At 70.0% G+C, this 55668-nt stretch carries 51 protein-coding genes (1 of these 51 cut by a window edge); 22 read left to right on the top strand and 29 right to left on the bottom strand.

Going from position 1 to position 55668, the window contains the following annotated elements; translation table 11 throughout:
* Positions 1-228 precede the first annotated feature (228 nt).
* From araA to PSH03_RS15870, 13 genes are all read right to left on the bottom strand, one after another.
* Positions 229-1731 carry an L-arabinose isomerase gene (araA, locus tag PSH03_RS15930; RefSeq protein WP_238689589.1) on the bottom strand — a complete coding sequence of 501 codons (1503 nt, stop codon included), beginning with the start codon at positions 1729-1731 and terminating at the stop codon, positions 229-231.
* A 26-nt stretch (positions 1732-1757) separates the two neighbouring features.
* Positions 1758-2747, bottom strand: coding sequence for a galactofuranose ABC transporter, permease protein YjfF (gene yjfF, locus PSH03_RS15925; protein WP_210781560.1), 990 nt, complete (start codon positions 2745-2747; stop codon positions 1758-1760).
* Entirely contained in the window at positions 2744-3814 is a 1071-nt protein-coding gene (locus tag PSH03_RS15920; protein ID WP_210781562.1) for an ABC transporter permease, read from the bottom strand. The genes yjfF and PSH03_RS15920 overlap by 4 nt, the downstream gene beginning before the upstream one ends.
* Positions 3811-5352, bottom strand: coding sequence for a sugar ABC transporter ATP-binding protein (locus tag PSH03_RS15915; RefSeq protein WP_210781564.1), 1542 nt, complete (start codon positions 5350-5352; stop codon positions 3811-3813). Before PSH03_RS15915 ends, PSH03_RS15920 begins: the two co-directional genes overlap by 4 nt.
* A gap of 189 nt (positions 5353-5541) precedes the next feature.
* Positions 5542-6546 carry an ABC transporter substrate-binding protein gene (locus PSH03_RS15910; protein WP_238689588.1) on the bottom strand — a complete coding sequence of 335 codons (1005 nt, stop codon included), beginning with the start codon at positions 6544-6546 and terminating at the stop codon, positions 5542-5544.
* Between the two features lie 129 nt (positions 6547-6675).
* Positions 6676-7368, bottom strand: coding sequence for an L-ribulose-5-phosphate 4-epimerase (locus PSH03_RS15905; RefSeq protein WP_210781567.1), 693 nt, complete (start codon positions 7366-7368; stop codon positions 6676-6678).
* Complete coding sequence (araB, locus tag PSH03_RS15900; protein ID WP_210781569.1) at positions 7365-9047, bottom strand: ribulokinase; 1683 nt, start codon at positions 9045-9047, stop codon at positions 7365-7367. Before araB ends, PSH03_RS15905 begins: the two co-directional genes overlap by 4 nt.
* A 639-nt stretch (positions 9048-9686) precedes the next feature.
* Positions 9687-10475 carry an ABC transporter permease gene (locus PSH03_RS15895; RefSeq protein ID WP_210781571.1) on the bottom strand — a complete coding sequence of 263 codons (789 nt, stop codon included), beginning with the start codon at positions 10473-10475 and terminating at the stop codon, positions 9687-9689.
* Positions 10472-11449, bottom strand: coding sequence for an ATP-binding cassette domain-containing protein (locus tag PSH03_RS15890; RefSeq protein ID WP_238689587.1), 978 nt, complete (start codon positions 11447-11449; stop codon positions 10472-10474). The genes PSH03_RS15895 and PSH03_RS15890 overlap by 4 nt, the downstream gene beginning before the upstream one ends.
* A 33-nt stretch (positions 11450-11482) precedes the next feature.
* Positions 11483-12325, bottom strand: a complete 843-nt coding sequence (locus PSH03_RS15885) for a DUF4097 family beta strand repeat-containing protein (RefSeq protein ID WP_210781575.1) — start codon at positions 12323-12325, stop codon at positions 11483-11485.
* 73 nt (positions 12326-12398) lie between these two features.
* Positions 12399-12923, bottom strand: coding sequence for a hypothetical protein (locus tag PSH03_RS15880; protein WP_210781577.1), 525 nt, complete (start codon positions 12921-12923; stop codon positions 12399-12401).
* Positions 12924-13014: 91 nt separating this feature from the next.
* Positions 13015-14163 carry an FUSC family protein gene (locus PSH03_RS15875; RefSeq protein ID WP_238689586.1) on the bottom strand — a complete coding sequence of 383 codons (1149 nt, stop codon included), beginning with the start codon at positions 14161-14163 and terminating at the stop codon, positions 13015-13017.
* Between the two features lie 57 nt (positions 14164-14220).
* A complete protein-coding gene (locus tag PSH03_RS15870; protein ID WP_210781580.1) occupies positions 14221-15189 on the bottom strand; it encodes an SDR family NAD(P)-dependent oxidoreductase in 969 nt (322 codons plus the stop codon).
* Between the two features lie 86 nt (positions 15190-15275).
* Here PSH03_RS15870 and PSH03_RS15865 point away from each other — a divergent pair, with 86 nt between their 5' ends.
* Both PSH03_RS15865 and PSH03_RS15860 read left to right on the top strand, forming a co-directional pair.
* Complete coding sequence (locus PSH03_RS15865) at positions 15276-16247, top strand: AraC family transcriptional regulator (protein WP_238689585.1); 972 nt, start codon at positions 15276-15278, stop codon at positions 16245-16247.
* Positions 16248-16396: 149 nt separating this feature from the next.
* Positions 16397-18628 carry a hypothetical protein gene (locus PSH03_RS15860; protein WP_238689584.1) on the top strand — a complete coding sequence of 744 codons (2232 nt, stop codon included), beginning with the start codon at positions 16397-16399 and terminating at the stop codon, positions 18626-18628.
* Positions 18629-18637: 9 nt separating this feature from the next.
* On the opposite strand, the gene PSH03_RS15855 is transcribed toward PSH03_RS15860, so the two are convergent.
* Positions 18638-19393 carry an SDR family oxidoreductase gene (locus PSH03_RS15855; RefSeq protein ID WP_210781584.1) on the bottom strand — a complete coding sequence of 252 codons (756 nt, stop codon included), beginning with the start codon at positions 19391-19393 and terminating at the stop codon, positions 18638-18640.
* Positions 19394-19512: 119 nt separating this feature from the next.
* Here PSH03_RS15855 and PSH03_RS15850 point away from each other — a divergent pair, with 119 nt between their 5' ends.
* Together PSH03_RS15850 and PSH03_RS15845 are read left to right on the top strand one after the other, a co-directional pair.
* The gene (locus tag PSH03_RS15850; protein ID WP_238689583.1) at positions 19513-20166 is read left to right on the top strand and encodes a class I SAM-dependent methyltransferase; all 654 of its coding nucleotides are present in this window, start codon (positions 19513-19515) and stop codon (positions 20164-20166) included.
* Positions 20167-20479: 313 nt separating this feature from the next.
* Positions 20480-21574 (top strand): ice-binding family protein, encoded by a 1095-nt coding sequence (locus PSH03_RS15845; protein ID WP_238689582.1) that lies wholly within the window; start codon positions 20480-20482, stop codon positions 21572-21574.
* A 247-nt stretch (positions 21575-21821) separates the two neighbouring features.
* Here PSH03_RS15845 and PSH03_RS15840 read toward each other — a convergent pair whose 3' ends face one another.
* The gene (locus PSH03_RS15840; protein WP_210781588.1) at positions 21822-22352 is read right to left on the bottom strand and encodes a P-loop NTPase family protein; all 531 of its coding nucleotides are present in this window, start codon (positions 22350-22352) and stop codon (positions 21822-21824) included.
* A gap of 172 nt (positions 22353-22524) precedes the next feature.
* Here PSH03_RS15840 and PSH03_RS15835 point away from each other — a divergent pair, with 172 nt between their 5' ends.
* Together PSH03_RS15835 and prfH are read left to right on the top strand one after the other, a co-directional pair.
* Complete coding sequence (locus tag PSH03_RS15835; protein WP_238689581.1) at positions 22525-23712, top strand: RNA ligase RtcB family protein; 1188 nt, start codon at positions 22525-22527, stop codon at positions 23710-23712.
* A complete protein-coding gene (prfH, locus tag PSH03_RS15830; protein WP_238689580.1) occupies positions 23709-24326 on the top strand; it encodes a peptide chain release factor H in 618 nt (205 codons plus the stop codon). Before PSH03_RS15835 ends, prfH begins: the two co-directional genes overlap by 4 nt.
* Positions 24327-24342: 16 nt before the next feature.
* On the opposite strand, the gene PSH03_RS15825 is transcribed toward prfH, so the two are convergent.
* On the bottom strand, positions 24343-25248 hold the full coding sequence (locus PSH03_RS15825) for an alpha/beta fold hydrolase (RefSeq protein ID WP_210781594.1): 906 nt from the start codon (positions 25246-25248) through the stop codon (positions 24343-24345).
* 162 nt (positions 25249-25410) lie between these two features.
* Between PSH03_RS15825 and PSH03_RS32895 the strand changes: the two genes are divergently transcribed.
* From PSH03_RS32895 to PSH03_RS15805, 4 genes are all read left to right on the top strand, one after another.
* Positions 25411-26781 carry a bacterial Ig-like domain-containing protein gene (locus PSH03_RS32895; protein WP_238689579.1) on the top strand — a complete coding sequence of 457 codons (1371 nt, stop codon included), beginning with the start codon at positions 25411-25413 and terminating at the stop codon, positions 26779-26781.
* A 23-nt stretch (positions 26782-26804) separates the two neighbouring features.
* On the top strand, positions 26805-27551 hold the full coding sequence (locus tag PSH03_RS15815; protein WP_238689578.1) for a PIG-L family deacetylase: 747 nt from the start codon (positions 26805-26807) through the stop codon (positions 27549-27551).
* A gap of 500 nt (positions 27552-28051) precedes the next feature.
* The gene (locus tag PSH03_RS15810) at positions 28052-29245 is read left to right on the top strand and encodes an endo-1,4-beta-xylanase (RefSeq protein WP_210781600.1); all 1194 of its coding nucleotides are present in this window, start codon (positions 28052-28054) and stop codon (positions 29243-29245) included.
* Between the two features lie 190 nt (positions 29246-29435).
* Positions 29436-29777 (top strand): ArsR/SmtB family transcription factor, encoded by a 342-nt coding sequence (locus PSH03_RS15805; protein WP_112585316.1) that lies wholly within the window; start codon positions 29436-29438, stop codon positions 29775-29777.
* A gap of 21 nt (positions 29778-29798) precedes the next feature.
* On the opposite strand, the gene argS is transcribed toward PSH03_RS15805, so the two are convergent.
* Positions 29799-31517 (bottom strand): arginine--tRNA ligase, encoded by a 1719-nt coding sequence (gene argS, locus PSH03_RS15800; RefSeq protein ID WP_238689593.1) that lies wholly within the window; start codon positions 31515-31517, stop codon positions 29799-29801.
* A 345-nt stretch (positions 31518-31862) separates the two neighbouring features.
* On the opposite strand from argS, the gene PSH03_RS15795 reads away from it, so the two are divergent.
* Complete coding sequence (locus PSH03_RS15795) at positions 31863-32618, top strand: hypothetical protein (RefSeq protein WP_238689577.1); 756 nt, start codon at positions 31863-31865, stop codon at positions 32616-32618.
* 183 nt (positions 32619-32801) lie between these two features.
* Positions 32802-33290, top strand: coding sequence for a nitroreductase/quinone reductase family protein (locus PSH03_RS15790; protein ID WP_238689576.1), 489 nt, complete (start codon positions 32802-32804; stop codon positions 33288-33290).
* 58 nt (positions 33291-33348) lie between these two features.
* Here PSH03_RS15790 and PSH03_RS15785 read toward each other — a convergent pair whose 3' ends face one another.
* Positions 33349-33732: a hypothetical protein gene (locus PSH03_RS15785; RefSeq protein WP_238689575.1), complete on the bottom strand. Its 384-nt coding sequence runs from the start codon at positions 33730-33732 to the stop codon at positions 33349-33351.
* A 406-nt stretch (positions 33733-34138) separates the two neighbouring features.
* Here PSH03_RS15785 and PSH03_RS15780 point away from each other — a divergent pair, with 406 nt between their 5' ends.
* Positions 34139-34573, top strand: a complete 435-nt coding sequence (locus PSH03_RS15780) for a DUF6223 family protein (RefSeq protein WP_238689574.1) — start codon at positions 34139-34141, stop codon at positions 34571-34573.
* A 99-nt stretch (positions 34574-34672) separates the two neighbouring features.
* Here the strand turns inward: PSH03_RS15780 and PSH03_RS15775 are convergent, their stop codons facing one another.
* The 4 genes from PSH03_RS15775 to PSH03_RS15760 all read right to left on the bottom strand — a co-directional run bounded on the left by PSH03_RS15775 (position 34673) and on the right by PSH03_RS15760 (position 39134).
* Entirely contained in the window at positions 34673-35335 is a 663-nt protein-coding gene (locus PSH03_RS15775) for a response regulator (protein ID WP_238689573.1), read from the bottom strand.
* Positions 35332-36471 (bottom strand): sensor histidine kinase, encoded by a 1140-nt coding sequence (locus PSH03_RS15770; protein WP_238689572.1) that lies wholly within the window; start codon positions 36469-36471, stop codon positions 35332-35334. Before PSH03_RS15770 ends, PSH03_RS15775 begins: the two co-directional genes overlap by 4 nt.
* A 53-nt stretch (positions 36472-36524) precedes the next feature.
* On the bottom strand, positions 36525-38393 hold the full coding sequence (locus PSH03_RS15765) for an ABC transporter ATP-binding protein (RefSeq protein WP_238689592.1): 1869 nt from the start codon (positions 38391-38393) through the stop codon (positions 36525-36527).
* A 249-nt stretch (positions 38394-38642) separates the two neighbouring features.
* The gene (locus PSH03_RS15760; RefSeq protein ID WP_210781607.1) at positions 38643-39134 is read right to left on the bottom strand and encodes a MarR family winged helix-turn-helix transcriptional regulator; all 492 of its coding nucleotides are present in this window, start codon (positions 39132-39134) and stop codon (positions 38643-38645) included.
* A 109-nt stretch (positions 39135-39243) separates the two neighbouring features.
* On the opposite strand from PSH03_RS15760, the gene PSH03_RS15755 reads away from it, so the two are divergent.
* The 3 genes from PSH03_RS15755 to PSH03_RS15745 are packed head-to-tail and all read left to right on the top strand — an operon-like array spanning position 39244 to position 42043.
* Positions 39244-40293, top strand: a complete 1050-nt coding sequence (locus tag PSH03_RS15755; RefSeq protein WP_238689571.1) for an LLM class flavin-dependent oxidoreductase — start codon at positions 39244-39246, stop codon at positions 40291-40293.
* Entirely contained in the window at positions 40286-41314 is a 1029-nt protein-coding gene (locus PSH03_RS15750) for an LLM class flavin-dependent oxidoreductase (protein WP_210781609.1), read from the top strand. The genes PSH03_RS15755 and PSH03_RS15750 overlap by 8 nt, the downstream gene beginning before the upstream one ends.
* A 27-nt stretch (positions 41315-41341) precedes the next feature.
* A complete protein-coding gene (locus PSH03_RS15745; protein ID WP_210781610.1) occupies positions 41342-42043 on the top strand; it encodes an NADPH-dependent F420 reductase in 702 nt (233 codons plus the stop codon).
* A gap of 95 nt (positions 42044-42138) precedes the next feature.
* Here PSH03_RS15745 and PSH03_RS15740 read toward each other — a convergent pair whose 3' ends face one another.
* From PSH03_RS15740 to PSH03_RS15730, 3 genes are all read right to left on the bottom strand, one after another.
* Positions 42139-42606 carry a hypothetical protein gene (locus PSH03_RS15740; protein ID WP_238689570.1) on the bottom strand — a complete coding sequence of 156 codons (468 nt, stop codon included), beginning with the start codon at positions 42604-42606 and terminating at the stop codon, positions 42139-42141.
* 119 nt (positions 42607-42725) lie between these two features.
* Positions 42726-43448 carry a tetratricopeptide repeat protein gene (locus PSH03_RS15735; protein ID WP_238689569.1) on the bottom strand — a complete coding sequence of 241 codons (723 nt, stop codon included), beginning with the start codon at positions 43446-43448 and terminating at the stop codon, positions 42726-42728.
* A 44-nt stretch (positions 43449-43492) separates the two neighbouring features.
* Positions 43493-44254 (bottom strand): GNAT family N-acetyltransferase, encoded by a 762-nt coding sequence (locus PSH03_RS15730; protein ID WP_238689568.1) that lies wholly within the window; start codon positions 44252-44254, stop codon positions 43493-43495.
* A gap of 209 nt (positions 44255-44463) precedes the next feature.
* On the opposite strand from PSH03_RS15730, the gene PSH03_RS15725 reads away from it, so the two are divergent.
* The 5 genes from PSH03_RS15725 (at position 44464) to PSH03_RS15705 (ending at position 48301) form a co-directional block, all read left to right on the top strand.
* Positions 44464-44910 carry an iron chaperone gene (locus PSH03_RS15725; protein WP_238689567.1) on the top strand — a complete coding sequence of 149 codons (447 nt, stop codon included), beginning with the start codon at positions 44464-44466 and terminating at the stop codon, positions 44908-44910.
* Between the two features lie 117 nt (positions 44911-45027).
* Positions 45028-45543 (top strand): hypothetical protein, encoded by a 516-nt coding sequence (locus PSH03_RS15720; RefSeq protein WP_238689566.1) that lies wholly within the window; start codon positions 45028-45030, stop codon positions 45541-45543.
* 70 nt (positions 45544-45613) lie between these two features.
* Positions 45614-46426, top strand: coding sequence for an inositol monophosphatase family protein (locus tag PSH03_RS15715; RefSeq protein ID WP_210781616.1), 813 nt, complete (start codon positions 45614-45616; stop codon positions 46424-46426).
* Between the two features lie 98 nt (positions 46427-46524).
* A complete protein-coding gene (sodN, locus tag PSH03_RS15710) occupies positions 46525-46929 on the top strand; it encodes a superoxide dismutase, Ni (protein WP_210781617.1) in 405 nt (134 codons plus the stop codon).
* 94 nt (positions 46930-47023) lie between these two features.
* On the top strand, positions 47024-48301 hold the full coding sequence (locus PSH03_RS15705) for a radical SAM protein (protein ID WP_238689565.1): 1278 nt from the start codon (positions 47024-47026) through the stop codon (positions 48299-48301).
* A gap of 138 nt (positions 48302-48439) precedes the next feature.
* On the opposite strand, the gene PSH03_RS15700 is transcribed toward PSH03_RS15705, so the two are convergent.
* Entirely contained in the window at positions 48440-49990 is a 1551-nt protein-coding gene (locus PSH03_RS15700) for a pectate lyase family protein (protein WP_238689564.1), read from the bottom strand.
* A 415-nt stretch (positions 49991-50405) separates the two neighbouring features.
* Here PSH03_RS15700 and PSH03_RS15695 point away from each other — a divergent pair, with 415 nt between their 5' ends.
* Positions 50406-51719, top strand: coding sequence for a hypothetical protein (locus tag PSH03_RS15695; protein ID WP_210781620.1), 1314 nt, complete (start codon positions 50406-50408; stop codon positions 51717-51719).
* Positions 51720-51780: 61 nt separating this feature from the next.
* Here the strand turns inward: PSH03_RS15695 and PSH03_RS15690 are convergent, their stop codons facing one another.
* The 3 genes in view from PSH03_RS15690 to PSH03_RS15680 are tightly spaced (at most 59 nt apart) and all read right to left on the bottom strand, a layout consistent with a single transcriptional unit that may run on beyond the window.
* The gene (locus PSH03_RS15690; protein WP_238689563.1) at positions 51781-52860 is read right to left on the bottom strand and encodes a hypothetical protein; all 1080 of its coding nucleotides are present in this window, start codon (positions 52858-52860) and stop codon (positions 51781-51783) included.
* Positions 52861-52919: 59 nt separating this feature from the next.
* Positions 52920-53552 (bottom strand): hypothetical protein, encoded by a 633-nt coding sequence (locus PSH03_RS15685; protein WP_238689562.1) that lies wholly within the window; start codon positions 53550-53552, stop codon positions 52920-52922.
* Positions 53553-53578: 26 nt separating this feature from the next.
* A protein-coding gene (locus PSH03_RS15680) for a family 43 glycosylhydrolase (RefSeq protein ID WP_238689561.1) crosses the window boundary here: on the bottom strand, positions 53579-55668 show its 3' portion. 331 nt of this gene lie beyond the right edge of the window; only the last 2090 of its 2421 coding nucleotides appear in the window; the start codon falls outside the window, past its right edge; the stop codon is at positions 53579-53581.

Raw genomic sequence — 55668 nt, 5'->3', positions numbered from 1 at the left:
ACGTTGTGGTGCACATGTGACGCACCCTCAGGGGGAGGACGTGCGGGCGGCCGGAGCAGCCAACGACATCGCCCATCTTGGTTATAGACTGTGAGCGATAACATGCTGTTAGTCAAGGCGTAACACAATCGCCTCGCGGCCCGGCTGGCGCACACGCGAACGGGTGGTCCACCCCTGCCTGCAGGCAGGGGTGGACCACCCGTTCTTCGTACGATCAGGCCGCGCGAATCAGAAGCCGCGGGCCAGCCGGTAGTACGCCTGGTTCCAGCGCAGCTCGTCGGCGAAACGGCGGGGCTCCGTGGCGGCGTCGATGACGACGAGCTCGGTGCGGCTCATCTCCGCCAGGTCGTGCAGCTCCTCCACGCCCACCGCCTGGGACAGTACTGTGTGGTGCGGGGCGCCCGCGGTGATCCACGCCTCGGCCGAGACCGGCAGGTCGGGGCGCGGACGCCAGACGGCACGGGCAACCGGCAACCGGCGCAGCGGCTGCGGCGGCGCCACCACGTCGATCTCGTTTGCCACCAGCCGGAAACGCTCCCCCATGTCGGACAACCCGAGCACCACTGCCGGACCGGGCGCGGCGTCGAACACCAGCCGGACCGGGTCCTCCCGGCCACCGATGCTCAGCGGATGGATCTCCACGTTGGGCACGCCGGAGGCGATCGTCGGGCAGACCTCCAGCATGTGGGCGCCGAGCACCAACTCATTGCCCGGAGTGAGGTCGTAGGTGTAGTCCTCCATGAACGACGTGCCGCCGCTCACGCCCACCGACATCGCCTTGAGGGTGCGGACCAGGACCGAGGTCTTCCAGTCGCCCTCACCGCCGAAGCCGTAGCCGTCCGCCATCAGCCGCTGCACGGCGATGCCCGGCAGCTGACGCAGCCCCCCGAGGTCCTCGAAGTTCGTCGTGAAGGCCCGGAACCCGCCCGCGTCCAGGAAGGCGCGCATGCCCAACTCCACCCGCGCGGCGTACCGCAGCGAGTCGTGCTGCTCGCCGCCGGGCAGCAGCTCGCCGACGATGCGGTAGGTGTCCTCGTACTCCTTGACCAGGTCGTCCACCTGCGCGTCGGTGACCTCGCCGACCACCTCGACCAGGTCGTTGACGCCGTAGGTGTTGACCGAGACCCCGAACCGCAGCTCGGCCTCGACCTTGTCACCCTCGGTCACCGCGACGTCGCGCATGTTGTCGCCGAAGCGGGCCAGGCGCAGCGACCGCATCGCCGACCAACCCAGCGCGGCGCGGGCCCACGCCCCGATCCGAGTGGTCACCCGCGGGTCGCTGACGTGCCCGGCCACTGTCTTACGGGCCACACCGAGACGCGTCTGGATGTACCCGAACTCACGGTCGCCGTGGGCGGCCTGGTTCAGGTTCATGAAGTCCATGTCGATGTCGTTCCACGGCAGCAGAACGTTGGCCTGGGTGTGCAGGTGCAGCAGCGGTGTCTGCAACGCGTCCAGACCGGAGATCCACATCTTGGCCGGTGAGAACGTGTGCATCCAGGCGATGACCCCGACGGCACCCTGAGCGGCGGCGTCCCGGCAGACCTGCAGAATCTCACCACTGTTGGTCAGGACGGGCTTCCAGACCACGCGGGCGGGAATCTGCGGCGAGTCGTCGAGCGCCGCCGCGATCTGGCGAGACTGCTCGGCCACCTGGCGGAGCGTCTCCTCGCCGTACATGCCTTGGCTGCCGGTGAGGAACCAGATCTCGGGTTCGGTGTGTGGTGCCATGGAGTTGCCTTCCGCGAGAGGGGCGGTCACTTGTAACGGATTCCGATGAGGCGCTGAAGGAGGATGAACGCGAAGAGCAGACCACCAATCACGATCTTGGTCCACCAGGAGTTGAGGCTCCCGTCGAAGGTGATGAGAGTCTGGATCACGCCGAGAACCAGCACGCCGAGCACCGTGCCGAAGACGTAACCCGCCCCGCCGGTGAGCACCGTGCCACCGATGACGACGGCGGCGATGACGTCCAGCTCCATCCCCACCGCGATCAGCGGCGCGCCGGAGAGGGTGTAGAAGGACAGCAGGATCCCGCCGATGGCCGAGCACAGACCACTGATCGTGTAGACGGCGATCCGGGTCCGTCCCACCGGCAGGCCCATCAGCAGCGCCGACTGCGGGTTGCCGCCGATGGCGTACACGTTACGTCCCAACCGGGTGTAGGCCAGCGTGTACGCGGCGATGACGACCACCACGAAGGCGATCAGCACGCTGATCGACACGAAGTTGCCCCGTGGGTCCCCGATCCGCTCCTGCGACATCGAGGTCCAGAACCCGTCGGTGATCGGGATCGACGCGCCGGAGATGAAGGTGCACATGCCCCGGGCGAAGAACATCCCGGCGAGCGTGACGATGAACGGCTGGATCTCGAAGAAGTGGATGACGCAGCCCATCAACAGGCCGAGCGTCGGGCCGATGAGCAGGGCGATGACCAGCACCAGCGCCGCCGGCATGCCGTCCTGCAGCAGAGCGGCCGACACCATCGCCGTCATGGCGACCACCGAACCGACCGACAGGTCGATGCCACCGGTGAGGATCACGAAGGTCATGCCCACCGCGACGACGAGCAGGAAGCCGTTGTCGATGAAGACGTTGAAGATGACCTGGACGTTGGAGAACGCCGTGTACTGCGAGACGCCGATGCCGTACATCACCAGCAGCAGGGCGAGCGTCGCCAGGACCGGTATCTGCTTCCTCGGCAGCCGGAACCGGGTACGACCGGCGGTAAGCGTTCCAGTGGTCATGCCGGCACCTGCTCCTTCGGCTTGTCGGCGATGGTGGCGGGCGGCGGGACGTTACGCCTACGTCGACTGAACCGGGCCCGGAAGGCCGGCGCCTGGATGAGGCAGACGGCGATGACGACGACCGCCTTGAACAGCAGCGAGGTCTGCGGTGAGATGTCCATGGCGTACACGGTGGTGGTCAGGGTCTGGATGATCAGCGCGCCGATGATCGTGCCACTCAGGAAGAACCGGCCGCCCGCGAGGGACGTACCGCCGATGACGACCGCGAGGATCGCGTCCAGCTCGACCCAGAGGCCGGCGGCGTTGCCGTCGGCGCTGGAGACGTTGGCCGTCATCATGAAACCGGCGACCGCGGCACAGGCGGCGCTGATCACGTACGCCAGGAAGATGACCCGACTGGAACGGATGCCGGCGAGCCGGCTGGCCATGGCGTTGCCGCCCACCGACTCGATGATCATGCCGAGTGCGGTGCGACGGGTGAACGCGGCGACCAGCAGGGCCGCGGCGAGCGCGATGAAGATGGCCAGCGGCAGGGTCAACGCGTGGCCCAGGCCGATCGCCCGGTACGGCTCGGAGTTGATGGTGATGATCTGACCCTCGGTGATCAGCTGGGCGAGACCCCGGCCGGCGACCATCAGGATCAGGGTGGCGATGATCGGTTGAATCCCGATCACGGCCACCAGCACTCCGTTCCAGGCGCCGAGCACCAGCGAGACGCCCATCGCCAAGGCGAGGGCGGTCACCACCACGCCAAGGCTGTTCTGGTCGGGCTGCTTGCTGATGTACATGCAGGCGATCGCGCCGCTGATCGCGCAGAGCGAGCCCACCGACAGGTCGATGCCGCCGGTGGAGATGACCAGGGTCATGCCCAGCGCGACGAGGATCAGCGGTGCGCTCAGCCGCAGGATGTCGATCGGCGTGCCGTACAGGTGCCCGTCCTTGAGCTCGATGGACAGGAACCCGGGCCGGTAGATCGTGTTCGCGGCGAGCATGACGAACAGCACGGCGGCGGGCCAGAACAGCCGGTGACCGATCATCGTCCGATAGCGGCTCGTGGTGTCGTTCATCGGTCTGCCTCCTCCCGGTGGGATCCGCTGGCGATGGTCTGCATGATGCGGTCGGCGTCCAGGCTCTCGTCGTTGGCGAGCTGCGCGACCATCTGCCGGTCCCGCATGACGGCCACCTTGTGGCTGAGGCGCAGCACCTCCTCCAGCTCGGCGGAGATGAACAGCACCGCCATGCCACCGTCGGACAGCTGCGTCACGAGCTTCTGGATCTCGGTCTTCGCCCCGATGTCGATGCCCCGGGTGGGCTCGTCGAGGATCAGCAGTCGCGGCTCGGTGATCAGCCACCGGGCCAGCAGCACCTTCTGCTGGTTACCGCCGGAGAGGTTGCGTACCGGCACCTCCGGGTCGGCGGGCCGGATGTTGAGGGCCTTGACGTACTTGTCGACCAGCTCGTCCTGGCGACGACGCGGAATGGGCCGCAGCCAGCCGCGGGCCGCCTGCATGGCGAGGATCATGTTCTCGCGGACCGACAGGTCCGCGACGATCCCCTCGGCCCGGCGGTTCTCCGAACAGAAGCCCACGCCGTGGTCGATGGCCTGCGCGGGGGTGCGCAGGCTGCTCGCCGTGCCGTCGATCGCGACCTGGCCGCCGTCGGTCCGGTCGGCGCCGAACAGCAACCGCGCGACCTCGGTACGCCCCGAGCCCAGCAGGCCGGCCAGGCCCACCACCTCGCCGGCGTGGATGGTGAGGCTGAACGGCTCGACAGCACCCGCCCGACCGAAGTTCGACACCGCCACCAGGGGGGTGCCCTCCTCCAGCGCGGCCAGGTCCCGCCGGGAGTGCTCCTCGATGCCCTCCAGGACGTCGAGCTCCTTGCCGATCATCTTCTCGACCAGGGAGAGCTGGGGCAGCTCGGTGGTGAGGTACTCACCGACGAGCCCGCCGTTGCGCAGCACCGTGATCCGGTCGGCGATCTCGTAGACCTGGTCGAGGAAGTGGGTCACGAACAGGATCGCGATGCCCTCGTCGCGCAGTTGCCGCATGATGCGGAACAGCTGCGCCACCTCGCCGGCGTCGAGGCTGGACGTCGGCTCGTCCAGGATCAGCACCCGGGCCTTGATGTCGATGGCGCGGGCGATGGCGACCATCTGCTGGATCGCGAGCGAGTACGAGCCGAGTGGCGCGCTGACGTCGAGGTCGAGGTCGAGGCGGGCCAGCAGGGCTCGGGCGCGGCGGCGGACCTCACCCCAGCGGACGGCGCCGAAGACCCGAGGCTCACGGCCGATGAAGATGTTCTCCGCCACCGAGAGGTTGGTGCAGAGGTTGACTTCCTGGAAAACGGTGCTCACACCGGCGGCGGTCGCCTGCATCGGCCCGGTGAACGACACTGGCTCGCCGTCGAGGGTGATCGCGCCCTCATCGGTGTCGTAGACGCCGGTGAGCACCTTGATGAGGGTGGATTTGCCGGCGCCGTTCTCGCCCATCAGGGCGTGCACCTCGCCGGGAAAGAGCCGGAAGTTGACGTCGTGGAGTGCGCGCACCCCGGGGAAGGACTTGCTGATCCCGGTCATCGTCAGGACCGGACGGCTATCCGTCATCCCATCAGACCTCTTCTGGGTTGTCGACACGGAAGGGCCGCTACGCTCCCGCCACGCCCGCCCGGTCGTCCCTGGGGGGCCGCTCGGGCGGGCGTGGTTCGGAGGTCGTCGCGGGCCAAGCCCGGTCCGTTTCGGGTAGGGAAGCGACGCGGCGGGGCCGCCACGCGAACGCGGCGACCCCGTCGTCGATCAGTACTTACGGTTGGGCAGAGCTTCCTTGGCCTGCTCGGTCGTGAAGGTGGTCTCCTCGGTCTCGATCCGAGGCGGCACCTCCTCGCCCGCGTGGACCTTCTTGGCCAGGTCCATCAGCTGCGGGCCGAGCAGCGGGCTGCACTCCGCGATGAAGTTGAACTTCCCGTCGGCGAGAGCCTGCATGCCGTCCTTGACGGCGTCGACGGTGATGATGGTGATGTCCTTGCCGGGCACCTTGCCGGCGGCGTTGATCGCCTCGAGCGCGCCCAGACCCATGTCGTCGTTGTGCGCGAACAACACGTCGATCTTCTTGTTGGCCTTGAGGAACTGCTCCATGACCTGCTTGCCGCCGGCCCGGGTGAAGTCACCCGGCTGGGAAGCGATGATCTTCAGGTTCGGGTTGGCGGCGATCGCCTCACCGAAGCCCTTCTTGCGATCGTTCGCCGGCGCCGCACCGGTGTTGCCCTGCAGCTCGACGATGTTCACCGGGCCCGAGGCGGTCTTCTTCTGCTCGACCAGCCACTCACCGGCGAGCCGGCCCTCCTTGACGAAGTCCGAGCCGAGGAAGGTCTTGTACAGCGACTTGTCGGCCGAGTCCACCGAGCGGTCGGTCAGGATGACCGGGATGTCGGCGTCCTTGGCCTCCTTGAGCACGGTGTCCCAACCGGACTCCACCACCGGCGAGAAGGCGATGACGTCGACCTTCTGCTGGATGTAGTTGCGGATCGCCTTGATCTGGTTTTCCTGCTTCTGCTGAGCGTCGTCGAACTTCAGCTCGATCCCGGCCGCCGCGGCGGCCTCCTTGATCGAGGTGGTGTTCGCGGTACGCCACCCGCTCTCCGCACCGACCTGGGAGAAGCCCATCGTGATCTTGCCGTCGTCCGTGGTGCCGCCGCCGCCCGTGTCGCTGTTGCCGCAGGCCGCCACGCCGCCGACCAGCAGCACGCTGGCGAGGACCGCGGCAGCGCGCCACGGAGCGGAATGCGTTCGCATCTTTCCCATCGAATCTCCTTGGCTGGATGTGGTGGGTAACCGCGCCAACCGCCGAGGTGCGAAAGAGCGGCGAACGCGGGTGGTGCGTGCTGGTGCGTCGTGGTGCAGACCGACGGGTCCCGGGTTATCGGTGCAGGGTCAGGAGCCCGCCGGTGCGACTGGTTGTTGGCCGTAGACGTTCTGGTAGCGGTCGTAGAGCGAGTCGATGTCGGCCTGTGCCATCGGGACCGGCTGCCCGAGGGTGTGGGCCAGGTGCGCGGTGCGGGCCACGTCCTCGCACATGACCGCCGCCTTGACCGCCGCGCGGGCGTCGCGGCCGATGGTGAACACGCCGTGGTTGCGCATCAGCACCGCGGGCGAGCGGTGCCCGGCGAGCGTGGCGACGATGCCCTTGCCGATGTCGTCACCGCCGATCAGCGCGAACGGGCCGATCGGGATCTCCCCACCGAACTCGTCAGCCTGGGCCGTGAGGTGGCAGGGGATCGACTCCCCACACGCGGCCCAGGCGGTCGCGTACGAGCTGTGCGTGTGCACGACCCCACCGACCTCGGGCATGGCCCGGTAGACGTAGGCGTGGGCGGCGGTGTCGCTGGACGGGGCGAAGTCGCCCTCGACGAGAACGCCGTCGAGGTCGCACACCACCATCGTGGCCGCGGTGAGGTCGTCGTAGCTCACCCCACTCGGCTTGATCACCATCAGATCCTGGCCCGGGACCCGCGCGGAGACGTTGCCGGACGTCCAGGCGACCAGGTTGTACCGGGTCAGCTCGGCGTGCAGGCGGGCGACGGTCTCGCGCAGCTCGCCGACCTGTCGGGTCACCTCGGCGTTCACGCCACCACCTCCAGCGGGACCTCGTGCGTGGTCGCGGCGGTCTCGACCGCCGCGTTGCGGATCGCCCGCAGGCGGAGCATGACGTCGTTGCCGCCACGACCGAAGTGGTCGTGCAGCGCCCGGTACTCGGCGTAGAGGGCGTCGTAGGCGCGGGCCCGCTCGGGGTCCGGACGGTAGACGGCCTCGTGCACCCGGCCCATCGCCTGCGACGCCTCGTGGATCGAGGGGAACTCGCCGGCGGCGACGGCGGCGTGGATCGCCGAGCCCAGCGCCGGCCCCTGGGCCGAGGCGATGATGTTCAGCGGTCGCCTGGTCACGTCGGCGTATATCTGCATCAGCAGCGCGTTGTTGGTCAGACCACCGGCGATCACCAGGTCGTTCACCGGGACTCCGGCGTCGACGAACGCCTCGATGATCATCCGGGTGCCGTACGCGGTGGACTCCAGCAGGGCCCGGTAGATGTCCGCCGGCCGGGTGGCCAGGGTCATGCCGACGATCATCCCGCTGAGGTCGTGGTTGACCAGCAGGGAACGGTTGCCGTTCCACCAGTCCAACGCGATCAGGCCGTGCGCGCCGACGGGCTGACTCGCGGCCAGCTCGGTGAGGCGCTCGTGCGAGTCGACGCCGGCCGGAGCGGCGTGCTCGACGAACCAGCCGAAGATGTCGCCGACACCGCTCTGCCCGGCCTCGTAACCCCACGCGCCGGGGCTGATGCCGCCGTCCACCACACCGCACATGCCGGCCACCTCGGCGACCTCCGCGCCGTTGACGACGTGGCAGGTCGAGGTGCCCATGATGGCGACCAGCCGACCGGGCTGCACCGCCTGCGCGGATGCCGCGGTGACGTGCGCGTCGACGTTGCCGACGGCCACCGCGATCCCCGCCGGCAGGCCGGTCCAGGCGGCGGCCTGGGCGGTGAGCGCGCCGGCCCGGGCCCCGAGGGGCAGCAGCGGGCCGTCCAGCTTCGCCACGAAGTCGCCGAAGTTGGGGTTGAGCGCGGTCAGGAAGCCCTCGGAGGGGTAGTGACCGTCCTGCAGAATGCCCTTGTAGCCGGCCGTGCACACGTTGCGGGTCTCGGTGCCGCAGAGCTGCCAGACGATCCAGTCGGCCGCCTCGATGAAGCGCTCGGCCCGGTCGTAGACCTCCGGGTCCTCCTCCAGGATCTGCAGGCCCTTGGCGTACTGCCACTCGGCGGAGATCTTGCCGCCGTACCGGCCGATCCACGGCTCGGCCCGCTCATGGGCCAGCGCGTTGATCCGGTCGGCGTGCGGCTGCGCGGCGTGGTGCTTCCACAGCTTGACCCAGGCGTGCGGTCGGTCGCGCAGCTCGGGTGTCTCGCACAGCGGGGTGCCGTCGGCGAGCGTCGGCAGCACGGTGCAGGCGGTGAAGTCGATGCCGATGCCGACCACCGCCGCCGGGTCCACCCCCGCGGCGGACACCGCCGCCGGGACGGCGTACCGCAGCACGTCGCGGTAGTCCTGCGGGTTCTGCAGGGCCCAGTCCGGGGGCAGGGTCCGACCCCCCGGAAGCGCCGCGCTGATCACGCCATCGCCGTACTCGTGCACCGCGGTCCCCAACTCGGCACCATCGCCGACACGGACCACCAGAGCTCGCCCGGACAGGGTGCCGTAGTCGACACCGACGACGTAGCGGTCGTCAGCTCCGTCCACACGGTTCATGTGTTCACCTCCACCGTTAACGGGGATAGTGTTAACGCTCACATCCAGGCTCGTCAAGACATCTACCCGCAACAGCTCCGTAACGGAACGCGGAAGGCGGACCGACTCGGGAGGGTAGATAGCGGACCGGTGCAAACCCCAAGATTCCGCCCTTAACTGCGGCAGCCATCCGACGAATGGGGCCCGCGTCCGGCACGACTGCCGTCCGGAGACGCGTCAACAGGCGGCGCGACAGGTCCAGTGCGCCGCACATCGGGGCATGGCGGTCCGATAGCGACCACTTGTTCCCCCGGCGATGATGGCAGCGATAACATTCCCGGGGCGTCGCGGTCGCGTGCTCGGATCCGCCCGACAGCCATCGACGGCCATGCGGGCTCATGGCTGAGCGCTCCGGAGCGCCGCCCACCCGGCGCGAAGCCGGACGACGACCCGGTGTTATCGATAACATTCAACGTCTCGAAGAACCCACGCCGCCCGGTCGTCCCGCCCGCCCGATCACGCACCTCACGCCGCCGACCGGCCGCCCGAGCACGCACCTCACGCCGCCGGTCGCACGACGCCACGAGCCGGCGGCCCGACCCCTGTGGGCCGAGCCGCCGGCTCTCCGTCGCGTTGGTGGGACCGAGCACGCCGTACGGATCAGGCCGTCCGGTTGCGGTTGTACAGGGCCTTGGCCCACAGGAAGCAGCCCACTGTGATGACGGCGCACCAGACGACCGCGATGATCCCGTTGGCGCCGATCCCGGTACCCAGGAGCAGGCCGCGAAGGGTCTCCATGACGGGCGTGAAGGGCTGGTAGTCCGCGAACAACCGCACGGCGGTCGGCATGGAGTCGGTGGGGACGAACCCGCTGCCGAGGAACGGCAGGAGGATCAGCGGCATGGGCAGGTTGCTGGCCGTCTCGACACTGTCACTGACCAGACCGAGGGCGACGGACAGCCAGGTCAGCGCGAAGGTGATCATGGCGAGGACGCCGATCGCCGCGAGCCACTCGACCGCGTTGGCGTTGGGTCGGAACCCGACCAGCAGCGCCACGAGGATGACGGCCACGAGGCTGAGCATGGTCTGGACCAGGCTGCCCAGTACGTGACCCGTCAGTACCGACGGCCGGAAGATCGACATCGTGCGGAACCGGGCGATGATCCCCTCGGTCATGTCCATCGCGACCGAGATGGCGGTGCCCTGCGCGGCGCTGACCACGGTGATGAGCAGGATGCCGGGGGTGACGTAGTTGGCGTACTGGGAGCGGTCGCCGGACGGGCCGAGACCGGCGCCGAGCGTGCCGCCGAAGACGTAGACGAAGAGCAGCAGGATGATGATCGGGATGCCGATGAGCAGGAACGTCATCGACGGGTACCGCCGCATGTGCAGCAGGTTGCGCCGCAGCATGGTGCTCGAGTCGCGGACGGCGAGGGAGAGGGTGCTCATCGCGCGGGAGCCCTTTCGTGGTCGGGTCGGCCGGCCCGGGTGTCGGGCTGACCGGTGAGGGTGAGGAAGACGTCGTCGAGGTCGGGGGTGTGCACGGAGAGCCCCGCCACGCTGATCGAGGCGCGGTCGAGCTGGTCGAGCAGGGATCGCAGCGACCCGACCCCGCCGTCACTCGGCACCTGGAGGGTGAGCGCCGCGTCGTCCCGGGTGGCGGTCTCGAACGTCCGGGCCGCCGAGTCGAGACCCTCCTGGTCGGCGAACTGCAACACGACGTGGCCGCCCGGGATGAGTCGCTTGAGCTCGCGCGGCGTGCCCTCGGCGATCAGCCGGCCGTGGTCGAGGAACGCCACCCGGTCGGCGAGCTGGTCGGCCTCCTCCAGGTACTGCGTGGTGAGCAGGATGGTCACGCCCTCGGCGGCGAGTGCGCGGATGATGTGCCACATGGCCCGGCGGCTGCGGGGGTCCAGGCCGGTGGTCGGCTCGTCGAGGAAGATGACGCGGGGCTCGCCGACCAGGGTCATCGCGAGGTCGAGCCGGCGGCGCATGCCGCCGGAGTACGTGGACACCGGCTTGCCCGCCGCGTCGGTCAGGTCGAACTGGTCGAGCAGGTCGGCGATCCGCCGTCGACCGGCGGCCCTGTCCAGGTGGCACAGGTCGGCCATCAGGGTCAGGTTCTCCCGACCGGTGAGCAGGTTGTCGACGGCGGAGAACTGACCGGTGACGCCGATCAGCGCGCGTACCGCGTCGGGTTCCCGGGTCAGGTCGTGGCCGAAGACGCGGGCGTTACCGCCGTCGGCGTCGATCAGGGTGGAGAGGATCTGCACTGTGGTGGTCTTGCCGGCGCCGTTCGGACCGAGCAACGCGAAGATGGTGCCCTCGGTGATCATCAGGTCGATGCCGTTCAGCACGACCTTGTCGCCGTAGGACTTGCGCAGGTCGGTGGCGACGATCGCGGGGTTCATGGAGCTGGTCATGGTCTCCTCATTTGTGGTCGGCGGGGCGGTGGGTCAGGCGCGGCGGATCATGATGTCGCCGTAGGAGGTGTTCGCCCGGACCTCGACCGTCTCGTCGGTCTGCGCCGGGCTGTCGGTCGACTCCAACGCGTTGTGCACGCGGCCGTGCTTGGAACTGACGTCGAGCCAGGCGGCGGTCCCGCGACGGATGCCGACCTCGATCGCGCCGAAGGAGGTCTGTGCGTCGACCGCGCCGCGGGTGACCTCACCCAGCCGGAGGTTGCCGTAGGCGGTGCGCGCCGTCACCGATGCCTGCGAGGCGTCCACTGTGATGTCGCCGTAGGCCGTGTTGATCCGGACGTCGCCACCGCTGCGGCCGATCCAGCAGTCGCCGGACGAGTTCTTGATCTCGGCGGTGCCGTCGACCGCACCGATGCGCACCTTGCCGGACGATGCCTTCACCCGGGCGGAGCCCAGCACACGCTCGACCGCGACCTCGCCGTGGCTGCTGTCGATCTCCAACGGCCCGGTCTCGTCGAGACGGATGCCGCTGCCGGTCTTGATCCGACACTCGCCGAGCCGACCCTCGCAGCGGAACGCCGCCCAGGCCGCCTCGGCGTACACCCGTGACCCGGTCGGCACCTCGATCTGGACGTCGACCGACGGCCCGGGGCCGAACCCGTAGCGGCGCCAGCTCTTCGGCACCCGGATCACCAGTCGCCCGGCGGCGAACTCGACGGTGCTCTGTTCGGCGGCGCTCACGTCGGCCTTGCTCGACGGGTCGCGGGGCCGCACTGTCACCACAGTGTCGGTGCGGTCGCTCGCGGCGATCCAGGCATCGCCGATCGGCAGCTCGATCTGGACGGAAATCGGTTCTGGCGTCTCGAAAACAGGCATGGTGGTCTCCCGAACTGTGGTCGGCGGAGGTCGCCGCTGGTCAGCGGCGTGGTGGTGGAAGGGGTACGGGGAGTTAGCGGGCCCAGCCGGTGAAGTGCTGGCCGGAGGTCGGCTCAACCCGGCGGGGTGGACGACGCTGGGTGTCGCCCGCCCCGATGGCACCGGCGACGGCGCGCACCAGCCAGGCGTTGACCGAGAGCCCGGCGCGGCCGGCGGCGTCCTCGACGCTGGCCTTCAGGTGGTCGGGGAGCCGCAGGTTGATCCGCGAGGTGCCGCCCTCGTCACCGTCGGGGGCGGACACCGGCACCGCCAGCGGTGGCGGGCCACTGGGCTCGGTCGCCACCTCGGCCGGCGGGCTGGCCGGCGTCACCACGAAGTCGGGCTCGCGCCCGCGCAACCGGACGTGCACCGATCCCGGTGCGAGGTCGCGGGTGATCTCGTCGGCCGCGTCGGACAGCGCTTCGAGCAGCGTGAGACGGGTGGCCGCCTCCAACTGCGCGAAGAGTCGTTCGGCCAGCGCCCGGGCCTCCGGGTCCACGCCCTCCGCGGCCACGGCGAACTCGTTACGCAGGTTCTCGACGTATGACCTCAGCTCCATGACGCCATCATGGCACCACTTTGGCTCAGAGTGCAACAGTAATGGCTCAAGAAGGTGCCGCCACCTGGCTCCGCCGGGGGTCACCCGGCTCTCAGAGATCCCCGAAAAGCTTCCTGACCAGGTGATTCGCGTCCTCCTGGTCCAGCCCGGAGGCGACCAGGAGGTCACTGACGGTCGTCCGGACCTGTGCCACCACCACCGCACCCGAGAAGCCGACGCCGTCCCGATAGGCGTGCCCGGCCGTCCGGACCGCCCGTAGCGCCTGCTCCCGGGCCCGGTTCGGCTCGGCGCCGGCGGCGAACTGCCGCTTGAGCAGGCGGACCGCCTCGGCGAGATCGACCACCGCCGTCGGCAACGACTCCGGCACCGGCTCGCCGTCCTCGATGAGCGTCACCGATCGTCGGATCAGGGTGCCGCTGTTACGCATCGCCCGGTCGATCGGCTCCGCCGCCCGCGCATAGCGGCCCACCGGCCCGTGCCGTTGATGCCAGTACACCGGTGACAGGGTGCTCGCCTCCCGGGCGCCCTGGGTCGCCTCGACGAACGCCTTCAACCGGCCCGCGCTCTGCCGCAGCTCACTCCGGGCGGTACGGGCCCGAGCGGCGTCCCGCTCGGTCAGCGCCTCGGCGGTGGCGTCGAGCTGGGTGGCGAGGAGGTCCAACGCCGGCCGCGCGGCCCGGTTGAGCACCCGCAGCGGGTTCAGCGGCAGCAACACGGCGGTGACCAGTAGCGCCACCCCTCCCCCGACGAGCGCGTCCACGAACCGGGGGATCTCCAGATCCCGGACGGCCGGGCTGAGCGTGGCGATGAGCACCGCCGTCGCCCCGGCCTGGATAACCACCGCCGCGCTACCGGCGAGGAAGAGCGCGACGACGATCGCCAGCGTGACGATCAGGGCGAGCTGCCACCACCCGGTGCCGATCACCAGGAGGAGCAGGTCACCGATCAGCACTCCGACGGTGACACCGATGATCAGCTCGACGGTGCGACGCAACCGCTGGCCGACGGACGCGGCGAGCGTCGAGACGGCGGAGATCGGCGCGAATACCGGCTGCGACACGTGCAGCAGCGAATGCGCCACCAGCCAGGACAGCGCCGCGGCCAGACCGGCCTGTAGGGCGAGGCCGCCGATGGTTCGTACCCGACGGACCCGGTCGCGCAGCGCGGCCACCAAGCGGTCCCACCACCGGGCGACGGTCGACGGGCCCGCGTCCGCTCCGCGCCGACCGGCAGCGACCATGGCGGCACCTACCCCGCCACGACCGGATCAATCCTCGCCGGCACGGCCCGGCCGTGCTCAGCGCGAGGCGAGCGCCTTCTCGGCGTACGCCCAGAGCCGGTCGGCCGCGGCCGGGTCCAACGCGTGGGCGGCGACCCCGCCGGTGGCGTCAGGGCCACCGGGAACGACCTCGGCCTCCTGGTTGTCGTCGAAGTACCGGCCGCCGACACCGTCGAGCAGGGGTGAGCCGGCGAGCAGCACTGTGGTCGACGCGCCCTGGTCGGGCTTCTTGTAGTACTCCGCCTCGATGAGGTTGCCCGCCTCGTCCATCGCGCCCATCGCCCGCATCGTGTCGTCGTCGATGTGGCGCTGGAGGTTGGTGAAGATGTACCCGGGGTTGAGGGCGTTCGCGGTGATCCCGTCGCTGGCCCACTGGCGGGTGATGCCGACCGCGAGCAGGACCTCAGCGGTCTTCGACTGGCCGTAGGCCGACCACGGGTCGTACGGGCGCCGCTCGAACTGCGGGTCGTCGAAGTCGAAGGGTGCGGCAAGGTGTGCCCCGGAGCTGACCATCACGACCCGGGCCGCCTCGGCGGCCCGCAGATTGTCCTGCAGCCCCCGGACCAGCGCGAAGTGGCCGAGGTGGTTCGTCGCGAGCTGGAGTTCCCAGCCCACGGCGGTCAGCTGGCGGGTCGGGATCGCCATGATTCCGGCGTTGGCCACCAGCACGTCGAGCGGGCCCTGCCAGGCCGCGACGAAGGCGTCGACCGACGCCAGGTCGGCGAGATCGAGGGCGGACGACCGGACCGCGCCCACTGTGGCATCGGTGGCGAACTCCTCGGCGAGCCGGTCGGCCGCTCGAGGATTCCGGGTCGCGACGGTGACCTCGGCGCCGGCCCCGGCCAGCGCGCGCACCGTCTCCACACCGATGCCGGAGGCGCCCCCGGTGACGATCATCCGACGGCCGGTGAGGTCGACACCGTCGAGGACCTCGGCGGCGGTGGTACGGGCGTTGAACGGGGTGGTGAGGCGTGGGTTCGCTGTCATGAACCCAGGTTACGAACGCTCGGATCGGACTGCCTATAGTCTGGAGTCCTTCATACTTTCGTGAGCGTCCAGAAGAGGTGGGGATGGTGGATCCGCTGGAGGATGTGCTGGCCCTGCTCGGCGCGACGAGCCACGTCTCCGCCGGCCTGGTCGGGGGCGGACGCTGGGCCGTCGGTTTCGACCCACCGGCCGGGGCCAAGTTCAACGCCGTCCGGCGGGGCCGATGCTCGCTGCGGGTCGACGGCCACGCCGAGCCGATCAACCTCGGTACGGGCGACTGCTTCCTGCTGACCCGACCGGCGGCCTACACCCTCTTCAGCGACCCCGACGTGCCGGTCCAGCCCGCGTACCCGATCTTCGCCGCCGCCACCGACGGTGTGGCGCAGGTCGGCGACGGTGACGACGTGTTCCTCATCGGCGGCGCCTTCACCCTCGGCGGACGGGCGCGCAGCCTCCTGCTCGACAACCTGCCGCCGGTCATCCACGTGCCCGCCGACACCCCGGAGGCCGGTACCGTCCAGTGGGCCCTCGGCGAGATCGACGCGGAACTGCGATCCACGCGACTCGGCTCCCACCTCGTCGCCGAGCACCTGGCGCTGGTCCTGCTGATCCGAGTCCTGCGGCTGCACCTCGCCCGCGACGAACAGCCCACCTCCGGGTGGCTGGCCGGTCTCACCGACCCGGTGGTCGCTCCCGCGTTAGGCGCGATGCACGCGCGACCCGCGCACGCGTGGACGGTGGACGAGGTCGCCCGGGCGGCCACCGTCTCCCGATCGACGCTGGCGGCCCGATTCAAGAAGGTCGTCGGGGTGGGCCCACTGGAGTACCTGACCGGGTGGCGGATCGAACTCGCGGCCGACCGCATCCGGCGCAGCTCCGACACTGTCGCCACCATCGCCCAGGCCGTCGGATACGGCTCGGAGAGCGCGCTGAGCGTGGCCTTCAAGCGCACCACCGGCCTGTCGCCACGCGCCTACCGCACCGAGCTGGCGAAGGCGGGCCGGAACGACGTACCCGAAGCGACAGTGACCGCCGGTCGGGCCCGGCCTGGGCGGTAGCGCCCCGGCCGGCCGAGATTGAGGGCGAACGGATCGGGTAGACCCGGCTCTGCCGTCACCGCGGTCGGCTGCCCGGCGCGTGACGTCGGGTGGGTCGCGGGACAACGGCTGCGAGACGCCTCGGGGGGACATCGGATGGATCAGCGCGGTTGAGCGGGCCGGACGACTCCGGTGACGTCGTGGAGCTACGGGTGCACGGAGTCTCCGGCGCGAGCGCCGCACAGGTGCTGAACCTGCAACAGATCGGGCAGGTCGCCGGTGACCGCAATGGCGGGTTCTACCGGCCACGCCCCCGAAACTCCGACAGCACCGGCGCGCACGGGGTGACGCTTGAGGCGTACCGCTGGGGTGACCTGCCGTCCGGGACCGTGGCCCGCACCCTGGCGGTGGTCTTCCTGCTCCCCTTCATGCTTGTCAACGTCGCGATCTGGATGCGCCCGGCGAACCCGAGTTCCGAGGCGACGGTCAAGTCCCTGTGCCGGCTGCTGGCGCTCACCCTCACCGTGTTGTACGTGCTCGCCATCGCCGGCGTCGCCCTGGACCTCGTCGGTTGGAAGTGCCTGGCCTCGCCGGACTGCCTGGCCGGACGCAGTTGGTTGTCCTGGTTGGGTGGACGGCCGGTCGGACTGCGGCTGGCGGTGCTCGCGCTGGTCCCGGCCGCCGCGATCGGCCTGATCTGGCGGGTCAGCTGCCGTCCCGGCCGGACCTTCGAGGCGTTCCGGGCACCCGATCAGGGCAGCTCCACGTCTCGGCTCGGCACTGTCGGTCAGTGGGACGCCGAGCCGCTGGTGGGCCGGTTGCGCGCCATCCACGTCGCCGCGGCCTTCGCGACGCTGGATCTCGTCCTGCTGCTGGGCCGGGGCGCCGGTGACGCCTCGCCGGCCACGATCGCGCTGACGGCGATCACGGGGGTGGTCCTGACGGGCTGCGTGGGGCTGCTCTGCACACCGCCGCTGATGGACCGGGCCCCCGGCGACCAGCGGCTCGACCGGGTCACCCGCACACTCCGGACCGCTGCCATCGGGCTGACCGTGGTCGTCGTGGCACACGTGTCGACCAGCTCGCAACCCTGGCCTGAGGAGCGGGAACTCCCCGGCTACGACTCGACGCTGACTGGTCTGTTCGTGGCGCAGACGACGCTGTTGGCCGCCCTCGGCGTGGTACTGCTCTGGCACCGGAGCCGGGAACACGGCGCCACCCCGCTGTTCGGACTGGGCGCTCTCGTTGTCGCCGCCACCGGGATCAGCATGGCGGTGGCGTACTCCGCCGAACTGGTCTACCGGGTGGCGGACTTCCTGGACCGCGACGTACCGACCGGAGCGGGCATCGCCTCCGGCCCACCCCGCGCCTACACCTGGGCGATCTTCGGCTTCTTCCGGGCGGTGCTGGTCACCGCGATCATCGCCGTCCTCGTCATCCTGATCTCCCGCCGGAGTCGACGCCGGGCCGCGGCGGCGATAGTCGCGCGCGACTTCCCGGACCCGCCGGCCGAGGCAGGACCCCGGCTGCGGCAGATCCGAGACGCGATAGCCCGGGCTCGCTTCACCGAGAAGCTGGTGCCGTTGGCAGTGCTCTACGGTTGCCTCGCCGGAATCGGCACGGCCACCACCACCATCGGCCTGCTCGGGCAGGTCCCGAGCGACGTGCTCGAGCGGAACATCGGATTGCCGGCGGGCGCGATCACGTTCGCCATCGCGTTCGGTAGCTGGGTGATCGCGGCGATCATCCTCGGCCTGATCATCGGCGGCATCTTCGCGTACCGGACCGAGCCGTACCGCCGCCACATCGGTGTCCTCTGGGACCTCGGCACCTTCTGGCCCCGGGCCGCCCACCCGTTCGCGCCGCCCTGCTACTCCGAGCGGGCGGTGCCGGAACTGGCCCGCCGGATCACCTACCTCGTCGAGCGCGGCGACGCGGTGCTGCTCACCGGGCACAGCCACGGCTCGGTTCTGCTCGCCGCCACGGTGCTCCAACTGCCGCCGCAGGTCGGTGACCGGGTCGCCCTGCTCACCCACGGATCGCCGCTGCGCCGCCTCTACGCACGGCTCTTCCCCGCGTACGTCGACGACGCGGCACTGCACGAGATCGGCCGGCGGGTGGGTTGGCGCTGGGTGAACCTGTGGCGCGACACGGACCCGATCGGTGGCTGGATCTTCTCGCCGCGTCCCGCACCCGCGCCGGCCACCACCGGTGACCCGGCCGCCGCTGTGGATCGTCGACAGCGTGACCCCCGTGACGTGGTGACACCCCCCGGGGACAGCGTCGCCCCATCCATCCACGGGCACTGGCCGGGCGAGTCCGACGAGCCGTTCACCGAGGCGGTACGGGAGTTGGTGCAGCGCCTCGGTGGGCGGGCCGGTCCGCCCGGGACGCCGGGGTAGCAGGCCGGCTCAGTGTCCCCGGCCCGCCCGGGCACGCCAGTCGTCCAGGGCGATGCCGGCGAGGCGGGCACCGTCCGCCGGGACGAGCGAGCGTTCGCCCAGCTTGGCGCCGAAGTACCGGGCGTCGGGGTCGGCCACCACCGAACGACGGTCCTGTTGGTCGGCGAGGAGGGATCGGCCCAGTTCGTCGAGGCGGAACTGCTCCGGGCCGGCGACCTCGACCACGGAGTTCGTCGGCGCACCGAGCACGACCTCGGCGACCGCGGCCGCGACGTCGTCCGCGGCCATCGGCTGAATGAGCACCGGTGCGAGGTGCACGGTGTCGCCGTCCGTGGCGGTGTCGATGATGCCCTGGAGGAACTCGAAGAACTGGGTGGCATGCACCACCGAGTACGGGAGTCCGGACGCGACGATGAGCCTCTCCTGGGCGACCTTCGCGCGCATGTACCCGCTGTCCGGGATCCGGTCGCACCCCACGATGGAGAGCGCCACGTAGTGGTTCACCCCGGCGTCCGACGCGGCGGCGAGGAGCGTCCGGGTCGAGGTCTCGAAGAACTCCAGTACGGCGGCGTCCTCGAACGACGGCGAGTTCGACACGTCGACGACGACCTCGGCGTCGGTGAGCGCACCGGCCACTCCCTCACCGGTCAGGGTGTTCACGCCGGTCTTCGGCGATGCCGGCACCGCCTCGTGGCCCTGGGCGCCGAGGCGGTCCACGAGCTTGGAGCCGATGAGGCCGCTGCCCCCGATGACGACGATCTTCATGGTCGCACCACGTCCTGTCTGCACTGGGTTGAATCGTGCTGCCAACCAGTAAGACGGAAAGCGTGCGCGGATGCAGGACAATCGCCAGAGAACAGTTCGACGGAGATCAGGAGGTCGACGTGGCCACGGTGTCCCACCCGGTGTTCGCTCGGGTCTACGAGCGGCTCAGCGTCGCCATGGACCGCGCCGGCACGGCGGCGTTCCGCCGCGACCTGGTCGCCGGCCTCTCCGGGCGGGTGATCGAGATCGGCGCGGGCAACGGGCGAATGTTCGCCCACTACCCGCCGGGGGTGACAGAGGTCCTCGCTGTCGAACCGGAGCGGCGTCTGCGTGCCGCTGCCGAGCGCGCCGCGGCGGCCGCGCCGGTTCCGGTCACTGTCGTCGACGGTCTGGCCGAGGCGCTGCCCGCCGGGGACGGCGAATTCGACGCGGCGGTGGTCGCGTTGGTGTTGTGCACAGTGCCCGATCAGGTGAGCGCGTTGGCCGAGATCAGCCGGGCGCTGCGCCCCGGGGGCCAGGTGCGGTTCTTCGAGCACGTGGCCGCCGAGGAGACCACCGGCCTGCACCGCGCCCAACGACTTCTCGACGCCACACTGTGGCCGAAGCTGTTCGCCGGCTGCCACACCAACCGCGACACCGTCGCCGCCATCGGGGCGGCCGGCTTCGAAGTGGAGCAGCTGCGCAGGTTCCGTTTCCCGGCCACCAGCAACAGCCCCTCCTCCCCCTGCGTCCTCGGCCGCGCGGTCAGGCCGGTCCCGACGGTCCGGCGATAGGCCGAGATCAGCTCGACCGCTTCACCGCCCCACCCGCCCGTCGCGGAAGCGGCGAACAAGAACGCGAAGGTCGATCCAGTTCAGATAGTTACCACCCGGCTATTGTCCCATTTTGCTCTCATTTGAACACCTGACGTGATGTGGTGGTCAGCGCGCTCATCGGCGCCTTACAGGCCGTATCACGCAGGACGCCACTCGCTGGCCGTCTCCTGCGAGTAGTACCCACGGAGGGTGTTCTGTGACAGCTAAACCCAAGAATTGGCTACGGCGGCGAGTTGTCCTGCCGTCGCTCGCGGCTGGCGCAGCCGCCGCAGTGGCAGCCAGCCTGCTGCTCTTCAGCTCGACCGCCGCGAACGCGCAGGAAGCACCGGTCAACCTGGGGACGGCGGCCGACTTCTCCGTCCTGGCCGGAGCGGAGCCCACGAACACCGGCCCCAGCTTCCTGGCCCAGAGCCTCGGGCGGTTCCCCGGAAACACCGCGTCCGGCTTCGAAACGGCAACCATCGGCGGCGAGATCCACCTCGGTGACGCGGTCGCGCTCCAAGCTCAGAGCGACCTGACCATCGCCTTCAACGACGCCGCCGGCCGGACCCCGTTCACCATCCTCCCGGCGGAGCTGGGTGGCAACACGCTCAACGAAGGGGTCTACCGGATCGGGGCCGCCCAACTGACCGGACCGTTGACGCTCAACGGCCAGGGCGACCCGTCGGCCGTGTTCATCTTCCAGGTCGACTCCTCGCTGACAACGGCGTCGAACAGCAGCGTCGTCCTGATCAACGGTGCTTCGGCCTGCAACGTCTTCTGGAAGATCGGCAGCTCGGCGACGATCGGTACCGGCACCACCTTCGTGGGCACCATCATGGCCCAGGCCGCGATCACGATGGCCACGGGCGCGACCCTCCAGGGCCGCGCGCTGGCGCGCACCGAGGCCGTCACCCTCGACACCAACGTCATCACCGCACCTAACTGCGCCGGGCCGACGGGACCACCCGGACCGACCGGCCCGCCCGGGCCCACCGGTCCGCCCGGCCCGTCCGGTCCACCCGGCAGCCCCGGCGCACCCGGCAGTCCAGGAGCACCGGGTAGCCCGGGAGCACCCGGCAGTCCAGGAGCACCGGGTAGCCCGGGAGCACCTGGCGCACCAGGTAGCCCGGGAGCCCCCGGAGCACCGGGTAGCCCCGGCGCACCCGGTCCGTCCGGACCTCCCGGAGCACCCGGTGCACCTGGCAGCCCCGGTGCACCCGGCAGCCCTGGCGCACCCGGTCGACCTGGTGGCGGCGGCAAGCACCCCATCCTGCCGGTAACCGGCAGCGGTACGGTCCCGGCCATGACCGGCGTCGGAGGTGTGATGGTCGTGCTGGGCGCTGTCGCGTTCTTCCTGGCCCGGCGTCGACGCCTGGAGTCCTGATCGGTGGCCCGGCCGGTGTGATCCCGGCCGGGCCACGTCACGTCGTCGGCCCGCCCCCACCGGGAGCGGGCCGACGACGCGTTCGCCATGGACGGTCAGTCGACAAGCCCAGCTCGCGCATGGCTTCGTCCTCCCGCTCGTGGGACAGGTGGAGCAGAATCTGGCGCCGGGGGTCACCGAGGCGCACCACGTAGGTCTGTGCGAACTGCGCGCTGCCAGCCTCGCTCGGCGCAGTGTTCGCGCGGCATCAGCGGCGGGGCAGCCCGGCCAGCCAGACGTCCAGCTCCGCTGGGGAGCGCAGTAACACCACTGGCGGCGCGGACGGATCGGCCTGCCAGGCCCGCATCCGCCGTCGGGCCCGGCCGAACGCGGTGACGTGCCACACCAGGATCGAGTCCGGGGACAGCACACTGCTCAGCGACTCGCGGTTGCCGTTGCAGATCACCTCGCCGGTGATCACCCGGCGGACGGTGCGGCGAAGCAACCGCCCGAACGAACGCCATCGTGGATAGTCCAGGCCGACGACAAGGTCGGCGCGGGCCATCGGAACGTCCCGCCAGCCGTGGTACGCCCCGTCGATGATCCAGCGGTCCCGTCGGCAGACCTCCTCGATCCGGCTGCGTTGCTGGGCGACCGGCACCTCGACCCAGCCCGGTCGCCAGAGCAGATCGTCCACCGGATACCAGGGCACTCCGAGGTGTTCGGCCAACCGCGCAGCGAGCGTGGACTTGCCGGAGCCGTACACCCCGTAGACCAGGATGCGACGCGGTGCGCTCATCGCGGCAGCGTACGTCGTGAAGGAAAATCGGTTGTCGTGCCTGGCGCATCTCGGCCAGAGTGACGTCCATGACGTACTGACGGACTCCACCCCCTGCTCCGCGCCACCGGTGATGCCTCCCGGGGGCCGTGACGCCGTCCGCTTTCACGTTCGCAGCCAGAGATGAGCCCCCTTGTCCCAGCACCACCTCCCTCGGGAGCCCCTGCCCCCGTCCGCCCCGGCCACCGTCACGGTGTTCGCCTCCCCGGCGAGCTGGATCGAGTCCGATGCGCTCACACAGTGCCAACAGGTCGCCGCCCTGGACGGCATGCGGCACGTCGCCGCGATGCCGGACCTGCATCCCGGCAAGGGCGCGCCCATCGGCGCGGCCATGGCGTCGACAGTGCTGTACCCGTTCCTGGTGGGTTCCGACATCGGCTGCGGCATCGCCGTGTTTCCCATCAAGCTCAAGCGGGCCGTACCGGAACGGCTCGCCGCCCGGTTCCCCGACCTCGACCAGGCGCTCGACCCGGTACGCGACGCCGACGACCCCGCCTGGGCCGCCGTCGACTGTGCCGTTCCGGCCGGTCACCTCGACGGTCTCGGGACGGTGGGCCGGGGCAACCACTTCGTGGAGCTGGCCCGCGTCGACACCGTCTTCGACGTACGGCACGCGGGCCGGCTCGGGCTCGACGCGGGCGATCTCGTGCTGATCGTGCACAGCGGTTCCCGTGGTCTGGGCGAGCGGATCCTGCGGGCGCACACCGAGGTCCACGGCGCCGGGGCGGCGCCCGACCCCGCCGCCTACCTGGGCATGCACGACGACGCCGTGCGCTGGGGTTCGCTCAACCGCCGGGTGCTGGCCGCCCGGGTGGCGCACGCGTTGGGGGCCGAGCCCACCGCGCCGATCGTCGACCAGTGCCACAACCTGGTCGAGGTCCGGGACGGGGTCTACCTGCACCGCAAGGGCGCGGCACCGGGTGACGGGCGCGATGTCCTGATCGCCGGTACCCGGGGAACGGCGTCCTACCTGGTGGCCGCGCACGCCGGGCCGGAGGCCAACCATTCGGTGGCCCACGGCGCTGGCCGCAAGATGTCGCGCGCCGACGCCCTGCGGCGGGGCCGGGCCAAACACACGGTCGAGGAGCTACGCCGTACCCCGGTGGGTTCGCTGGTGGTGTGCGGTGACCGACAGTTGCTCTTCGAGGAGGCGCCCACGGCGTACAAGCGCATCGAGCAGGTGATCGCCGACCTGGTCGAACATCGGCTGGCCACCCCGGTGGTCAGCACGACGCCAGTGGTCACCTACAAGACGCCCGACCTCGGTTCCGCCGCCCGGCCGGACCGGCGGGGCCACCGCGGCCGGCGAGGCCGCTCGTGAGCGCGTTCCTGCTGTTGTCGGCCGGGCGTGGGCCCCAGGAGTGCGCCTGGGCACTGCGTCAACTGCTGCACCGCCTGCGGGGCGAGGGCGTCCGCCGAGGTCTGACGATCCAGCAGGTTGAGGCGGTTCCCGGTGACCGCGCCGGCACCTACCGGTCGGTGCTGATCCGGATCTCCGGCGTCGACGCCGAGGCGTTCGCGGCCTCGTGGACCGGGACGCTGTGCTGGCAGGCCCCGAGCCCGTACCGGTCGGGCATCGGCCGGAAGAACTGGTACGTCACCGCCCAGCCGCCCGAACGCGACGCTCGGCCGACGACGTTCCGCGAGGTGGACGTCGACATCGTCGCCTGCCGCACCGGCGGGCCGGGTGGTCAGCACCGGAACAAGGCCAGCACGGCGGTACGCGCGACGCACCGCCCCTCGGGCCTGGTGGTCGTGGTCGACGAGGAGCGGCAGTTCAGCCTCAACCGCCGGATCGCCCTGGACCTGCTGCGCCAGCGCATCGAGCAGGGCGACGTGGCGGCGCGGCGTGCCGTCACCACCGCCCGGTGGCGCATCCACGACGAGCTGGTTCGCGGCGATCCGGTGCGGGTGGAACGTCCGACGCACCGGTGACCGGCAGTCCAGCGACTCAGACCTGCAGCACCGCGTCCGCGAATGCCTGCGGCGCCTCCTGCGGCAGGTTGTGCCCGACACCGCCCCCGACGGTCCGGTGCTCGTACGGGCCGGTGAACTGCTTGCCGTAGACGGTGGGCTCCAGGTGCGGCGCACCGTTGGCGTCCCCCTCCAGGGAGATGCTGGGCACCGTGATCTTCGGCTTAGCGGCCAGGCGCTCCTCGATCTGCGCGTACTGCGGCTCGCCGTCGGCGAGAGCCAGCCGCCAGCGGTAGTTGTGGATGACGATGTCGACGTGGTCGGGGTTGTCGAACGCCGCCGCGCTGCGGTCGAACGTCGCGTCGTCGAACGTCCATCTGGGCGAGGCGGTGTGCCAGATCAGCTTCGCGAAGTCGCGCCGGTTCTTGTCGTACCCTTCCCGACCGCGCTCGGTGGCGAAGTAGTACTGGTACCACCACGCGAACTCCGCCTTCGGCGGCAACGGGACCGTGCCCGACTTCTGCCCGTCGATCAGGTAACCGCTCACGGAGACCAGACCTCGGCAGCGTTCGGGCCACAGCGCGGCGACGACATCGGCGGTCCGCGCGCCCCAGTCGAACCCGGCGAGCTTCGCGGTGTCGATGTCCAGGGCGTCCAGCAGAGCGATGAGGTCGAGCCCCATCGCCGCCGGTTCGCCGTTTCGCATGGTGTCGTCGGAGAGGAACCGGGTCGTGCCGTAGCCCCGCAGGTACGGGACGACGACCCGCTGGCCGGCGGCGGTGAGCAACGGCACGACGTCGGCGAAGCTGTGGATGTCGTAGGGCCACCCGTGCAGGAGGATCACCGCGTCCCCGTCAGGCGGCCCGGCGTCCACGTATCCGACGTTCAGCACACCGGCCTCGACCTGTCGCAGGTCGGTGAACCCGCCAGCGGCCCTTGCCATCGACTTCTCCCCGCGTCCGGACCTGCTCGGATGTGCCGATCACGCCCGAATCTAACGACCTGCCCGGAGCCTGAGCACCGTTCGCACAAGGACCGCTCGACGGATGCCGAGCTGGGTAAAATGCCAGCTCCGGCGAGTCCAGTGGCGGCGGAAGGTGATCGGGTGACACAGACCGAGCAACGCCCCGGGGCCGCACTCGCCCCGTTCTCGCGCTACGGCATGGTCAACTTCGCCCGATCCAACAGCCACCGGGGGCAACAGCTCTACAGTGCCGCGAGCATCGGAAACGATCCGACCAGTTGGGCCGCCGTCAACGACGGGCAGGCGGTGCTCCGGTCCCGCACTGGCATGCACGCCCTCCGCGACCCGTCCATCGTCCGCTCCCCGGAGGGGGACAGGTTCTACCTCGTCGCCACCGATCTGAACGTCGACGGCCGGGCGTACGGGTGGCGTGGCTGGGACTGGGCGCAGAGCGGCGCGAGCCGGCACATCGAGGTGTGGGAGTCCCTCGACCTGCGGACCTGGTCCGAGCAGCGACACGTGCTGGTGGCCCCGGAAGAGGCAGGCATGGCGTTCGCCCCGGAGGCCATCTGGGACGAGTCGATCGGCGCCTACGTCGTCTACTGGACCTCGTCGGTGTACGCCCCCGGCACGTACTACACACCGGATCGCACCGATCCGCGTGGCCGCTTCCCGCTCACCCGGAACCAGACCCTCTACAGCACCACGCGGGACTTCGTCACATTCACTCCAGCGCAGGTGATGTGCGGCCGGCCGCACCACGGGACGCTGGACGCGGTGATCATCCGAGACGACACGGACGGGTCGTACCACCGCTTCGTCTGCGACCGGACGGCCACCGGCGTCGGGGTCACACCGTACGTCCCCGGGTGCGGCTCGCAGGACATCTATCAGGAGCGGTCGACCGCCATCCTCGCTCCGCCGGACGACTGGGCGCTGGTGGCGAGCTGCATCACCCACCGGACGATGAACACCACCTACGCCGAAGCGCCGATGGTGGTCAAGGCGAACCCCGGTGACGTACGCGGACCGGGCTACTACCTCTGGGCCGACCAGATCTGGGCCGGGTCGCCCTCCGGTGAGCCCCTGGAGGAACAGTTGCACCCGTACTGGAGCGCGGACCTCGCGTCGGGCGACTGGACGCCGATCGACTGGAGTCGGAAGCCCGCATACGACCTGGCGAACGGCGTGCTGCGCCACGGGACCGTCTTCGCCCTCACCCAGGCGGAACATGCCGCGCTGCGGGGCGCCGACCTGACGAGCGTCGCGGTGCGGATCCCACCGACCAGGACCACGTACGCCGTCGGCGAGCCCCTCGACCGCACGGGTCTCGTGGTCACGGCCGACTACACAGACGGGGTGCGGGACGAGGTACTGGCGCACGGCCACGGCGGGTACACGGTCTCGGGGTACGACCCCACCACCGCAGGTGCGCAGACCATCAATGTGTCGTACTCGGTGGTCGGTGTGACGAGGACCGCCTCGTTCCCGGTGGAGGTTGTGGGGCCGTAGCGGGATGACCGTAGGGTGATGGCATGGCTGAGCGACCTCTGACCCTGATGGCGGTGCACGCCCACCCCGACGACGAGGCGACGAGCACCGGCGGCGTGCTCGCCCGCTATGCCGCCGAGGGGGTCACCACAGTGCTCGTGACCTGCACCGACGGGCGATGTGGGGACGGCCCGGGTGGGGTCAAGCCGGGCGATGAGGGGCACGACCCGGCCGCGGTGGTGGCGATGCGCCAGGCCGAGCTGGAGGCCAGCTGCGCCACGCTGAACGTCACCCACCTGGAGACCCTCGGCTACGCCGACTCCGGGATGATGGGCTGGCCCACCAACGACCTGCCTGGCGCGTTCTGGACGACGCCGGTGGCGGAGGCGGCGGCCCGGCTCGCCGAGCTGATTCGGCGGTACCAGCCGGACGTGATCGTCACGTACGACGAGAACGGTTTCTACGGCCACCCGGACCACATCCAGGCCCATCGGATCACCATGGCCGCCGTCGAGCAGACGGACGTTCCGGCGAAGGTCTACTGGACCACGGTGCCGCGTACGGCGTTCGCGGAGTTCGGCCGGATCATGAAGGAGCTCGGCGTCGAGTGGGCCGATCCGGACGCGGCGGCGGAGCCGGGGCCGCAGCTCGGCCTGCCCGACGACGAGATCACCACCTGGGTCGACACGAGCAAGTACGGCGCGCAGAAGTTCGACGCGCTGGCCACGCACGCCAGTCAGACCGAGAACATCTCTTCCTGCAACTGGGCCAGGAGCGGTTCACCGAGTTGATGGGCGTGGAGACCTTCGTGCGGGTCCAGGACCGGACGGGCGCGCCGACCCCCGAGGACGACCTCTTCGCCGGTCTGCGCTGACCACTCTTCCGTAGCGCCACCAGGCATCGTCGGACACCGGGTCGACGATGCCTGGTGGCGTGCGCCGCGATGACCTCACCACGCGAACCGGTCGCCGGTCGCCGGTCGCCGGTCGCCGGTCGCCGGTCGCCGGTCGCCGGTCGCCGGTCGCCGGTCGCCGGTCGCCGGTCGCCGGTCGCCGGTCGCCGAAAGTTTCGACCGCCAGCTGCTCGGCACTGGGCAGGTCATGTGATGAATTTCCGGAAGTTTTCAGCGTTGACGCCCAGACATAGATCGGCTTAACGTTTCGAGCAAGTTTCCGGTTTCCGACCGGAACTACCGGCGTCACCCCACCAGCTCGCGTCTCCACCCGACCAATACCGCACCCTCACCTCCTAGATCGACATCTATCTATTGATCGTCTGGAAGGGAAGGCACATGAAGTTGAGACAGTGGTCGACCGTCGGCCTGGTCGCCGTCGCGACCATCGCCACACTGAACACGGTGCCGGCGACCGCGAGTCGGCCGTACGACCCCACGACCCAGAGCCTCGGTACCCTCGGCCTGCGCCACGGCCTGCACGTCGGCACTGCGGTCAACATGGACGCCCTCAACGACGCCAGCGACCCGCAGTACCGCAAACTGGCCTCCGCCGAGTTCGCCTCGGTCACCGCCGAGAACGTGATGAAGTGGGAGAGCCTGGAGCCGACCCGCGGCGCCTACAACTGGGCGCCGGCCGACGAGTTCGTCGACTTCGCCAAGCGCAACCGGCAGAGCGTGCGCGGTCACGTGCTGGTCTGGCACAACCAGTTGCCCGCCTGGTTGACCAGCGGCGTCGCCGACGGCTCCATCAGCAAGCAGGAGTTGCGCGAGCTGCTGCGCAAGCACATCACCACAGTCGTGAACCGCTACAAGGGCAAGATCTGGCAGTGGGACGTGGTCAACGAGGCGGTCAGCGACCCGTGGGACACCCCGTCGACCCTGCACTACAAGGGCTTCTGGGCGCAGAACCTCGGGCCCGGCTACATCGCCGACGCGTTCCGCTGGGCGCGGGCCGCCGACCCGAAGGCCCTGCTGTTCTACAACGACTACAACATCGAGGCGTTCGGCTCGGGCAACCCGGCGGACGACAAGACCCAGTTCGTGTACGACATGACCAAGAGCCTGCGCGCCCAGGGCGTCCCGATCGACGGCGTCGGCTCCCAGGGTCACCTGGGCACCCAGTACGGCAACTTCGACACCCTCCAGGTGACCGCCGCGCTGAAGAAGTTCGGTGGGCTCGGTGTGGCGACCGCGTTCACCGAGGTCGACGTCCGCAGCCAGCTGACGGAAGGCGTCCAGGCTGGCAACTCGGAGGAGATCAACCCCCGGCTCCAGGCGTCGGCCGCGAACTTCAGCGTGCTGATGAAGGCGTGCCTCGCCGTGCGGAGCTGCCTGTCGTACACGGTCTGGGGTTTCAGTGACAACCATTCGTGGGTGCCGGGCTGGTTCGACGACCCGCCGGAGGGCCTGGCCACCATCTACGACGAGAACTACCAGCCCAAGCGGGCATACCAGGAGTTGAAGTCCGACCTGATCTTCGCAGGGCCGCCGTACGTCCTGCCCCGCATCGCACCCAGACCTCGCCGCTGACGCCCAGGGCCGTGTGGAGCTTCCCGAAGCTCCACACGGCCCGTGTGCCACCACGGACGTCGACGGTCGACTCACGTTCGGTGGTTCCGCTGTCGCCATCCGGACGCCATCGGAGGGCTGGTGCCGGATCTGCCGGTTTATTGATGGTGTTGGTGTCACTATGGCAGGCGTGGGAACTGCGAAAACTGCCATGCCTGCGATCTCGCCGCTCACCGGCGATCCCATCAAGCGGGCCGATGCCGAGCGGCTAGCGGGGGTGCTGAAGGCCTTCGCCGATCCGGCGCGACTCCGGTTGCTCAGCCTGATCCAGTCCGCGCCGGAAGGTGAGGCGTCAGTGAGTGACCTCACCGCGGCGCTCAATCTCTCCCAGCCGACGGTGAGTCATCACCTTCGGATCCTCACCGAGGCCGGCCTACTCGAACGCGACAAGCGCGGGGTCTGGGCGTACTACCGCCTGGTGCCCGCCGCGATCGCGCAGATCGCCGACCTGTTGACGCCGCCCCGGAAGCGGGCGACGAAGCGGGCCCGCTGACCGGGCCGGAAGGCCGGCTCGTCACATCCGCTCCACTGTGCGGATGCCCAGCAGGTGCAGCCCCTGCCGCAGGGTCCGGGCGGTCAGCTCGGCCAGCAGCAGCCGGCTCTCCCGCAGCTGGTCCGTGGCACGCAACACCGGGCAGCGCTCGTAGAACGCGTTGAACGCTGTCGCGAGTCGGTGCAGGTAACCGGCGAGCTGATGGAACTCGAGACTCCGCTCCAGCTCGCCGACCACCCCGGCGAAGCCGAGCAGCTCGACCGCGAGCGCCCGCTCCGCCGGCTGCGCCACCACGATGAGGGCGTCCGGCCGCACGGCGGTCCCGGCCCGCCGCAGCACTGACCGGATCCGCGCGTACGCGTACTGCAGGTAGGGCGCGGTGTTGCCGTCCAGCGCCAACATCCGCTCCCAGTCCAGGACGTAGTCCTTGGTCCGGTCGACGGACAGGTCGGCGTACTTGATGGCGCCGATGCCCACCGCGCGGCCGATCTCGTCGGCGGTCCCGGCGTCCAGATCCGGGTTCCTGCTCCGGGCCAGGTCGGTGGCACGGGCGACCGCCTCCTCCAACAGCCCGACCAGCTTCACCGACTCACCGGCCCGGCTGCGCAGCATCCGCCCGTCGGTGCCGAGGATGGACCCGAAGCCCAGGTGCTCGGCCCGGGCCGGCGGGCAGAGCCAGCCGGCCGCCTCGGCGACGGCGAACACCATCGCGAAGTGCTGCCGCTGCGGTAGGCCGACGACGTACAGCAGCCGGGTGGCGCCGAGTTCGCCGACGCGCTGCCGCAGCGCGGCCAGGTCGGTGGCCGGATAGCCGTACCCACCGTCGCTCTTGCGCACGATCAGCGGCAACGGCTCGCCGTCCCGGCCGGTGAACCCGGGCGGAAAGACGCACTCGGCCCCACCGCTGGGCAGCAGCAGCCCCAGCTGGTCCAGGTCGTCGACGACGTCCGCGAGCAGGTCGTTGTAGGCGCTCTCGCCCCGAAAGTCGGCACCGGACAACGTCACGTCGAGCAGGTCGTACACGGTCAGGAAGTACCGCTCGGACTGCGTCACCAGCAGCCGCCACAACCGGCGGGTCCGCTCGTCACCGCCCTGCAACGCGACCACCCGCAGCCGCGACCGTTCCTGGAACGCCTCGTCGGCGTCGAACTTCACCCGGGCCGCCCGGTAGAAGGTGTCCAGGTCCCCCATCGACAGGTTCTGCGCGGCTTCGGCCTCACCGAGGTCGATCAGGTGCTCGATCAGCATGCCGAACGGTGTCCCCCAGTCACCCAGGTGGTTGACCCGCACCACCCGGTGCCCGAGCCAGTCCAGCAGCCGCACCGCAGCATCACCGATGACAGTGGAGCGGAGGTGCCCGACGTGCATCTCCTTCGCCACGTTGGGCGCCGAGTAGTCGACCACCACGGTCTGCGGCGTCGCCGTCGGCGGCACGCCGAGCCGGGCGTCACCGGCCAGCCCGGATACCAGGTCGGCCAGGGCCCGGTCGGCAACCGTCAGATTGAGGAAGCCAGGCCCGGAGACCTCCGCCAACACGCCGACGTCGTCGAGCACCGCGTGCGCCAGCACCGCCGCGGCGATGTCGCGCGGCGGGCGGCCGAGCCGCCGGGCCAGCGCCAGCGCCGCGTCGGACTGGAAGTCCGCACGTGGAGACCGCCGCACCAGCGGGTCGACCGGGCTGCCGGCCACCGCCGCGAACGCCGGTGCCAGCCGGTCGGACAACAACTTTTCAAGATCCATCAGTACGCCGATCTCGCTCGGACCCACGCTGCCACGCGAGCCGTTGACGGGGAGATACGGGCGGACCGAGGACGACCAGCGAACGACCGGCGGCTCGATCCGCCGGTCGCAGGAAACAGGTCAGCGCGGGCGGGCGACGGATCGCCGGCGTCGCCCCGCACCGACCTGGACGTCACACGACAGTCCGGTGCACTGAGCGATCACGCTGGTCATGCGGGGCAGCCTAGCGGCCCGGCCGACCCGACGACACAGAAATTCCGTGGTCCGGCCGATGCCCGAGGCGTCACGTGGTCGTTTCGGTCGACTCGGGGCAGGGAACTTCCTCGGGACAGACGAGGGGTGATGATGAGCCGATACACAGCACTGCCGATGGCCCGTACGCGACGCGCGCTCGCGCTGCTCGGCACCGTCGCACTGGCCGCTGCCTGCACCGCCACCGAGGATCCGCCCGGCTCTGCCCCGGCGACCACCGCACCGGCCACCGCGTCGGCGTCAGCGCCCCCGACAGATCCGCCATCGCCGAGCGCGAGCACCCCGGTGACCATCCCGACCTCGGCCTTCGTCGAGTTGCCCGCCGAGCTGCGGAAGTCTCCGCGACGGACGACGCCCGTCGAGGAGGCACTGCCAAAGCTGTGCGGCAACGAGTTCGGCACCGGCGGCCGGCAGGTCACCGCGAGCGCCGCGATGACAGTCACCTACCAGAAGGCCGGCGAGCCCGCCAGCAACGTGCCCCAGGGGATGATCCACCAGACCATCTTCACCTTCGACGGCGACGGCGCCTCGGGTTACCTGGGCCGGCTCCGCACCGGCGTGCAGGCGTGCCCCTCCTACGACCAGTCCGGAAACCGCGTCACCGTCAAGAGTCAGGCGCTGCCCGGGGTCGGCGACGAGGCGGTGCTGCTGACCCGGACGTGGCCCGAGACGAGCCTGAACGGCGAACGCACCGGCGGCACCGCGTCCAGCCAGATCGCTGTGGCCCGCGTCGACAGCACGGTGACGGTCTTCGACGACCAGGGGTGGGAGGGCACCAGCGGCAACCCCGCCATCCTGGACCGGGTCGTCCGCGACGGCGTCCGCGCCATCGACGCCTGGCAGGGGTGATCCACCCACCCGCCACCGGCGCGGGGCTCCACCGATCGGTTCCATCCTCGGTCGAATCATGGACACCTGGACGCGAGTCGCGGTCGCGCCGGGAGACTTGGGGATCACGGTCCACAGTGGCGGGGTGCGCCCGCAGAAACCAGCCACCCGGACCATCAGCGTTGGTCGGTGGAGGAGGTCGTCATGTCGGACGCTCAGGGAACAAAGGCGCCGTGGCTCCCGCCACGGTGGTTCATCCGGCTGGCCTGGTCGGTGCACCGGGGCCTGTACCGGGTCTCCGGCAGCCGGGTCGGGCTGTGGCGACCCCGCGAGACCCGCTGGGGCACCCTGCGGCTGACCACGACCGGACGCCGCACCGGCCAGCAGCGCAGCGTCATTCTCGCGTACTTCGAGGATGGCCCGAACCTGGTCGGGGTGGCGATGAACGGGTGGGGCGAGGGCGCTCCCGCCTGGTGGCTCAACCTCCAGGCGCACCCGGACGCGTCAGTCGATCTGGTCGACGGGCGGCGGCTGGTGCGCGGTCGCGCCGCCACCGACGACGAGCGGTCGCGCCTGTGGCCACGCTGGCGCGAGGCCGACAAGAACTTCGACGCCCACGCCGCACGGCGATCGTCGGAAACCACAGTGGTGATGCTGGAGCCCAGATCGGATAGCGACGCCCCGGTGCAATGACGCAACTCGCGGCTTCCGCACCATCGGCTCCGTCTGGTTACCCGGCTGCCACGCGGGCTCAACTGCCGAACGCGAGGTAGAGACCCAGGCCGAAGTTCACCACCAGGACGATCGCGCCGACGACGGCGAACCAGCGCTGCCAAGCCGTCCACCGGACCGTCCGCTGGGACTCGACGATGCCCGCCTCCTCCACCCGCACCGCGGCGATCCTGTCCCGCTCACTGGCGTCACGGCGGCCCGCTGTCACGTCGGCGCTGAACAGGGTGACGTTGCCGCGGAGTTCCTCGGTGAGAGACCGGAGCGCCTGCGTCATCGAGTCGATCGAACCGTTGATCCTGCGCAGGTGCTCATCGTGCCCCTGTAGACGTTGCTCGATCCGGCCCGCGTCGAGACCGCGGGCGTAGGCGGCCGCCAACTCCTCCGCGTTGTCCGGGCCCGTCATCGTGGGTCCGTCGGCACCGACGACGCTGCTCCTGGCCCGCACTCGGGCGGGACCGCCGTAGCCGTCCGGCGCAAGGGCCGCCGCTGAGGCGTGGTGCTCGTGAGACGCATCCGCCACCTCCTACTGACCCCGCACCACCTGGTCCGGGTATCAGTCGTACCACTCCCAGGCCCCGAACGCCACTGCTCGGATCCGACAAAACCGCAGGTCAAGGACGTGTTCATGGCCAGCACGCGCGTAAATAACAGGTGCCTGACGGCGGCCTGGAGACAACTGCGGCGGTACGACGTCCCGAGGGCGTACATCCCGGGTGGTAGGCCCATCGGCAACTCCGGCATGACGACTCACCAGCGGTTTGCTTCCTAGGCTGCCACCCGTACCCGTCACGAGACCGAGGAGATCCACGATGTCCGTTCGTCACCTGCTTGCCACCGCCGTAGCCGCCCCGCTCGGAGGGATCGAGCTAGCCGCACCGGCAGCGGCGCACGTCGCGGCCCAGCCAACCGCCGCCGCTGCTCTCTCCATGAGTTCCGGACGTCTCGGCGCCAGTGCGGCCGCCCTGCTGGGGCTGGTCGGCGCCATCATCGGAGGACTGGCCCTGGCCCGCCCCGCCAGTCGACTCGGCACCGGCTCGGGAAGCCGCGGAGCCGTCCTGGCCCTGGCGACAGGGCTGATCGGCATGGCGCTCGGCGGGCTGGTGGTGACCACCTCCGACAGTGGCATCGGCACGGGCAACGGGCGAGGCGGCGCATATGTGGCGCTGGCGGTCGGACTGGCCGGCGTGGTGCTCGGCGGGCTGGCCCTTCTTCGCGCGCGCCGCACCGGCCGCCTGGCGGGCTGACCGCGGCCGGTTCCGGCGTGGGGCCCGCCTGGCTGATCTCGTTCCATCCGAAGGCTGCCCCGCCGGCGGTCGTTCCGGCCGACCAGTCGACGGTGGTGGTCAGGAGCGAGCGAGCCAACCAGGCACTGTCAGACCGGACTCGTAGGCGAGGATCACCAACTGGGCTCGGTCCCGGGCATGGGCCTTGGTCATGATCCGGCTGACATGCGTCTTGGCGGTCGCCGGGCTCAGCACCAACCGCGCCGCTATCTCGTCGTTGGAGAGGCCGGCGGCGACCAGCGTCAGCACTTCACGCTCCCGCTCGGTGAGCACGCTCAGTCGCGGCCCGGGGTCGGGATGCTTGGCCCGGGCCGCGAACTCGGCGATCAACCGCCGGGTGATCGACGGTGCGATAAGCGCGTCACCCCGGGCCACCACCCGCACCCCGTGGATCAACTCCGCTGGCTCGGTGTCCTTGACCAGGAATCCGCTGGCACCGGCCCGCAGCGCGTCGTAGACGTAATCGTCCAGGTCGAAGGTGGTCAGAATGATGACGCGAGCGTCGGAGCTGGCGACGATCTCACCAGTGGCGGCCAGGCCGTCGAGCCCGGGCATCCGGATGTCCATGAGGACGACATCGGGTCGCAGTTGCCGGGCCAGCCGCACCGCCTCGAATCCATCGGCAGCCTCGCCGACCACCTCGAGACCGTCCTCACCGTCGAGAATGGACCGGAAGCCGGCCCGTACGAGGGTCTGGTCGTCGACGAGGAGTAGCCGGATCACGCCTGCTCCCCCACCGGTGCCGGGTCGGCTCGCATCGGCAGACGGGCACAGACCCGGAAGCCTCCGTCCGGCTGTGCGCCGGTGGTCAACGAACCGCCGAGTGCCCGCGCCCGCTCCCGCATTCCGAGGATCCCGCTGCCCGGCGAACCCGGCTGGGCGATGCCGTCGTCGTCGACCTCCACGAGCACGTCGTCGTGATCGGGCCGGACCCGGACCACAGCGGTGGTGGCACGCGCGTGACGCGCCACGTTGGTGAGCGCCTCCTGGACGATCCGATACACCGCCAGATCGACCTCCGGCGGTAGCGACCGCGTCTCGGCCAGCTCGGTGCGGATCTCCAACTCCGGCCGGGCGGCCGTCCTGATCAGATCGCCGAGGCGATGCAGGCCGGGTGCCGGCACGACCGCCGGCCCAGCTTCCTGCCGCAGCGCCCCCAGCGTCGCGCGCAACTCACTCAACGTCTCCTTGCTGGTCTGTTTGATCGCGGTGAGGGCCTGCTCGGACCGGACCGGGTCGGGTCGGTGCAACGCCGCGCTGGCCTGCACGTTGATCAACGACAGGTGGTGGCCGAGCACGTCGTGCAACTCCCGGGCAATGCGCAGCCGCTCCTCGGTGGCCCGTCGCCGGGCCTCCTCCTCCATCCGCTGCTCGGCGACGACAGCTCGGGCCTGTGCCTCGGCGAGGTAGGCGCGGCGGTTGCGGGTCACGCCGACGATGACCGCGACGAGCCAACCGGTGTGCAGCAGCGTCGCCCCGTTCATGGTGTTCGGGGACCGGTTGTAGCTGTCCGCCACGGCGAAGGCGACCACCGAGGCGAGACCGAGCCCGACGGCGACCGCGAGGTACCCCTCGTCGACAACTGTGTAGAGCGCCACGACGAAGACCAACATGATCGGGCCGGGCCGGTGCAGCAACGCCCCGTACGCGCCGATGGCAGCCAGCGCCACGACGCCCACCGGCACCGGGTGACGCCGGCGGACGTACAGCGCGCCGGTCGAGAGCAGCACCGCCAGCAGCGCCGCCCATTCGGCGGCGGTGTCGATGCCGCGCGACTGGACCACCAGGCCCATGACAGCGACCAGACCCACGGCGGGCACCAGGGCCACGTCCGCCGTCCGGCCCCGCCACCCCGACATGGACCGAAGCCTAGCCTCCCGCGATCCAGCGGGAGAAGGTCCGACTGGACCGTTCAGGTGTGCTGGTTGCCCTCGGCCAGGTTCGCGTCGTAGCCGGCGGCCTGGAGGGCGAACAGTTCGGCGTACCGGCCGCCGGTGGCGACGAGGTCGGCGTGTGTGCCGGCCTCGACGAGCCGGCCGTGGTGCAGGACGAAGATCCGGTCGGCGTGCCGGACGTTGGCGAGCCGGTGCGTGATGAGGATCGTGGTGGCGCGACCTCGCCGGTCCCGGATGGTCTGGAACAGGGCGTCCTCGGCGCGGGGGTCGAGCGCCGAGGACGGCTCATCCATGATCAGCAGTTCGGCGTCGCGCAGAAACCCGCGAGCCGCGGTGATGCGCTGCCACTGCCCACCGGAGAGGTCCTGGCCTCGCGCGAAGGTCCGGTCGAGCAGTGTCTCGTACCCGTGCGGAAGTTCGTTGATCATGTCGTGGGCGACGGCGCGGCCGGCGGCGGCCTCGATGCGATCCTGCTGGGCCTCGCTGTCGACGTCGCCGATGGCGATGTTCGTGGCCGCGGTGAACGGCCACTTGTGGTATTCCTGCGTCACCACCGCGATCCGGGCACGCAGCCCGCCGACGTTCCAGTCCGACAACGGGCGGCCGTTCCACTCGATGCTGCCCTCGGTGGGGGCGCGAAGGCCGGCGATCATCGCGGCGAGGGTCGTCTTGCCCGAGCCGTTCTCCCCGACGAACGCGACAGTCTGCCCGGCGGTGATCGTCAACGTGACGCCGTCGACTGCGGAGTCGTCCCGATCGGGGTAACGCAGGCTCACCTCGTTGACTGTCAACTCCCGCAGCCGATCAGGAGCGGCCTCGGCAACGGGTCCGGTGCTGGTCGGTAGGTAGGCGTCAGCGCGGGTCATGAAACCGGTGTAGTCGCCGAAGTGCTGCCCCTCGGTGTAGACGTGGTCGACCTGGAAGGTGGCGACGGCCAGGGACCGCTGCGCGGACTGCACGGCGATGACGCAGGTCGCCGCGGCGGCGAGCGGGATCTGCCCGTCGAGGAGCAGCAGGCCGAGCAGGGCGTAGACGGTGCCGGTCGCCAGACCGCCGACAATGGCTCCGACAGTGGTGGTAGTGGTGACCCGCCGGGCGAGGGCGAGTTGGATGTCGGTCTCCACCTGCATCACCCTGTCGTACTGGTCGAGCAGGAACCGGCGCAGCCCGTAGGAGCGCAACTCCGGGGCCGAGGCACGTTCGGCCATCAGCTTGTGCAGCAGCCACAGTCGACGTCGGCGCACCGACCCGGCGTTGTACGTCTGGTAGCGCAGATGCCCGGCCCGCAACGACGCCCACGCGTTGGGCACCGTGGCGACCAGCAGCGCCAGCAACAGCAGCGGATGGATGATGACGACGGCGGCCGCCACGGCGAGCAGCCCGGCCAGCCCGGCGAGCAGGTTCATCGACGCCTGCACCAGCCCGATCGTCGATTCGGTGCCTCGGGAGGCGCGTTCCATGTCATCGGCGAACGCGTCGGCGTCGAACGCCTCCAACCGGACCGCTGTGGACACCTCGAACAGGCCCCGCTCCACCTCACGACTCACCCGAGGCGTCAAGCCGTTCTGCGCGTACCCGGTGGCGATGCCCATCCCGGCGCGGAGCGCGACCGTCGCCGCCAGCACGGCCAGCGCGGGCAGCGCCGCCCGCACCTTGTCCGCGGTCGGTCCGCCGGCGAACAGTTCCACCAACACCCGCTGGGTGGCCAACAGGCCGAAGGCGGCCATCACCCCCGCGCCGACAGTGGCCGCGGCCACCACACCGGTACGGAGCCGGTCCGCGCGCCAACTGATCCCGACGGCTGTCCAGACGAGCCTGGGCAGCTCCGCGAAGACGGCGAAGACGCCGGCCTCCGCGCGCGCCCGCACCCCCGTCTCCCACCACATCTCCCGCAACTCCGGCAGCACCGACTCCGTGCGCCCACTGTGGGGCTTGCCGGGATTGAAGCGGTGGGCCTCTGCGGTGGCGGTCTCGCTCATGGACGTACCTCCGGGCGGCGCAGCCGTCGCCATTCCCCGCCGGGCTGGCGGAGTGGCGGCTTTCTGGAGGATTGGACCACCCGAACATAGCTCTCGGCAATCGCCCGAACACTCGCCGCTACGGATGCGATGGTGCCGGGAAAGCGTGGCAGCGCGTCACTGCGTACGCGGATCGTCGAGGCGTGCTTTCAGCGCCGTGGCGATCTCGCCCGCAGCGACGATCTGCTCCGGCGTGAGGGCGTCGACGAAGAGCTCCCGGATGGCGCGCAGGTGGGGAAAGGTGGCTCCCCTGAACGCCTCGGCGCCGGCCGTCGTGAGCAGCACCTCCGCACCGCGGGGAACCGTGGCGCACTCCTGGCGGCGGATGAGGCCGCGCCGCTCCATCCGCCCGAGATGGTGGGAGAGCCGGCTCCGCTCCCACCCGATGTGCGAGGCGAGTTCGGACGACCGCATCGCCTCGCCCTCCGCCTCGCTGAGAGCGAGGAGCACCGCGTAGTCCCCGCTCGAGAGCGAGGAGTCGCCCTGTAGGCGGGACTCGAGCCGGGAGCCGAGCGCCGCCGTCGTCTCGATGAAGTTCCGCCAGATCCGCAGTTCGTCGGCGGTCGGGAGCTGGCGTCCGCCCCGCCGGCCGGGTGTGGTCTCCGTCATCTCACCCTCCCGGGAATTGACGCGTCAATCGCCAAGTTAGCATCATTGACACGTCAACCGGTAGGTCCGCTTCCGCAGGCCGTCGGCGGATTGCACCGAGGAGGAGACCATGACAGCTGCAGACTTCGAGCTGGGGCTCAACTCGTTCGGGGAGGTGGCCACCGACGGCGACCGGGTCCTGAGCGACGCCGAGACCGTACGGCTACTCGTGGACGAGGCACGGCTCGCCGAGTCGGCCGGACTCGACGTGTTCAGCGTCGGCGAGCACTACCGCGAGGGCCACAACGACTCGGCGACACCGGTGCTGCTGGCCGCGGTCGCGACGGCCACCGAGCGAATTCGCCTCGGCACCTCGGTCACAGTGCTCAGCACCAACGACCCGGTACGGCTCTACCACGAGTTCTCCACCCTCGACGCCGTCTCCGACGGCCGCGCCCAGATCGTCCTCGGGCGCGCATCCGCGACCGAGTCGTTTCCGCTGTTCGGGTACGACCTGGCCGACTACGAGCGGTTGTTCGAGGAGAAGCTGGACCTCTTCCTGCGACTTCAGCAGGACGAACCGGTCACCTGGTCCGGCACTGTACGAAGCCCACTGACCGGGCAGCGGCTGCACCCACTGATGCAGCCGGGCGGCATCCCGACCTGGATCGGTGTCGGGGGAAGCCCGAACTCGGTCATCCGCGCCGCCCGGCACGGACTTCCGCTCATGCTCGCGATCATCGGCGGGCGCCCCCAGCGCTTCGCCGGCCACGTCGACCTCTACACCAGGGCGCTCGAACAATTCGGGCATACCCTGCAGCCAATCGGGCAGCACTCACTCGGCCTTGTCGCAGACACCGACGAGGAGGCGGTGGAGACGTGGTGGCGATACTGGCAGCCGGTCGTGGCGGCCCTGGCCGCCGAACGCGGCTTCTACAAACCGGACCGCGCGCGCTACGAGGCCGAAATCGACCACGGCGCGCTCTTCGTCGGTTCACCCGAGACAGTGGCGCAGAAGATCGCCACTGTCGCTCGGGACCTGCGACTGAGCCGCTTCGACCTGAAGTACGACATCATGCACCTGCCCCGCGAGGCACGCGCGCGCACCATCCAACTGCTGGGCAGTGAGGTCGCGCCACGGGTCCGGGAGCTGCTGGCTAAGGAGCCCAACCATGTCTGATCTGCTGTTCGGCCTGGACACGTTCGGCGACATACCGCAGGACGACGCCGGCAAACTCGTCTCCCACGCGGCGGCGATCCGGCAGGTCGTCGACGAGGCAGTCCTCGCCGACCAACTCGGGGTCGACGTCATCGCGCTGGGCGAGCACCACCGGCCGGAGTACTCGGTCTCCACACCGGAGACGGTGCTGGCCGGAATCGCCACCCGCACCTCGCGGATCCGGTTGGCCTCCGGCGTGACCGTGCTGAGTTCGGACGACCCGGTACGGGTGTTCCAGCGCTTCGCCACAGTGGACGCGCTGTCGAACGGTCGAGCCGAGGTCATCCTCGGTCGCGGCTCGTTCACCGAGTCGTTCCCGCTCTTCGGTTACGACCTGCGCGACTACGACACGCTGTTCGAGGAGAAGATCGAACTGTTCGTCAAGTTGCTGGACGAGAAGCCGGTCACCTGGAGCGGCACCCTGCGTGCCCCACTGGAGAACGCCGACGTGTTCCCGAAGACCGAATCGGGTCACCTGGACACCTGGGTCGGCGTGGGTGGCTCGCCGCAGTCGGTCGTCCGCACCGCCCGGTACGGGCTGCCACTCATGCTCGCCATCATCGGCGGGGCCCCCGAGCGCTTCGCGCCCTACATCGACCTGTACCGCCGGGCCGCCGACCAGCTCGGTACGACCGCGCACCCGGTCGGCATGCACTCGCCGGGCTTCATCGCCGACACCGACGAGCAGGCCAAGGAGATCTACTGGCCGCACTATCGGATCATGCGAGACCGGATCGGCAAACTGCGGGGCTGGCCCCCGATCCGCCGTCAGGAGTTCGACTCCGAGGTGGAGAACGGCTCCCTCTACATCGGCTCACCGGAGACGGTGGCCCGCCGGATGGCCCGTGCGATCCGCAGCCTCGGTGTCGGCCGGTTCGACCTCATCTACTCGGCCGGAGCGCAACCGGCCAGCGCCCGGATGCGCGCCGTGGAACTCTACGGCTCGAAGGTGATCCCCATGGTCCGCGAACTGCTGGCCTGAACAGCACTTCCCGAGCGAGAGGACGACATGAACGACAACGACCGGAGCCGGCCTGCGACCCTCGGCATCCTCGGCGCCGGCAAGGTGGGCACGGTGCTCGCCCGGCTCGCCGTCGCCGCCGGCTACCGGGTACGGGTGGCCGGCTCCGGCGACCCGACGAAGATCGCCCTCACCGTCGAGGTCCTCGCCCCGGGGGCCGAGGCCACCACGGCGGTCGACGCGGCGGCCGACGCCGACGTCGTCATCCTCGCCCTGCCCCTGGGCAAGTACCGCAGCGTTCCCGCCGAGGCGCTGCGCGGCAAGCTCGTCGTCGATGCCATGAACTACTGGTGGGAGATCGACGGTATCCGCGACGACCTCACCAACCCGCGTACCTCGTCGAGCGAGACCGTCCAGGCGTTCCTGTCCGGCTCACGCGTCGTGAAGGCGTTCAACCACATGGGCTATCACGACCTGGAGGACGAGGCCCGGCCGGCAGGGGCGACCGGCCGCAAGGCCATCGCGATCGCCGGCGACGACAACGCCGACCTCACCGAGATCGCGGCCCTGGTGGACGCGCTCGGCTTCGATCCGATCGTGGCCGGCCCGCTGGCCGAGGGGGTACGGCTCGAACCGGGCAGCGAGTTGTTCGGCGCCAACGTGAGCGCCGACGAGGTACGCGCCATGCTCGACCGCTTCGGAGAGTCGGAGCGGGGACGGACCATCACCGCTGCCCGCACGGCGTCGTAGACATCGCCTGCGGCCGCTCAGGGGTCAGAGACGATCGGGTCGGAGGGATCCGGAAGGCGGCCCTCCGCCCCGATCATCGTCATCGCCCTCCGGCACTAGTTGTTGTTACGCCACCAGGGCGACCATCCCGAGCAGCCCCAGGCGCCACACGCCCGGAACCGCACGCGGCTGCCCTGATCGTTGTAGCGGTGAGTCGTGCCGTCCTCGTAGAAGTCGTAGTTGCACACTCCCCATTCACCCTCGCCTTCGAGGCTCTGGCAGTCGCCGCTGCGGTAGTTGTGCCAGGTTCCGCCGTAGTAGAGCTGGTTCTCCCAGATCCCGATGGCCGCGTAGGGCGTGTCGCGGTCGTAGACCCAGATCTGGTCACCGTAGGCCCGGAAGCAGGCTTGGGCCGGCGACGACGAGCCGGCGGAGGGGGCCGGTGCGTCGACGCAGTCCACGACGTCGGGCGGCCAGCCGGCCGGCGTCGCGATGGTCGCCGCCGCCGGCGCGCCGGCGAGCAGGACGAAGAGGGCCGCCAGGGCCACGATGAAAGCTGGGCGCGTTGCTCTCTTGACTGACATGAGGCGAACCAATCATCGCCATTCACTGCCAACAAGACATCAGGGTGTTCGGAACGGTACGGACCCGTCCCGAACGCGGGAGGACCGCTGTCGAACGGGGAGGCGACAGTCTCTTTGGGTCAGGCGACGCCGAACGCCGCCCGCGGTTCGAGGTGCTGGCCAACGGCGTACTGCTCGTCGAAGTCGGTCGGGCCGAGCGCCCCGGTCGCGGCGGCGCGCATCCGGGCGAGGTCCGCCGCGTCGTCCGGGTCCGGCACCTGGCCGAGCGCCGCGAACGCGGCGTCCGCGACACCGATCATCCGCGCCGCGCGGGAGTGGTTCCCCTCGGCGGTCGCGAGCGCGGCGCCGGCAACGCAGACGTACGGCACGAAGTCAGTCCAACCGTTGTGGAACACCCGCTGGCGGTTCTCGGCGAACAGCGTTCGGGCCACGTCCAGGTTGCCCAGCCCCAGCTCGCAGAACGCGAGGTTGTGATATTCGGAGTTGACCGTCTTGGGTTGGCCGAGCGCCTCGTTGAGCGCGATGCTCTCCCGGTACAGGTCCCGAGCGCGGAGCAGGTCACCGGACATCCTCGCGACGCCGGCCAGCACGTGCCTCGGTCGTTCCTCCAGGGCCCGGTCGCCGGAGCGCAGCGCCACCGCGAGAGCCTCCCGGGCCCGCGCCTCTCCGCCCGTCAGGTCACCGCCGCGAATGGCGACCCGGGCGAGGCTGTACCGGGCCTCCACCTCGCCCGCCAGGTCACCGGCCGCCTGGGCCCGCTCGATTTCGGCCTCGCTCATCCGCACCACGGCGTCGGTCTCGCCTCGGCGAAACGCCGAGCGCACGCTCTCGCTGAAGGTCATGACCCTCTCCCCCATACCTGACACCGCCCGGTCGACATCGTCCGTCACCGCGCGTGGAACATGGTCCAGGTCTCCACGAGCGTGAAGCCCATCGACTCGTAGAGCGGCCTACCCATCACGCTGGTGTGCAGGTAGGCAGCGTCCGCGCCGGCCGCGATGCCGTCCCGCAGAACCGTTTCGGTGATCACCCGGCCCAGGCCACGACCCCGGGCGGACGGAACGACCGCGATGTTGAACACGCCGACCACCCCGGAGGTCAGCATCCCGAGCCCGGTGCCGACGGGCTGGCCGGACTCCTCGGCCAGGTAGCCGGTGATGGAGTCGGCGTCGAGCACCGCACCACCCATCAGCGATCCGAAGAGGCCCTCGGGAACCTCGAAGCTCCGGGTGAGGGCGCCGGTGTAGAGGTCGTTGTCGGCGGCGCCTACCTGACGCACCGAGGGGCGCTCCGCCGAGCCGGCACGGAAGGTGAGGTCGTCCGACGCGCAGGCCAGCAGGGGCAGCTCACTGCGTTCGAGGAGGCCGTGCCGGGCCGCGAGGTCAGCGACCTGGTCGTCCGCCTCGCCCCGAACGATGATCGACCACTGCGCGGCCTGCCTGCCGACCTCGGTCGCCATCTCGTCGAGCGACCCGAGGTCGGGCTCGGTGGACCTGTCGTAGGCAGCGTTGAGCGTCGCGACGCCGGCCTGCGTCACCCCCGCGCGGGCAGTGCCCCGCTCGGCGTACCCGCCCTTCGGAGTCACCCTGCACAGCGTCTCGAAGGCGTCGAAGTACGCCGCCGCCATCCGATCGGCGGTGATGTTCATGGTGGGACTCCCTAGACCGGTCGTTCTGCTTCGGTCGACAACCTAGCCACCGATCACGCTGACCAGCAAATCACGGGCACGATGACCGCCACCTGCGGAACGGCTTCGAACCGATCAGGAATCGAGAAGCCCCGGGAACTTCGGGCGGCCTAGCCTTTCCCCAGGTGAACGGCAGCATGCCGACCTGGACGACGAGAGGGAGCCCGAGAATGTCCGCGAAGACCACTACCGTGTCCGACGGCTTCAGCCCCGAGGAGCGGGCCGCGATGAAGGAGCGCGCCGACGAGCTGCGCGCCGAGGGCAAGAAGGGCGCCAAGAAGGCGGACGGGCTGCAAGCGGTCCTCGACCGGATCGCGCAGATGGAACCGGAGGACCGCGCGCTCGCCGAGCGGGTGCACGTGACGGTGACCGCCGCCGCCCCGAGCCTGATGCCGAAGACCTGGTACGGGATGCCCGCCTACGCGAACGAGGACGGCAAGATCGTCGTCTTCTTCCAGGACTCCGGCAAGTTCAACTACCGGTACTCGACTGTGGGCTTCCAGGACTCGGCCAACCTCGACGACGGGGATCTCTGGCCGGTGGCGTACGCGTTGCAGCAGTGGAGCCCGGCCGTGGAGAAGAAGATCAGCGAACTGGTGCGGACGGCGGTCTCCTGACCGACGCCCGCCCCCTCGCTGGCTCGCTCACGGTGCGATGATCGACGGCCGGAGCCGACGGAGACAGGTGGTGCGGACGATGCGGTATGGGCCGCCAGCGGTACGACGAGTCCCCCGATGACCGGCCGGGCCGGCGAGGTGTTCGACACCGGTCGGACGGTGTCCGACATCGAGTCGCTGCTCGCCGCGGACCTGCCCACGGACGGGACGCCGGTCAGCGAGGGGGACCCGGTCACCGGTGAGTGGACGGGCAGCCGAGGCGAGGGCTTTCGGATCGTTCCGCTCTGGGAGAGCGACGCCCTGACGGGTGTGTACGGTGCCGAGTGGAACCAGGCCGAAGAGGCCGCCGAGGCGAACCTGGCCCTCGTCGTGGCGGAGTTGGACCAGAGGTGGGGCGGGCACCGCTCGGTCTCCATGCGGGTGCCGCTGTTCCGGGATCAGGCCGGTGAACCCATGCCGGCGCTGTTCCAGTCGCTCTGTGACCTGGACTGCTACGGCGACCTGACCGTCTGGGGGCCGACGGTGACCGGGGGTCGGTGGGTCGCGGTCTCGGTCAACCAGTGTGACGGCGACGCTCCCATGATCATGACGGCGGTCGTCAGTCAACTACCGATCATCGAACTGTCGGACTGACCTGCCCGGTTACCCGCGGCCCGGGTGCGGGGCTGTCATCGACATTGCCCACGGCTCCTATGGTTCGGGCATGTCGATCACAGACCAGGCGTTGGCCATCGAGGCGGCGGAAGCTGGAGCCGCAGTCGTCCGCTCCCGGTACGGCTCAGCACTGACGCGCGTCATGAAGACCGGCGGTGACTTCGCCACCGCCGCCGACGTCGAGGCCGAGCGGGCCATCATCGACGTCCTGCGCGCGGCGCGGCCGGAGGACGCCGTGGTCGCCGAGGAGAGCGGGCGCACGGGTACCGGCGACAACGGGCGCACCTGGCTGGTCGACCCGCTGTGCGGAACGTTGAACTTTGCCGCGCGGACCATGCTGGCCTCGGTCAACGTCGCCCTGCGGGTCGGGTCGGACGTCACAGTGGCGGCCTCGGCGGACCCGTTCGCCGCCGAGGTGTTCTGGACCGACGGCACCGCCGCGTACGTCCGGGGCGCGGGGACGGACGAGCGACTCGTCCCGTCGGCCGAGTCGACGCTTGTCGACCTCAATCTCGACCCGCCCTTTCCCAACCGGGACGTCTTCCTGGCCGCCCGCATGCTCACCGACGAGGGCTTCCTCGAACAGTTCCGGCCCCGGGTGGTCTCCACCAGCCTCGCCGTGGCCTGGGTCGCCGCCGGTCGCCGCGCCGCCTATCTGACGGACCGCCACGACCTGCGGAACAGCGTCCACTTCGCGGCCGGAATCGCGCTCTGCGAGGCGGCCGGCTGCGTGGTCACCGGGCTCGACGGTCAGCCGCTGCACACCGGTGGGGACGGTCTCGTCGTGGCCGCGGACGAGCGGACGCACGCCGCCCTGCTGACGCTCGTCCGGAAACAGGGTTCGCGATCGACCCGGCCTTGACATGAAGTGCGGTTGAGGTTCTAGCGTCCCTAGATGATCACGTCAGGGCCGCCGTGCCCTGCGTACGTCAGCTGAGCACTACCGTCGAAGGGATTCCGATGAACCTGTCCCGCCTTCTCCGCCCGGGTACGGTCGCGAGCGCGCACTGCGACCTCCCCTGTGGCGTCTACGACCCGGCGCAGGCCCGCATCGAGGCCGAGTCGATCAAGGCGATCTCCGAGAAGTACCAGGCCAGCGACGACCCGGAGTTTCGCACCCGCGCGTTGCTCATCAAGGAGCAGCGCGCCGAGCTGGTGAAGCACCACCTCTGGGTGCTGTGGACCGACTACTTCAAGCAGCCGCACTTCGAGAAGTACCCCCAGCTGCACGGCCTCTTCAACGAGGCGACGAAGCTGGCGGGTGCCGGCGGCGCGAAGGGCGCCGCGGACCCGGCGGTCGCCGAGCAGCTCCTCGGGAAGATCGAGGAGATCTCGAAGATCTTCTGGGAGACCAAGCAGGGCTGATCAACCGGCACCGGGTGGCGCGAGCCACCCGGTGCGGCGTACCACGTTCGGGAGGAACCGCATGGAGTCGCGAACCGACCTCGTCGAAGACTTGATGAGCCGTTTTCCACACGTGCCACGGGAGGCGGTCCTCAAGGAGGACCTGCTGCGGGGCGGCCTCGCCTTCGACGACGCGGCGCTGACCGACAACGAGCACGGCGACGTCAAGCCGAAGTCGTACTTCATCTTCTCCTTCGATCACCGGACGCTGCCGGAGTTGGGGACGGCCGCGCTGCGCCGACCACCGGAGGAGATCGTGCTCACCGGGGGTCCGTACGACCTGCGTCGCACCGTCGTGTCGGTCCGCACCAACCCCAGCTCGCCGTACCGCGTCAGCACCGACAGCGACGGTCGACTGCGCCTGTTCCTGGACGGACGGCCGATCGCCGATGTGGGGCTGCCCCCCATGCCGGCGTACTACCGCCACACGCTCGCCAACGGCAAGTCGGTGATGGAGGTCGCCCCGACGATCCAGTGGGGCTATCTCATCTACCTCACCGCGTTCCGGGTCTGCCAGTACTTCGGCGCCAAGGAGGAGTGCCAGTACTGCGACATCAACCACAACTGGCGGCAGCACAAGCAGGCCGGCCGGCCCTACACCGGGGTCAAGCCCGTCGACGAGGTCCTCGAGGCCCTGGAGATCATCGATCGGCACGACGTCGACCGCGCGTCGCAGGCGTACACGCTGACCGGTGGCAGCATCACCTCGCAGGTCAACGGGCTGGCCGAGGCCGACTTCTACGGGCAGTACGCGCAGGCGATCGAGGAGCGGTTTCCGGGACGGTGGATCGGCAAGGTAGTGGCCCAGGCGCTGCCCCGAGCCGATGTGCAGCGGTTCCACGACTACGGTATCCGCATCTACCACCCCAACTACGAGGTGTGGGACAAGCGGCTGTTCGAGTTGTACTGCCCGGGCAAGGAGCGGTACGTCGGTCGGGAGGAGTGGCACCGGCGCATCCTCGACTCCGCCGAGGTGTTCGGCCCGCGCAACGTGATCCCGAACTTCGTGGCGGGCGTCGAGATGGCCGCCCCGCACGGCTTCACGAGCATCGACGAGGCGATCGCTTCCACCACCGAGGGGCTTGACTACTTCATGTCCCGGGGGATCACGCCCCGGTTCACCACCTGGTGCCCGGAGCCCACCACGCCGCTGGGGCGGACGAACCCGCAGGGCGCGCCGCTCGAATACCACGTCCGTCTGCTGGAGGCCTACCGGGCGACCATGGACGCCCATGGCCTGTCCAGCCCGCCCGGCTACGGCCCCGCCGGGCCCGGGCGAGCGGTCTTCTCGGTCAGCTCCTTCATGGACACGCTGCCGTCCACTGATTCGTGACGGACGCGCTCGGCTGGCCGATGTCGATCCGCCGAGGAGCGGTATACCTCAGAGGCATATTCATACCTCTGAGGTATACCGCTTAGCACCGCATCCGCCCCGCCGACGGCGATTGACAGCGGGCGGCCAAGCCAGGCCCTAACTGGCGTACGTCTCGAACTCACCGACCCGTGGCGTACCGCTGGAGCTGTTGATCTTGAAGTTGATCTTGCTCATCGCGGTGGCCGAGAAGGTGATCGAACCCGCCCCGCTACCGGAGGCCAGGACGGCTCCGTTGTCGTTGTTGATCAGCTGCCAGGACCCGATGGAGCCCTGGGTGCCGGACGGCTCGCGGATCACCACCCGGGACACCCGGGTCGCGGAGCCCCACTTGATCGAGATCGTGCCGGTCGACCCGGCCGGCGACCAGTAGGTGCTCAGGATGCCGTCGCGCACGTTGCCGTAGCTGGTCCCGCTGGCCTTGCTGGAGCCGTCGGCGCCGGCGCCGAGGCTGAGGTTGGTCCCGCCGGTGGGCGGAGGCGTGGTCGGCGGCGGGGTGGTGGGCGGAGGCGTGGTCGGCGGCGGGGTGGTGGGCGGCGGGGTCTGCGGCGCGCAACTGCCGTTGGACACCTTCAGGCCCGTGTTGGCACCGACCGTCTGACGGACGATGTCCGGCACACAGCTCGCCCCGTCGAGGCTGTACGAATACGGGATGCTGACAGTGGTGTTGGAGGTCGGGTTGGGGCCGGCCGGGTAGTTCTCGCTGCCGGCGCTGGACCAGGTCACGTTGTCGAAGACGTTGCCGGCGACCTGCCAGTAGCCGCGCTCGTTGGTGTAGAAGGTGCCCAGGACGTCCTTGGAGTCGCGGAAGTAGTTGTTCTCCACCTTGGCCCTGGCCCCCGCCCGGGAGTTGATCCCGGACTCGTGCAGGCTCACGTAGTGGTTGTTGTAGATGTGGGCGACCCCGCCGCGCAGCAGCGGCGTGCGGGAGTCGATGTTCTCGTAGAGGTTGTGGTGGTACGTGATGAAGCCGTTCGACAGGTCGCTCTCGCTGGACCCGACGAGGCCGCCACGACCGGAGTTGCGCAGGACGCTGTAGGACAGCGTCACGTACTGGGTGTTGTCCTTCATGTCGAAGAGGCCGTCGTACCCCTCGGACTCTCCGCCCGAGGCCTCCAGGGTGACGTGATCGACCCAGACGTTGCGGACCGTGCTCTCCATGCCGATGGCGTCCCCGCCGTTGGAGGTGGGCGAGCCCGACTTCTTGACGTTCCGCACTGTCACGTTCTGGATGATGATGTTGCTGGAGTCGCGGATGTGGATGCCGAGCTGGTCGAAGACGGCGCTGCCGACCCCGATGATGGTGACGTTGCTGATCTGCTTGAGCTCGATCACGCCCGCGGCGGTGTTGCAGCTCGACCCCGACACCTTGCTGGTGTTGCCGTGATTGATCGTCCCGGTCACCTCGATGGTGATCGGGGTGCTGCTGCTGGTCCGACCGCACAGCGCGGCGTGAATCGCCGTGCCCGTGGTGGCCCGCACCGTCTGCCCGCCCGCGCCTCCGGTGGTCCCGCCGTTCTGGGTGGCGTAGCCGGTGGCGCTGCCGACCGCCGCCGAGGCCTGCGGGGTCGGTAGTGCCACCCCGACCGCGATCACCACGGCCACCGCCGCCAGCACCGCCTGGCGTCGCAGCACGACTGGTCGTCTCATGTCGCCTCACCTTCGCATTCGTCTCGTTCCAGGCTTCAACTCGATGGACATCGCGACCACACCCGCCGACGGACGTCATTCAGAAATTGGCGACAGTCAATCGCGAAGATTTCATCGAGGTCTCTCGTGCCCTGGTAGAAGCAGGGTTGTGTCGTGCGAGCGGAGTGCGCCCGGTGCCATCGCTCGCCCGACCGTCATATGAAACATCGATGTAACGCAATCGTAGGAAAGCGGTTTCCCTGAAGGCAATAGCTGGCGCTTGCAGGTTTGTTGCAGTGCTCGGTATTGACACCGCCGGGCCGGCCATCGATGCTCTGCTAAATCAGTTTAGCGACCGGCTCGCTCCGGCCCGTCCCACTGCCGCTCCCCGTGCGGGATCGCTGACTGAGCGCACCACCCCCGAGAAAGGACCCGCATGAGACTGCGAAGAGGACTGATCCCACTCGCCGCCACCCTCGTCCTGGCCGGCGCCTCCGGCGCGGCGTACGGCAGCGCGAGCGACAGCCGGGGCGCCACCGACGGAATCCGCAGCATCACCCCGATCACCACCGTCTACACCTACGGCCAGAAGGTCTCCGCGGTGGCGATCGAGTACGGGGCCACTGTCAACCCGCGCACCCTCGACACCGCGACGTTCTCGGTGACGGACACCATCTACAACTTCCGCTTCAACCCCATCGAGGACCTGCCGAAGCTCGCCGACCGGACCGTCACCCACACCTACACCAACGCAACACCGGGCACCCGTGCCGACCACCGATCGGCGCCGGGCCGGTACGTCATCGTCGAACTCGACCCCGCCGACACCGGCGGCTCGACGGTCATCGTCTCCAAGTGCCCGACCTTCCTCTGCACGGTGAAGGTCAACCCCGAGCTGCCGACCCGGGTCGTGCAACGCAAGGACGTGCACGGCCAGCCCGGCCGCGGGGCCGGCAAGGGGCCGGTGCTCGCCCGGGCCACCCCGCGCGAATCCCGTCCCGTCACCGAGAAGCCGGTCAACCAACTGGTCGACGAGTTCACCTACGGCTCGTTCCTGAGTGGCGGAATGGTGCTGCCGTACCACTATCACCTGCCGAAGAACTACCAGCCGGGCCGCAAATACCCACTGATGGTCGTCCTGCCCGGTCACGGCATGGGCTGGGACGGTGACAACCTCGGCGTCCAACTCGCCGCCGACATCCCGGCGACCGCGTGGCTCCAACCGCGGTGGACCGGCACCGCCGAGGACGCCATCGTCCTGGCGCCCCAGCACCAGCGCGTCGGTGGGGTCGCCGAGGCGGACCTGCTGGTCAAGCTGCTCGACCAGTTCGTCGGCCAGTTCGCGGTGGACACCGGTCGGGTGTACGCGACCACAGTGTCGTACGGCTCCCAGCTGCTCTGGGAGGCGTTCGCCAAGCGTCCCGACCTGTTCGCCGGCGGGTTGGTGACCGGTGGCTTCCCGGTCAACGCCACCCAGGCCACCGCCATCGCGGCGGCCGAGGTGCCGGTGTGGATCACGCACGGCGAGCACGACCACCTGCTCAACGTCTCGGGCGCGCGCAACTCCACGGCGGTGCTGCGGCAGGCGTACGCCGACCGGGGCAAGACGCCGGACCAGGCCGCCAACCTGGTGCGCTACACCGAGTACGCCGACGCCGCGTTCTCGTTGCCGGACTACCACGCGGCGTTCGGACCGACCTACGAGGACGCCAGCATCCTGCGCTGGCTGCTGAGCCAGTCCAAGCCCTGAGGCCGCGGACCGGGCGACGCCTCGCCACGATCCGCCGGCGCGATTCGCTCGCGCCGACAGGTCACCGGCGGGCGTCGCCCGCGTCGGACTCGGCAGCACCGGGCGCGCCCCCGACGAGCACGGACTCCTGCCCCTCCTGCCGGCCCTCCTGCCTCGCGCGGGCCAGCAGCCCGGCCAGCCGACGCCGCCGGTGCCGGGCCGCCGCCCGCAGCCCCAGGAACAGGCCGGCGAGCAGACCCAACAGTGCGAGCTGCGCCCACGGTACGACCCAGGTGGTGACGGTCGCGGAGGCCGGTCGGAGGTCGACCCCGGCCTGGCCGTCGCCGAGCAACGTGGGCGAAGTGCTGACTGTCGTGCGGAGGCGCACCAGGGCCCAGACGCCGTCGGCCCGGGTCTCCACCGTCCGAGCGCCGCCGGGCAGCAACTCCTCGACGGCGCTGGTGGCGTCGTGGCTGCTCCGGCCCAGGAGGTCGGACATCGCCACCCGACTCGTTCCGCTGACCCAGACGTTCCCGTCGTTCTCGACCGTGTAGCGGACCCGCACCGTGCCACCGGCGAAGGGGTTCCACGACGGGGAGTACGTCGCGCCGAGGCCCCGGACGGCCAGGGCGGCCTGCGCGGAGCCGTTCACCCGAAGCATCACCCGGAAGCCGACGCGGCTCTCGACGTTTACCGTGCCGCCGGTGCTGGTGACTGTCGCGGCGATGCCGGCCGGGTGGTCGCCCGGTGTGGCGCCCTGGGGCACCGTGATCGTGAACGGCACCACCCGTGTCTCGTTGGGGCCGACGGTGACCTTCTCCTGCACGTCGATCCAGGTGCCGCCGTCGACGGAGGGACGGTCGGACGACAGCATGTTGAAGCGACCCTTGTCGGTGAGGTAGCCGTCGGCGGCCTTCAGGGAGAAGGCGACGGCGGTGCGGCTGAAGTTCCGTACCGCCAGGTGTTCGGTCACCGCCTGCCCCGGGTCGAGGCTGGCGTTGATCCATCGGCGTTGGTCCGGCCCAGTCGCGGTGGCCGGTTGGACCGTCCAGGTCAGGGCCTTCGGGTCCGGTTCCGCCGCCGCCGCGCTCGGCGCGGGCGCAACCGCGAGGGACGCGACGGCGAGGACCACGAACGCGCGGCGCAGCGGGGTGACGGTCATGAGACGGCCCTTCGGCACGGGGCTGGGCGGGGGCCCGATCCGGGCCCCCGCCCAGGCGACTACTCGAACAGTGAGAGCGTGAGCGTGGAGCTGTACTCGCCGGCGGCGACCTCCGCGGGGGTCCGCAGGTAGAGGTCGGCGTTCACCGAGTACGAGTCGCTGACGACGGCCTCGGAGTCGAAGGCCGAGACCAACAGCTCCTGGTCGACGAGGCCGACATTGTTGCCCGGCTGGGTCTCCTCGTCCAGGCTGGTCACCACCTCCTCACCCTCGGTGACCAGGCCGGTCTCCCCGCCGTCGAGCAGGCGCGGCTTCCAACCGAAGTGGTCGGCGGTGATCGACGCCTGGCCGGCGGCGCCCGCGAAGTCGGTCGCGCTGCCGAGCACCGCCCAGTTGGCGCCGTCGGGCACCTCGTCGGCGACGCGGGTGTCGGTCACCGTCACCGTCGGCAGCGTGCCGACGAACTGGCGAACCAGCAGGGTCGAGCCGTCCTCGGACAGCGCGACGGCGTCGCCGGCGATCGACAGGGCGAGCACGCCCGGTTCCCTGATCTCGTCGATGTCGACGGTGACCCGCACGCTGGCGTCGTCACCGGGCTCGGCCAGTGCGGGCGCCGGCAGCACCGCCGCCCCGGTCAGCACGGCGCCGACGACGCCGGCCGCGAGTGTCTGCCGCCGTTTGTATGTGTTCATGTGATCTCCGTTCTCCGCCTTGGGGGTTATCCGCCGCAGGTGCCGGCGGGGTGTTGCACGGTGCGGACGGTCGTCACGTCGTGTCCGCCGATCGCCCCGGTCACCCGGACCGTCGCCGAACCCGCCGGCACCGACACCTGACGGGTGTTGAAGGACTGGTAGGCGTTCGCGCCCGGCGCGACGGCAGTGAACGACCGCTCGCCGTACGGCGTCTCGAGGGTGATGCCCACCGGCGTGTCGTGGTCGTTGCGCGCCTGCACGGCCACGTACGCCTTGCCGCCCACGCACCGCGCGGACGCGGTGAGTGTGACGGGCAGGTCGAGGCTTGCCGCCGCGAAGGCCCAGTTGTCGATCTCGAAGAGGTCGACGCCGGCCGGGCCGGTGTAGGTGAAGTAGACGTCGTGCACGCCAGTGACGCCGTCAAGCTCGGCGGCCACCTCCGCCCACTGTCCGACCGGGCTGTCCACCGTGGCCGTGCCGACGACGGGACCGTTGACGTCGTCCAGCCGTACCTGGATCTGCCCGCCGGCGGCCAGCGCACGCACCCGCGCCGTCAGGCTCTGCGCGCCGTTGTCCCCGAAGTTCACCGAGGACAGGGCCGTCCAGTCTCCGTCGTCGATGTCGCGGACCACGAGGTTGGGTGCCGCGCCACCGAACTGGGCGGAGCTGCCGTCGACCTTCGTGGTCGCGACGCCCTTGCTCCAGCCGAAGGTCTCGGCCTCGAAGACGCGGTACGGGTCGAAGTCGCTGACCTGGTCCACGCCGGCGTAGGTACCGACGACCTGCTGGATGGTGCCGTCCGGGTTGAAGGTCAGCTCCTGGATGTGCGGACTGCGGTACCCCTGGGTGGTGTTGCCGTTGATGCGCTTGTTCAGCGTCGGGGCGTGGTACGTGAAGTAGTACTTGCCCCCGAACTCGAACACCGACTGGTGGTTGTTGCCACCGGTGCCGGCCCCGAAGAACTGCGACTGGTTCGGGAAGAGCACACCGGCGTAGGTCTCCTTCGGCCACGACATCGGCCCGTCGGAGATCATGTAGCCGATCTGGCCACCCCCGGGGTAACCGGGGAGCGGCTGCTGGCTGCCACCGAAGTCGTTCCCGCCGAAGTGCGAGGAGTACGAGAAGTAGTACTTGCCCTGGCGCTTGAAGACGTGGCCCGCCTCGAAGGCGACCGGGGCGTCGACCACCGCGGCCGTTCCCTCGGTCGAGACCATGTCGTCGCCGAGTTCGATCGACCGGATGTTCTTCGGGTTGTTGAAGCGCTCGGCCGGCGGCATGCTCGTCGACGCGGGACCACCACCGAAGTAGAGGTACGGCTGGCCGTCGTCGTCGACGAACGGGGCCGGGTCGAACTTCCACGCGACGGCCTCGGCCCCGGGGGTACGGCCGTCGATCAGCGTGCTGGTGCGCTCGCTGGTCCACGGGCCGAGCGGCGACGCACCCGTGATCACGTTGCTGGAGCCGCCACCGTTGGCGTAGTAGAGGAAGAACTTCTCCACTCCGTTCACCACCTTCTTGGTGATGCCCGGAGCCCACGAGTTGGCGGTGAACGGGGCCACCCCGTTGGGGCCGGCGACCTGGATCTCACCGTGGTCCGTCCAGTTGACGAGGTCCTCCGAGGAGATCACCGTGATCTGGTTGATGTCGCCGTAGTTGATCCCCGGCGAGACGCCAGTGCTCGGGTTAGGGGCGTAGCCCTGGGTGTCGTTGGTCATGTACATGTAGACCCGGCCGTCGTGCACGAGGCCGAAACCGTCAGCGCCGAACTTGTGCCCGATCAACGGGTTGTGTTCCCCGGGCAGCTTGCCGACGACCTCGATGGTCTTCGACGCGGGCGCGGGCGGCGCGGCGCCGATCACCGACACGTCGTCGAGCTTGAAGTCCATCAGGTGCAGAGCCGGGTCGGTGGAGGGCGTGCTCGTCCAGGGGGTCTCGAAGAACAGGCGCGCCGTCGACACGCTCTGCGTCGTCGGGATCGTGAACGTGCCGTTGAACTGTGCCCACACGCCCTTCGTCGCCGTCACACTGACGAGGTTGGTGTAGGTGCCGCCGCCGTAGTGCATGGTGGCGAAGAACTGCTTCGTCGCCGGTCCGCTCTCGTTCTCGTACTTGATGC

The sequence above is a fragment of the Micromonospora salmantinae genome (assembly GCF_022230905.1).
In the GTDB taxonomy this organism is placed as follows: domain Bacteria; phylum Actinomycetota; class Actinomycetes; order Mycobacteriales; family Micromonosporaceae; genus Micromonospora; species Micromonospora salmantinae.
Note: the sequence above shows the minus strand (reverse complement) of the source record. Positions and strands in the feature narration are given on the sequence as shown.

What these genes read in the sequence shown, in the direction of transcription:
- araA (WP_238689589.1), bottom strand. Translation starts at nt 1,731, where the DNA reads ATGGCACCACACACCGAACCCGAGATCTGGTTCCTCACCGGCAGCCAA.
- yjfF (WP_210781560.1), bottom strand. Translation starts at nt 2,747, where the DNA reads ATGACCACTGGAACGCTTACCGCCGGTCGTACCCGGTTCCGGCTGCCG.
- PSH03_RS15920 (WP_210781562.1), bottom strand. Translation starts at nt 3,814, where the DNA reads ATGAACGACACCACGAGCCGCTATCGGACGATGATCGGTCACCGGCTG.
- PSH03_RS15915 (WP_210781564.1), bottom strand. Translation starts at nt 5,352, where the DNA reads ATGACGGATAGCCGTCCGGTCCTGACGATGACCGGGATCAGCAAGTCC.
- PSH03_RS15910 (WP_238689588.1), bottom strand. Translation starts at nt 6,546, where the DNA reads ATGGGAAAGATGCGAACGCATTCCGCTCCGTGGCGCGCTGCCGCGGTC.
- araB (WP_210781569.1), bottom strand. Translation starts at nt 9,047, where the DNA reads ATGAACCGTGTGGACGGAGCTGACGACCGCTACGTCGTCGGTGTCGAC.
- PSH03_RS15895 (WP_210781571.1), bottom strand. Translation starts at nt 10,475, where the DNA reads ATGAGCACCCTCTCCCTCGCCGTCCGCGACTCGAGCACCATGCTGCGG.
- PSH03_RS15890 (WP_238689587.1), bottom strand. Translation starts at nt 11,449, where the DNA reads ATGACCAGCTCCATGAACCCCGCGATCGTCGCCACCGACCTGCGCAAG.
- PSH03_RS15885 (WP_210781575.1), bottom strand. Translation starts at nt 12,325, where the DNA reads ATGCCTGTTTTCGAGACGCCAGAACCGATTTCCGTCCAGATCGAGCTG.
- PSH03_RS15880 (WP_210781577.1), bottom strand. Translation starts at nt 12,923, where the DNA reads ATGGAGCTGAGGTCATACGTCGAGAACCTGCGTAACGAGTTCGCCGTG.
- PSH03_RS15875 (WP_238689586.1), bottom strand. Translation starts at nt 14,163, where the DNA reads ATGGTCGCTGCCGGTCGGCGCGGAGCGGACGCGGGCCCGTCGACCGTC.
- PSH03_RS15870 (WP_210781580.1), bottom strand. Translation starts at nt 15,189, where the DNA reads ATGACAGCGAACCCACGCCTCACCACCCCGTTCAACGCCCGTACCACC.
- PSH03_RS15855 (WP_210781584.1), bottom strand. Translation starts at nt 19,393, where the DNA reads ATGAAGATCGTCGTCATCGGGGGCAGCGGCCTCATCGGCTCCAAGCTC.
- PSH03_RS15840 (WP_210781588.1), bottom strand. Translation starts at nt 22,352, where the DNA reads ATGAGCGCACCGCGTCGCATCCTGGTCTACGGGGTGTACGGCTCCGGC.
- PSH03_RS15825 (WP_210781594.1), bottom strand. Translation starts at nt 25,248, where the DNA reads ATGGCAAGGGCCGCTGGCGGGTTCACCGACCTGCGACAGGTCGAGGCC.
- PSH03_RS15815 (WP_238689578.1), top strand. Translation starts at nt 26,805, where the DNA reads ATGGCTGAGCGACCTCTGACCCTGATGGCGGTGCACGCCCACCCCGAC.
- PSH03_RS15810 (WP_210781600.1), top strand. Translation starts at nt 28,052, where the DNA reads ATGAAGTTGAGACAGTGGTCGACCGTCGGCCTGGTCGCCGTCGCGACC.
- PSH03_RS15805 (WP_112585316.1), top strand. Translation starts at nt 29,436, where the DNA reads ATGCCTGCGATCTCGCCGCTCACCGGCGATCCCATCAAGCGGGCCGAT.
- argS (WP_238689593.1), bottom strand. Translation starts at nt 31,517, where the DNA reads ATGGATCTTGAAAAGTTGTTGTCCGACCGGCTGGCACCGGCGTTCGCG.
- PSH03_RS15795 (WP_238689577.1), top strand. Translation starts at nt 31,863, where the DNA reads ATGAGCCGATACACAGCACTGCCGATGGCCCGTACGCGACGCGCGCTC.
- PSH03_RS15790 (WP_238689576.1), top strand. Translation starts at nt 32,802, where the DNA reads ATGTCGGACGCTCAGGGAACAAAGGCGCCGTGGCTCCCGCCACGGTGG.
- PSH03_RS15785 (WP_238689575.1), bottom strand. Translation starts at nt 33,732, where the DNA reads ATGACGGGCCCGGACAACGCGGAGGAGTTGGCGGCCGCCTACGCCCGC.
- PSH03_RS15780 (WP_238689574.1), top strand. Translation starts at nt 34,139, where the DNA reads ATGTCCGTTCGTCACCTGCTTGCCACCGCCGTAGCCGCCCCGCTCGGA.
- PSH03_RS15770 (WP_238689572.1), bottom strand. Translation starts at nt 36,471, where the DNA reads ATGTCGGGGTGGCGGGGCCGGACGGCGGACGTGGCCCTGGTGCCCGCC.
- PSH03_RS15765 (WP_238689592.1), bottom strand. Translation starts at nt 38,393, where the DNA reads ATGTGGTGGGAGACGGGGGTGCGGGCGCGCGCGGAGGCCGGCGTCTTC.
- PSH03_RS15760 (WP_210781607.1), bottom strand. Translation starts at nt 39,134, where the DNA reads ATGACGGAGACCACACCCGGCCGGCGGGGCGGACGCCAGCTCCCGACC.
- PSH03_RS15755 (WP_238689571.1), top strand. Translation starts at nt 39,244, where the DNA reads ATGACAGCTGCAGACTTCGAGCTGGGGCTCAACTCGTTCGGGGAGGTG.
- PSH03_RS15750 (WP_210781609.1), top strand. Translation starts at nt 40,286, where the DNA reads ATGTCTGATCTGCTGTTCGGCCTGGACACGTTCGGCGACATACCGCAG.
- PSH03_RS15745 (WP_210781610.1), top strand. Translation starts at nt 41,342, where the DNA reads ATGAACGACAACGACCGGAGCCGGCCTGCGACCCTCGGCATCCTCGGC.
- PSH03_RS15740 (WP_238689570.1), bottom strand. Translation starts at nt 42,606, where the DNA reads ATGTCAGTCAAGAGAGCAACGCGCCCAGCTTTCATCGTGGCCCTGGCG.
- PSH03_RS15735 (WP_238689569.1), bottom strand. Translation starts at nt 43,448, where the DNA reads ATGACCTTCAGCGAGAGCGTGCGCTCGGCGTTTCGCCGAGGCGAGACC.
- PSH03_RS15730 (WP_238689568.1), bottom strand. Translation starts at nt 44,254, where the DNA reads ATGAACATCACCGCCGATCGGATGGCGGCGGCGTACTTCGACGCCTTC.
- PSH03_RS15725 (WP_238689567.1), top strand. Translation starts at nt 44,464, where the DNA reads ATGTCCGCGAAGACCACTACCGTGTCCGACGGCTTCAGCCCCGAGGAG.
- PSH03_RS15720 (WP_238689566.1), top strand. Translation starts at nt 45,028, where the DNA reads ATGACCGGCCGGGCCGGCGAGGTGTTCGACACCGGTCGGACGGTGTCC.
- PSH03_RS15715 (WP_210781616.1), top strand. Translation starts at nt 45,614, where the DNA reads ATGTCGATCACAGACCAGGCGTTGGCCATCGAGGCGGCGGAAGCTGGA.
- sodN (WP_210781617.1), top strand. Translation starts at nt 46,525, where the DNA reads ATGAACCTGTCCCGCCTTCTCCGCCCGGGTACGGTCGCGAGCGCGCAC.
- PSH03_RS15705 (WP_238689565.1), top strand. Translation starts at nt 47,024, where the DNA reads ATGAGCCGTTTTCCACACGTGCCACGGGAGGCGGTCCTCAAGGAGGAC.
- PSH03_RS15700 (WP_238689564.1), bottom strand. Translation starts at nt 49,990, where the DNA reads ATGAGACGACCAGTCGTGCTGCGACGCCAGGCGGTGCTGGCGGCGGTG.
- PSH03_RS15695 (WP_210781620.1), top strand. Translation starts at nt 50,406, where the DNA reads ATGAGACTGCGAAGAGGACTGATCCCACTCGCCGCCACCCTCGTCCTG.
- PSH03_RS15690 (WP_238689563.1), bottom strand. Translation starts at nt 52,860, where the DNA reads ATGACCGTCACCCCGCTGCGCCGCGCGTTCGTGGTCCTCGCCGTCGCG.
- PSH03_RS15685 (WP_238689562.1), bottom strand. Translation starts at nt 53,552, where the DNA reads ATGAACACATACAAACGGCGGCAGACACTCGCGGCCGGCGTCGTCGGC.